Origin of the sequence: Stenotrophomonas sp. AR029, assembly GCF_047520695.2 — a bacterium.
In the GTDB taxonomy this organism is placed as follows: Bacteria; Pseudomonadota; Gammaproteobacteria; order Xanthomonadales; family Xanthomonadaceae; genus Stenotrophomonas; species Stenotrophomonas sepilia.
The window spans coordinates 121290-164063 of the sequence record NZ_JAXBQQ020000008.1 but is presented as its reverse complement, the minus strand read 5'-3'; the positions used below and the strand labels follow the sequence as shown (position 1 = coordinate 164063).

The 42774-nt window shown below is 66.5% G+C and carries 33 protein-coding genes and 1 tRNA gene (1 of these 34 cut by a window edge); 16 read left to right on the top strand and 18 right to left on the bottom strand.

Annotation, left to right across the window (positions count from 1 at the left end; genetic code table 11):
• Window positions 1–518: 518 nt before the first annotated feature.
• The 7 genes from pepQ to rph all read right to left on the bottom strand — a co-directional run bounded on the left by pepQ (window position 519) and on the right by rph (window position 7765).
• Window positions 519–1850, bottom strand: coding sequence for a Xaa-Pro dipeptidase (pepQ, locus tag ACM0PB_RS19255; RefSeq protein WP_414604922.1), 1332 nt, complete (start codon window positions 1848–1850; stop codon window positions 519–521).
• 75 nt (window positions 1851–1925) lie between these two features.
• Window positions 1926–2300 (bottom strand): PilZ domain-containing protein, encoded by a 375-nt coding sequence (locus tag ACM0PB_RS19250; RefSeq protein WP_171955734.1) that lies wholly within the window; start codon window positions 2298–2300, stop codon window positions 1926–1928.
• Entirely contained in the window at window positions 2297–4576 is a 2280-nt protein-coding gene (locus ACM0PB_RS19245) for a DUF1631 family protein (protein WP_414604921.1), read from the bottom strand. The genes ACM0PB_RS19250 and ACM0PB_RS19245 overlap by 4 nt, the downstream gene beginning before the upstream one ends.
• 201 nt (window positions 4577–4777) lie before the next feature.
• A complete protein-coding gene (gene hemW, locus ACM0PB_RS19240) occupies window positions 4778–6004 on the bottom strand; it encodes a radical SAM family heme chaperone HemW (protein ID WP_111128981.1) in 1227 nt (408 codons plus the stop codon).
• A 56-nt stretch (window positions 6005–6060) separates the two neighbouring features.
• Window positions 6061–6657: an RdgB/HAM1 family non-canonical purine NTP pyrophosphatase gene (rdgB, locus tag ACM0PB_RS19235; RefSeq protein ID WP_164230429.1), complete on the bottom strand. Its 597-nt coding sequence runs from the start codon at window positions 6655–6657 to the stop codon at window positions 6061–6063.
• Complete coding sequence (locus ACM0PB_RS19230; RefSeq protein ID WP_065185328.1) at window positions 6654–7043, bottom strand: VOC family protein; 390 nt, start codon at window positions 7041–7043, stop codon at window positions 6654–6656. Before ACM0PB_RS19230 ends, rdgB begins: the two co-directional genes overlap by 4 nt.
• Window positions 7040–7765, bottom strand: coding sequence for a ribonuclease PH (rph, locus tag ACM0PB_RS19225; protein WP_053461298.1), 726 nt, complete (start codon window positions 7763–7765; stop codon window positions 7040–7042). The genes ACM0PB_RS19230 and rph overlap by 4 nt, the downstream gene beginning before the upstream one ends.
• 124 nt (window positions 7766–7889) lie before the next feature.
• On the opposite strand from rph, the gene ACM0PB_RS19220 reads away from it, so the two are divergent.
• Window positions 7890–8750, top strand: a complete 861-nt coding sequence (locus tag ACM0PB_RS19220) for a YicC/YloC family endoribonuclease (RefSeq protein ID WP_005418965.1) — start codon at window positions 7890–7892, stop codon at window positions 8748–8750.
• 57 nt (window positions 8751–8807) lie between these two features.
• Here the strand turns inward: ACM0PB_RS19220 and selD are convergent, their stop codons facing one another.
• The 9 genes from selD to fdnG all read right to left on the bottom strand — a co-directional run bounded on the left by selD (window position 8808) and on the right by fdnG (window position 19484).
• A complete protein-coding gene (gene selD, locus ACM0PB_RS19215; protein ID WP_414604617.1) occupies window positions 8808–9887 on the bottom strand; it encodes a selenide, water dikinase SelD in 1080 nt (359 codons plus the stop codon).
• Window positions 9888–9913: 26 nt separating this feature from the next.
• Window positions 9914–10009, bottom strand: a tRNA-Sec gene (locus tag ACM0PB_RS19210).
• A gap of 24 nt (window positions 10010–10033) precedes the next feature.
• Window positions 10034–11965, bottom strand: a complete 1932-nt coding sequence (gene selB / locus ACM0PB_RS19205) for a selenocysteine-specific translation elongation factor (RefSeq protein WP_065179105.1) — start codon at window positions 11963–11965, stop codon at window positions 10034–10036.
• On the bottom strand, window positions 11962–13386 hold the full coding sequence (gene selA, locus ACM0PB_RS19200; protein ID WP_374082898.1) for an L-seryl-tRNA(Sec) selenium transferase: 1425 nt from the start codon (window positions 13384–13386) through the stop codon (window positions 11962–11964). Before selA ends, selB begins: the two co-directional genes overlap by 4 nt.
• 3 nt (window positions 13387–13389) lie before the next feature.
• A complete protein-coding gene (gene fdhE, locus ACM0PB_RS19195) occupies window positions 13390–14373 on the bottom strand; it encodes a formate dehydrogenase accessory protein FdhE (protein WP_065185325.1) in 984 nt (327 codons plus the stop codon).
• A complete protein-coding gene (locus ACM0PB_RS19190) occupies window positions 14354–14569 on the bottom strand; it encodes a hypothetical protein (protein WP_134955450.1) in 216 nt (71 codons plus the stop codon). The genes fdhE and ACM0PB_RS19190 overlap by 20 nt, the downstream gene beginning before the upstream one ends.
• Before the next feature lie 274 nt (window positions 14570–14843).
• The gene (locus tag ACM0PB_RS19185) at window positions 14844–15491 is read right to left on the bottom strand and encodes a formate dehydrogenase subunit gamma (protein WP_005418959.1); all 648 of its coding nucleotides are present in this window, start codon (window positions 15489–15491) and stop codon (window positions 14844–14846) included.
• The gene (gene fdxH, locus ACM0PB_RS19180) at window positions 15488–16405 is read right to left on the bottom strand and encodes a formate dehydrogenase subunit beta (protein WP_053500839.1); all 918 of its coding nucleotides are present in this window, start codon (window positions 16403–16405) and stop codon (window positions 15488–15490) included. The genes ACM0PB_RS19185 and fdxH overlap by 4 nt, the downstream gene beginning before the upstream one ends.
• 10 nt (window positions 16406–16415) lie before the next feature.
• Window positions 16416–19484: a formate dehydrogenase-N subunit alpha gene (gene fdnG / locus ACM0PB_RS19175; RefSeq protein WP_139727597.1), complete on the bottom strand. Its 3069-nt coding sequence runs from the start codon at window positions 19482–19484 to the stop codon at window positions 16416–16418.
• A gap of 290 nt (window positions 19485–19774) precedes the next feature.
• Between fdnG and gmk the strand changes: the two genes are divergently transcribed.
• From gmk to ACM0PB_RS19100, 15 genes are all read left to right on the top strand, one after another.
• Window positions 19775–20440, top strand: a complete 666-nt coding sequence (gmk, locus tag ACM0PB_RS19170) for a guanylate kinase (RefSeq protein ID WP_005410878.1) — start codon at window positions 19775–19777, stop codon at window positions 20438–20440.
• Between the two features lie 111 nt (window positions 20441–20551).
• Complete coding sequence (gene rpoZ, locus ACM0PB_RS19165; protein WP_005410877.1) at window positions 20552–20851, top strand: DNA-directed RNA polymerase subunit omega; 300 nt, start codon at window positions 20552–20554, stop codon at window positions 20849–20851.
• A gap of 106 nt (window positions 20852–20957) precedes the next feature.
• Window positions 20958–23120, top strand: coding sequence for a RelA/SpoT family protein (locus tag ACM0PB_RS19160; RefSeq protein ID WP_005418955.1), 2163 nt, complete (start codon window positions 20958–20960; stop codon window positions 23118–23120).
• A 180-nt stretch (window positions 23121–23300) separates the two neighbouring features.
• Window positions 23301–23687, top strand: coding sequence for a RidA family protein (locus tag ACM0PB_RS19155; RefSeq protein ID WP_005418954.1), 387 nt, complete (start codon window positions 23301–23303; stop codon window positions 23685–23687).
• A gap of 7 nt (window positions 23688–23694) precedes the next feature.
• Window positions 23695–25806 (top strand): ATP-dependent DNA helicase RecG, encoded by a 2112-nt coding sequence (recG, locus tag ACM0PB_RS19150; RefSeq protein ID WP_005418953.1) that lies wholly within the window; start codon window positions 23695–23697, stop codon window positions 25804–25806.
• Between the two features lie 331 nt (window positions 25807–26137).
• Window positions 26138–27076, top strand: a complete 939-nt coding sequence (locus tag ACM0PB_RS19145) for a nucleoside hydrolase (protein WP_065179092.1) — start codon at window positions 26138–26140, stop codon at window positions 27074–27076.
• A gap of 88 nt (window positions 27077–27164) precedes the next feature.
• Entirely contained in the window at window positions 27165–27407 is a 243-nt protein-coding gene (locus tag ACM0PB_RS19140) for a type B 50S ribosomal protein L31 (protein ID WP_005418951.1), read from the top strand.
• Window positions 27408–27703: 296 nt separating this feature from the next.
• Entirely contained in the window at window positions 27704–28981 is a 1278-nt protein-coding gene (locus ACM0PB_RS19135) for a citrate synthase (protein ID WP_414604616.1), read from the top strand.
• Between the two features lie 238 nt (window positions 28982–29219).
• Window positions 29220–29582 carry a NirD/YgiW/YdeI family stress tolerance protein gene (locus ACM0PB_RS19130; protein ID WP_005418949.1) on the top strand — a complete coding sequence of 121 codons (363 nt, stop codon included), beginning with the start codon at window positions 29220–29222 and terminating at the stop codon, window positions 29580–29582.
• A 281-nt stretch (window positions 29583–29863) separates the two neighbouring features.
• On the top strand, window positions 29864–30373 hold the full coding sequence (locus ACM0PB_RS19125) for a CS1 type fimbrial major subunit (RefSeq protein ID WP_065185323.1): 510 nt from the start codon (window positions 29864–29866) through the stop codon (window positions 30371–30373).
• Between the two features lie 51 nt (window positions 30374–30424).
• Window positions 30425–33151: a TcfC E-set like domain-containing protein gene (locus tag ACM0PB_RS19120; RefSeq protein ID WP_414604615.1), complete on the top strand. Its 2727-nt coding sequence runs from the start codon at window positions 30425–30427 to the stop codon at window positions 33149–33151.
• Complete coding sequence (locus ACM0PB_RS19115) at window positions 33148–34287, top strand: CblD like pilus biogenesis initiator family protein (protein ID WP_065185321.1); 1140 nt, start codon at window positions 33148–33150, stop codon at window positions 34285–34287. Before ACM0PB_RS19120 ends, ACM0PB_RS19115 begins: the two co-directional genes overlap by 4 nt.
• Window positions 34288–34305: 18 nt before the next feature.
• Entirely contained in the window at window positions 34306–35016 is a 711-nt protein-coding gene (locus tag ACM0PB_RS19110; protein ID WP_065185320.1) for a pilus assembly protein, read from the top strand.
• Between the two features lie 66 nt (window positions 35017–35082).
• The gene (locus tag ACM0PB_RS19105; RefSeq protein WP_414604614.1) at window positions 35083–39807 is read left to right on the top strand and encodes an ESPR-type extended signal peptide-containing protein; all 4725 of its coding nucleotides are present in this window, start codon (window positions 35083–35085) and stop codon (window positions 39805–39807) included.
• Window positions 39808–39876: 69 nt separating this feature from the next.
• Window positions 39877–40623: a hypothetical protein gene (locus ACM0PB_RS19100; RefSeq protein WP_414604613.1), complete on the top strand. Its 747-nt coding sequence runs from the start codon at window positions 39877–39879 to the stop codon at window positions 40621–40623.
• Window positions 40624–40851: 228 nt separating this feature from the next.
• On the opposite strand, the gene ACM0PB_RS19095 is transcribed toward ACM0PB_RS19100, so the two are convergent.
• Window positions 40852–41496 (bottom strand): hypothetical protein, encoded by a 645-nt coding sequence (locus ACM0PB_RS19095; protein WP_065185318.1) that lies wholly within the window; start codon window positions 41494–41496, stop codon window positions 40852–40854.
• 172 nt (window positions 41497–41668) lie between these two features.
• On the bottom strand, window positions 41669–42774 hold the end of the coding sequence (locus ACM0PB_RS19090; protein WP_065179086.1) for a penicillin-binding protein 1A. The gene runs 1318 nt beyond the window's last position; 1106 of the gene's 2424 nt are visible here — the last part of the coding sequence; the start codon falls outside the window, past its right edge — the gene reads right to left on this strand; it ends in the stop codon at window positions 41669–41671.

Here is a 42774-nt window from a genome sequence, read left to right as displayed (position 1 = left end):
GCTCCGCGGTCCGGCCCAGCCGCTGGCGGCTGGGCGTTCGGGCGCTTGCGAAGCAGTGCTTCGCAAGCAAAGCGCCCTCACCCATGGGGGCACGATGGCGCCATCCATGGCGCCAACGGTCCTGCCCACCCACACCGCCCCGCCTCTGACAGATCCCGTGCGCTGTCGGTGGGTGCCGACCGTTGGTCGGCACATCTGTCTGACATCGAATGAATCATCCACGCATGGCGTGAATCTACTGGCAATTGCGGTTGTTGGCGCGCGCGGCTGTTGGTGGGTGTCGACCTTGGTCGACACAGAGTGAGCGCAGCAAGCGACCCGCTTTTGCTTTTCTTTTTCTTTTCCGTGGTTGGACGCGCGCAGGAAACTGTCAAAGGTGGGGCGGGTAGGCCATGCAGGGGCGTTGGCGCCATGGATGGCGCCATCGAGCTTACAGGGACGTACTTGCAGCGTCCCCTGCATGGCCCACCCGCCCCACCAAGCGCGGCTTTTGCTCCAAGCGTCAAACCACGAGGGGCTCAGCCGTTCGCCGCCGCAAACGCCGGCCGCGTCAGGTTGTCCGCCTCGCCATCAGTGCACAGCACTTCGTCTTCGATGCGGATGCCGCCATACGGACGGAAGAAGTCCACGCGGTCCCAGTTGATCGCATCGCCGTGGCCGGCGTCCTTCACTTCGTTCAACAGCATGTCGATGAAGTACAGGCCCGGTTCGATGGTCACCACCATGCCCGGTTCCAGCACGCGGGTCAGGCGCAGGTACGGGTGGCCCGCCGGGCGCTCGATGCGGCCGCCCTCGTCGCTGGCCGCGAAACCGGCCACGTCGTGCACCTGCAGGCCGATCAGGTGGCCGATACCATGCGGGAAGAACGCGGCGCTGACGCCGGTCTCCAGCGCGGTCTGCGGCGAGACCTTGATCACGCCGAAGTCCTTCAGTACGCCCATCAGCGAAAGATGTGCGTCCACGTGCAGCTGCTTGTAGTCGAAGCCCGGGCGCACCGCTGCGCACATCCGCTGCTGGGCGGCGTCGACGGCGGCGATCATCGCCGCAAACTCGTCGTGGCCCTGCGCGGCGTAGGTACGGGTGATGTCGCTGGCGTAGCCGTGGGCACTGGCGCCGGCATCGATCAGGAAGCTGCGCAGCGGCTGCGGTGCCTTGCGGCCCAGCTCGGTGTAATGCAGCACAGCGGCATGTTCATTCAGCGCCACGATGTTGCCGTACGGCAGCTCATTGGCATCCTGGCCGACCGCCTGGCAGTACGCCATGTGGATGCTGAACTCGTCGGCGCCATTGCGGAATGCGGCCTCCGCAGCGCGGTGGCCGCGCACGCCCAGCACCTGGGCCTGGCGCATCAGTGCGATCTCATACGGTGTCTTGCTGCCGCGGTGCCATTCCAGGTAATTCACCACCGGCGCCGGGTTGTTCGGTACGTAGTTGCCCAGCGCGCTCTGCGGCTCGCCGAGGATCGCGCAGCGCGATGGACCGGCCGGCAGCAGCGCCAGCGCGTCTTCCGGCTTGCGGATGATGTGGATGTCGAAGTGATCCACCCACCAGCCGCTGGGGGCATCCGGCACCACGTGCCAGTAGTCGAAGGGCTGGTGGAAGATCACCGCCGGGCGCTTGCCGGGGCTGAACACGATCCAGCTGTTGGGCACGCGGGTCAGCGGCAGCCAGGCCTTGAACTGCGGATTGACCGCGTACGGGTAGTCGCGATCATCGAACACCTGGTAGTGCAGAGTGCCGCTGGGCACCACCAGGTGGTCGAAGCCGCCGCGGGCCAGCGCCTGTTCGGCACGTCGGCACAGCACGGCCAGGTGGTCGGGATACAGGGCGCCGGGGTCTTGCTGGATCATTGCGGTGGCTCGACACGGAAAACGGCCCTAGATTCTGCCGCATAGCGGGAAAAACCGCTGTGCTGGAACCGGCACTCAGGCCGTCGAAACCGGCCCCTCGTCGCTGTCTTCGCCCACCCACCGGCGCAGCAGCTGCCGATGCTCGCGCGACAGGGTGAGGAAGCGGAAGCCGGTCCAGCTCTGTCCGGGGGCGTGTGCGGGTTCGCTCCACAGCAGGTGCACGCCCACGTCGATGTCCTGGTGGCGGCCATCGCCCAGCGGCAAGGGGAAGCGCAACTGGTACAGCGCATCCTCGCGCAACGGTGCGCTGGCCAGCATCAGCATGCCGGTTTCGGAGATATTGCCGAGCCGGCCGACCACGCTTTCGCGCATCTGGTCGGTGACCGGTACCAGGTCCGAGACCTGGCGGCGCGGCGCGCGGCGGGTATCCTGCGGCGGTTGGGTGATCATGCGGAAGTCTCCTGCGTATGGCCGGCCGCCAGTGCACGCAATGCGCCAAGGCTGGCCTCCCAGGCACGGTCAACCAGCCGGGCCTTGTCCTCAGTGACCAGCTGCGCCTGGCCGGCACTGATCTGCCGGGCCAGCGTATCCAGGTCGGTATCGGCGATCTTCTGCCCGCGCGGATTGACCAGCAGGGCGTGGCCGGTCAGCAGGCTGTACCAGGACAGGCGCTGGCGGCGCAGTGTGCCATCGCCGGTATCGATGTCGAACCAGCTGCCGAAGGGCAGGGAGGACAGCTGCTGGTAAGCGGCTTCCTCGGCACTGCTGCGCGGTGTGGCCGGCGTCGTGCCGGCGGCCGTACCGGCGTGCTCGCCCAGGCGCGCGCGTGCCTTCAGGCGGGCACTGAGTTCGGTACGCGAGGTGCTCTCGTCCTCGCCGCCAGGCGTGGCCAGCCTGCGTGCGACGGCGGCGGCTTCCTCGGCGTGGTAGCCGACCTGCAGCAGGGCGGCCTCGACCTCGGCAGCAAGCGTTGCATCGGTGCCGCCGGGTGCATCAACGGGTTGCGCGGTGATGGCGGCGATGCGTTGGGTCTGCTGCAGGCGTTCCTGCCACTGCGGTGAATCGTCGCCGTGGCGCAGGCGGGTCAGGGTGAGGGCATCGGCCCAGGCCTGACGCAGCAGGGTCTGCACGAAGCGGGGCGGCTCCTGCGCGTCGCAGCACTGGTCGATCTGTGCACTGGCCTGTCGCCGCGCGAGTTCCAGCCGCTCCTTGCCGCGTGCAGCTTCCACATGGCGGCGCTCGGCCAGCTCGGCGCGATGCGCTGCGGCACGCTGATGCTGCTGCACGTCCTCGTTCGCGCTGGCGAAGGCCTCCGGCGCCCGCGCATCCTGGCCCAGCAGGCCCTGCACGCTCTGTGCCATGCGCTGCAGCAACTGCGGGTCGACATCATCGTCGGCCAGCCAGTTGGCGCCGACTTCGGCAATCTGGTTGAGCAGTTCGCGCGCGGGGTGCTCGTCGCGCACGAAGAAGCCGGGGTCGGCCATTGCCGCACGTGCCAGCGGCACCTGCAGGCGCGCCAGCAGGGCGGCCGGCACCGGGTCCGGACGCTGCTGCTGCTGCACCTGCTGCATCAGCATGCGCAGCAGGTCGAGGCTGTCGCGGTCGTGGCTGCCCAGCTGGGCCTGCGTGCCATGCTCGCTGCGCAGTTGCGCCACCACGGCCGCCTGCAGGTCGGCTACGCCGGTGGCGGCGCTGGACTGCGCCTGCAGGCGTGCGAGGACCGCATCCACGGCTGCGCTCGGCACTGCATCGCGATCCGCAGGTGCTGCGCTGGCATGGCGTGCGTGCTGCAGCAGCGCATGCAGCGCGCTGCCCGTAGAGGTGGTCAGGCCCGGCAAGGCCGCGCCGGCCGTGCTGTCATCCTGGAAAGCGTCCTGCACCAGGCTCGACCAGGAGCCGCCCGGTGCCGATCCGTTCCAGCCGGTCAGTGGCGCGGCGGCACGCTTTGCCGGCTGCGTGGCGCGACCACCGCCCACCGACTGGGTGATGATCCGCCGGGTGCTCGATGAACGCGCCAGATAGGGGGTGTAGACCAGGCCGGGCAGCACGCCATGCTGGGCCAGCAGGGCATTGGCACGGTCGAGGATGTCGCCCAGGCGTTCCAGTACCTGGCGTTCGAAGCTGCGGTACAGCGCCAGCTGAACGTCGACAGCGAGCGAATCCTGTTCGGCAATCCGGCGCAGCATGGCGCACAGTGCCTGCGGTGCCAGCGGCAGGGTGTCGGCCTCGAAGGCCGGTGCTGCCGCCAGTACGCCCAGGCGTTGGCCCAGCAGGTTCAGCGTGTTGGTCGAACGCAGCGTCTCCCGCCGCACCATCTCGGTCAGCAGCAGGTCGCGGTCCACTTCATGTTCATCGACCAGCGACAGCCCGAGCATGCCGGGCTGCGGCGGCGGCGTGGAACCGGGGCTGAAGTGGGCCGTGGGTTCGCGCAGCCGTATCAGCGCATCGGCCACGGCATCAAGCATGCGGTCAGCGAAATGACCGGAGAAGGCATGCAACTGGCCGCGCTGGGCCATCAGCTCCGCCTGCAGCTGCGGATTGCGCGCGCGATCCGCGTCGTGCAGCAGCGTCTGCTCCAACGCTTCGACGGTCAGGATCAGCGGCGCGGCCAGCGTCTGCCGGCACAGGCCGATCAATGCGCCCAGCAGCTCACGCACCCGCGGTGGCAGGTCGCTGGCGGCCAGGCGGGTTTTGTCGGCAGAGGTAATGGAAAAGACAGCTGACATCGGCGAGCGGTACCCGGATTCCCGCGGATCGATCTTGTGAATCTACCGTGTCGGCCGCAGTCGGCGCTACTTTAGGGTGAACGTGTCTCGCGTCTGCTGGGGAGGGACGACGGATGAACGGTAGTGCCGGTCGCTGGCCGGCAGCGCTGTCTCCACCGGAGTGCCGGCCAGCGGCCGGCACTACCCGCTACGGCGCAAGGTCTATTCCTCCAGGAACAGGCTCACCACATCATTGGTGAATCGGCGGCCCAGCTCGGTTGGCTGTACGTGGCCGTCCGCCACATCCAGCCAGCCGCGCTGGACGGCCTCGGCCAGCGGTGCGTCCAGCACGCTGCGTGGCAGTCCGGTACGCGACTCGAAATCGCGCAGGCCGAAACCTTCGTGCAGGCGCAGCAGGTTGAGCATGTACTCGAACGGCAGCCGCTCCGGCGCGATCACGTCGTCACCACCGAACGAGGCCGGGGTGCCCGCGCTGTCCAGGTAGGCCTGCGGGTGCTTCAGCTTCCAGCGGCGCAGCACGTGTTCTTCGGCACCCGAGCTGATCTTGCCGTGCGCGCCAGCACCGATGCCCAGGTAGTCACCGAAACGCCAGTAGTTCAGGTTGTGCGCACTCTGGCGGCCAGGGCGTGCGTAGGCGCTGACTTCGTACTGGTTGAAACCGGCCTGCGCCAGCAGCGTCTGGCAGTGCTCCTGCATGTCCCAGGCGTTGTCTTCATCGGGAATGCCCTGCGGCGGCCGCGCGAAGAACACCGTGTTCGGTTCCAGGGTCAGCTGGTAGTGCGAGATATGGGCCGGTTGCAGTGCAAATGCGCGTTCCAGATCGGCCTCGGCACCGGCCAGGGTCTGTTCCGGCAACGCGTACATCAGGTCGATGTTGAAGTTGTCGTAGCCCGCGTCCTGCGCCATCTTCACCGCGCGCTCGGCTTCGCCACTGTCGTGGATGCGGCCCAGACGCTTGAGCATGGCATCGTCGAAACTCTGGATGCCGAAACTGAGGCGATTCACCCCGGCCGCGCGGTAGCGGTCGAAGCGGCCATGTTCGGCGGTGCCCGGGTTGGTTTCCAGGGTGATTTCGGCATTGGGCGCGAAGCGCAGGCGTGCGCTGGCCTGCTGCAGGAAACGGTCGATTGCTTCCGGCGGGAACAGGCTGGGGGTGCCGCCGCCGAAGAACACGCTGTGCACCACCCGGCCCCAGACCAGCGGCAGGTCCTGGTCCAGGTCACGCAGCAGCGCGTCGATGTAGGCGTCGAACGGCAGCTCGCCCTTGGCCTGGTGCGAATTGAAATCGCAGTAGGGGCATTTGCGCACGCACCACGGCAGGTGCACGTACAGCGACAGCGGTGGTGGCACCAGTCGCGGCGGGCTGTCGTGGTCAGCGGAGCAGGCTTCGCCCGGCAGGTGGTTGCAGTGGTCGTGGTCGTGCGGCATGGGCTTGTTCGGTAGTGCCGGCCACTGGCCGGCTTCCCTGGTTCGATCGGGTGGCGTCAGTACAGCGTCGCCAGCTGCTGCTTGAGCTGGTGCAGGGCAATGGCACGGTGGCTGATGGCATTCTTCAGTGCCGGCTCCATTTCCGCGGCGGTCAGGCCGTGGGTGGTGTCCAGGAATACCGGGTTGTAGCCAAAACCATTCGTGCCACGCAGCTCGCGGATGATCTGTCCTTCCCAGCGGCCTTCGCAGATCAACGGCTGCGGGTCGGTGGCGTGGCGCAGCAGCACGATCACCGCATAGAAGCGGGCGCTGCGCTGGCCGTCGGGAATGTCGGCCATCGCGTCCAGCAGCTTGGCGTTGTTGGCCGCGGCGTTGGTCGGGTGGCCGGCATAGCGCGCGCTGTACAGGCCGGGCGCGCCGCCGAGTGCGTCGACGATCAGGCCCGAATCATCGGCCAGTGCCGGCAGGCCGGTCGCTTCGCAGGCCGCGCGTGCCTTCAGCAGCGCATTCTCGACGAAGGTCAGGCCGGTCTCTTCCACGTCGCCCAGGCCCAGTTCGGCGGCCGAGGTGATCTGCAGCGGCAGGCCGGCGAGGATCTCCTGCATCTCCACCAGCTTGCCGGCGTTGTGGCTGGCCAGTACCAGTTTCTTCATTGACGGGGCTCCAGCAGGTCCCAGGTGTTGCCATACAGATCGCGGAATACCGCGACCGTTGCATAGGGTTCTTCGCGCGGCGCTTCCAGGAACTCGACTCCCGCGGCAAGCATCGCCGCGTGGTCGCGGTGGAAGTCGTCGGTGTTGAGGAAGAAGGCGACGCGGCCACCGGTCTGGTTGCCGATGCGGCTGCGCTGCGCCTCGTCGCTGGCACGGGCCAGCAGCAGGGCGGCGGCGCTGCCGTCGGTCGGGCCGACCACCACCCAGCGCTTGTGGCCCTGGTCGATGTCCTCCAGCAGCGCGAAGCCGAGCTTGGCGGTGTACCAGGCAATGGCTTCGTCATAGTCGGCCACCACCAGGGTGGTCAGGGCAAGGCGCCGGTTCATGCCGACAGCGCCGCCTGCTGCGCGGCCAGCAGCTCGGCCACGCCCTTCTCGGCCAGGCCCAGCAGCGCGTCCAGTTCATCGCGACGGAAGGCATGGCCTTCGGCGGTGCCCTGCAGCTCGATGAAGCCGCCGCCGTCGTTCATCACCACGTTCATGTCGGTGTCGCAGTCGCTGTCTTCGGCGTAGTCCAGGTCCAGCACCGGGGTGCCGCGGTACACGCCCACCGACACCGCCGCCACTGCGCCCAGGATCGGGTTGCGCTTGATGTCGCCGCGCTTGATCAGCACGTTCACTGCATCGACCAGGGCCACGTAGGCGCCGGTGATGGCGGCGGTGCGAGTGCCACCGTCGGCCTGCAGCACGTCGCAGTCCAGGGTGATAGTGCGCTCGCCCAGCGCGTTGCGGTCCACGCACGCACGCAGGCTGCGGCCGATCAGGCGCTGGATCTCCAGCGTGCGGCCGCCCTGCTTGCCGCGGGCCGCTTCGCGATCACTGCGGGTATGGGTGGCGCGCGGTAACATGCCGTACTCGGCGGTGACCCAGCCTTCGCCCTTGCCGCGCAGGAAGCCCGGCACGCGGTTCTCGACGCTGGCGGTGCACAGCACGCGGGTTTCACCGAAGCACACCAGCACCGACCCTTCGGCGTGGCGGGTGAAGCCGCGTTGGATGACGACCGGGCGGAGCTGGTCGGGCTGGCGGCCGCTGGGGCGGGAATCGGACATGGTGCGGGTTCCGTAATGGCGAGGGAGTACGCCGCCACGCCCGCGGCCTTCACGGTGCGGGCAAGGGGGCTCTGGTGAGGGCGCTAGGGTACCATTCCCCCTTTGCACGCACCGGACACATTCCATGATTCGAAGCATGACCGCCTATGCCGGCGGCGAGCGGGTCACCCCGTGGGGCACGCTGGGCTGCGAACTGCGCTCGGTCAACCACCGCTTCCTGGAGGTCGGCACCCGCCTGCCCGAGGAACTGCGGGCGCTGGAACCGCAGCTGCGCGAGCGCATCGCCGCGCGCCTGAGCCGCGGCAAGCTGGATCTGGTGATGCGGCTGCGTGCGCCGGAAGCAGCGGCCAACCTGCAGGTGGACGAGGCCCTGCTGGGCCAGCTCGGCCGCCTGGCGCACCGGCTGACCTCCGATTTCCCCAACCTGCAGGTCAGCTTCACCGAGCTGCTGCAGCTGCCCGGCGTGACCCGTGGCGAGGCCACCGATGCCGCGGCCCTGCAGGCCGAGGCACTGGCCCTGCTGGACCAGGTGCTGGACGGCTTCGTCGAGGCGCGTGAACGCGAAGGCGGCAAGTTGTCGGCGGCCATCAGTGAGCGCGTGGACGGCATCGAACGCATCGCCACCGAAGTGCGCACCTTGATTCCGGCCATTCGCGACGGCCAGCGCGCCAAGCTGGCTGCACGCCTGGCCGACCTGCCGCACCCGGTCGACCCCGGCCGCGCCGAGCAGGAACTGGTGCTGTGGCTGCAGAAGCTGGACGTGGATGAGGAGCTGGATCGCCTCGGCAGCCACATTGTCGAGATCCGCCGCGTGCTCAGGCAGCGCGAGCCGGTCGGCCGCCGCCTGGACTTCCTGCTGCAGGAGTTCAACCGCGAAGCCAATACGCTGGGCTCGAAGTCGGTGGACAGCCGTACGTCCAATGCCGCGGTGGAGCTGAAGGTGCTGATCGACCAGATCCGCGAACAGGTGCAGAACATCGAGTGATGTTGCATCCAGCATTACAGCAGGGGCGCCTTCGGGCGCCCTTCTCATTACAGCGTCTCAGCGGACGCTGACACCCGGCAGGCCCGCGCTCAATCGCCCCACGACGGCTGCCTGGCCGAACCCTGCGTCGTGGAAGCAGGCCAGCACCGCGTCCACCGCTTCCGGGGCGCAGGACACCAGCAGCCCACCGCTGGTCTGTGGGTCGGTCAGCAGCGGCTGCCAGTGTGCCGGCAACCCATCGGCGAAACGCACCTCCGCACCATACGAGGCCCAGTTGCGGTTGGACGCGCCGGTCAAGCAGCCGCGCTGCAGCAGCTCCAGGGCCTGAGGCAGCAGCGGCACCTGTGCGCTGTCCACCTCCGCAGCGACACCACTGGCGCGACACACTTCCAGCAGGTGGCCGAGCAGGCCGAAACCGGTGACATCGGTCATCGCGTGCACACCGTCCAGCGCGGCCAGGGCCACGCCCACGGTGTTCAGGCGGGTGGTCGACGCGATCATCTGCTGGTAGCCGTCGGCGTCCAGCACTTCTTTCTTCAGCGCCGACGAATACACGCCCACGCCCAACGGCTTGCCCAGCACCAGCACATCGCCGGCGCGGGCATCGGCATTGCGCCTGAGCCGCTGCGGGTCGAGCACGCCGATCGCGGCCAGGCCATAGATGGGTTCCACCGAATCGATGCTGTGGCCTCCAGCGACCACGATGCCGGCATCGGCGCAGGCACGCTCGCCGCCCTGCAGGATGCCGCTGATGGTCTCCTGCGGCAGCGTGTTGATCGGCATGCCGACGATGGCCAGCGCGAACAATGGTCGTGCCCCCATCGCGTACAGGTCCGACAGCGCGTTGGTGGCGGCGATGCGGCCGAAGTCGAACGGGTCGTCGACAATCGGCATGAAGAAATCGGTGGTGGCGACGATTGCCTGGCGGTCATCGAGGCGGTACACCGCGGCGTCGTCGCTGGTCTCGCGGCCGACCAGCAGTTCGGCCGGTGCCGGAAGCGCTGGCACGCCACGCAGCAGTTCGGACAGCACGCCCGGCGCGATCTTGCAGCCGCAGCCGCCGCCGTGTGCCAGCGAAGTCAGTCGTTGCGGGGAATCGGCCGTTGAAGGGGCGGGGGACTGCGCGTGCGTGGCCATGCCGACATCTCCTGCGGAAACACCAATGGCGGAAGGCAGCAGGAGTCGAACCTACCAGGGAACGATCGACGCCCCCTACTGGGTTTGAAGCCCAGCCGCATGCCCGGATGCGCATGCCTTCCGAAAGTACGGCGGCACCGGTGGGCTCAGTCGCGGGCTGCGTTCCACTGCAGGTCGCCGCGCGGCCGATGCTGGTCACCGACGCGTCGAGTGTAGCCAACGCGGTTGAAGAACTCCAAGATCTGGATGCTGCGCTTGCGGCCCAGGCCGATGGCATCGCGGAAGGTGGCCGCATCCACCGTGCCGGTGGCCTGCGACAGCTGCGCGACGATCGCGGCCAGCTCGGCAATGCGGGCCGGTGCATAGAACAGGTCCGGCACTACCTGGAACAGTTCGCCACGCGCGGTAGCGCGGCGCAGGACGGCGCGGACCTCGTCTTCGGCCAGACCAACGTCGGTGGCCAGCGTGCGCACCCACGGTGGATCGAAGCGACCGGCGTGCAGCTGCGGCAGCACGCATTCGAGCAGAAGTCGTTCGCGTTCCGGTGGCGCATGGTCATGGCCGGGCAGGCGCCACCAGGCGCCCACGCGCTGCACGCTGCCGTCGTCCAGCAGGCCTTGCAGCAGGGCATTCCACAGGCTCGCTGCAAGCGCGGGCAGCGTACTGCGCTGCAGGCGCCCGCTATCAACACCGGGCTCGTCCGGACGTCGCTCGTGCCAGCTGCGCAGCGACGTGATCACCTGTTCGCGAAGCGCCTGCCAGTGCGAAGCAAGGATGACCACCGTGTCTTCGTGGGTGACGATGCGCCGCGTGCCCGCAGGAAGATCGATCCGGTCGGCCGCGCGCCGGCAGTAGCGTTGCAGGGCGGCCATGGCTATGCCGAAGGAAGCCTGCTGCAACAGCGGGCCGATTCCCGCACCTGTGGCCAGCTGCTCCAGTGCGCCCAGCCAGGCGAGCCGTGCCTGGCTGCGCCGGCGCCGCTGTGGCGGGTCCGGATCGAGCACGATGCCACCACCTAGCGTGCGGATGGCCGCTGAATCACGGGCGATGAAGCGATCACCGCACATCGCGCAGACCGGTGCATCGAACACCAGTTGCACCAACTGTCCGTCGCCGTGATCGACGTCCTCCAGCAGCACCACATGGGCCTGCCGGTGCATCGTGCCCCAGTGGATGTGCAGCGGCGCCCAGTCGCGCAACGGTGTTGCCAGTGCGGAAAGCCGCAGGCGTACGTCGACGCGACGGGTCGCCAGCAGGGCGCGCGGGTCGGCGATCCAGTCGCCACGGTGGATGTCGTCGCGGGCGATGGCAGCCAGGTTCAACGCACAGCGCTGCCCGGCCATGGCGTGTTCGCTGGCCTGGTTCTGCGCGTGGATGCTGCGTACGCGCACGTCAGTGGCGGCCGGCATCAGCTGCAGATGCTCACCCACGGCAGCGATGCCGCCGTGCACTGCGCCGGTCACCAGCGTGCCGTGGCCGGCCAGCGAGAACACGCGGTCCACCGGCATGCGGAACAGCTCGCTGCGCAGTTCGGCCTGGCGCGTGTTGGCGTTGTCCGACGCCCACGCGTGCAGCTGGGTACGCAGCGCGTTGATGCCAGAATCGTCTGGTGCGGTGCTGTTGCAGGCGAATACGGGGGAATCCTGCAGCGGCGTTCCGGCCAGCAGCGCGGCGATCTCGATCTCGACCCGGGCGATGCGCGCGGCGTCCACGCGGTCGATCTTGGTCAGAGCGACTGCACCGCGATCCACGCCCAGCAACTGCAGGATCGCCAGGTGCTCGCGAGTCTGCGGCATCACACCGTCGTCGGCGGCGATCACCAGCAGGGCGACATCGATGCCGGTGGCGCCGGCCACCATCGTATGCACGAAGCGTTCATGGCCCGGCACATCGACGAAGCCCAGCGTCGCCTCGGCACTCCCGCCGCCTGTGCTTTCCACCGGGACATAGGCATAGCCCAGCTCGATGGAGATACCGCGCGTGCGTTCTTCCTGCAGGCGATCGGTTTCGATGCCGGTCAGTGCGCGCACCAGGCTGGTCTTGCCATGGTCGATATGCCCGGCGGTGCCGACGATCATGCCTGCAGCGTGCTCCATTGCGCGAGGAAGGCGGCTTCGTCGGTGGGTTCCAGGCAGCGCAGGTCCAGCCACAGCGCGTCATCGGCAATGCGGCCAAGCACCGGCCGCGGCAACTGGCGCAAGCGCTTGGCCAAGCGATCCAGCCCGCCGCGGCGCGCGCTGGTAACGCGCAGTCCGGCGCTTGCCAGCTGCGCCTGTGGCTGCGCGCCGCTGCCGATCTGGCTGTACATCGAGGCCCGTTCAAGCGCGTAGCCGGCGGCCAGCGACGCGCGCATCGGCTGCAGCAGGCGGTGTGCCTGCTCGTCGATGTCATCCCGCAGGCGCGAAAGGCTGCGCAGGGTCGGCAGCCGCAGTGCCAGCCGTTCCGGTTCGCGGTACAGGGCCAGCACGGCTTCCAGCGCGGCCAGGCCCATCTTGTCCATGCGCAGCGCCCGCTTGAGCGGGTTGCGGTTGATCCGTGCGATCAGGTCGGTGCGGCCGGCGATGATGCCGGCCTGTGGCCCGCCCAGCAGCTTGTCGCCACTGAATGAGACCAGGTCGGCACCGGCCGCCAGTGTTTCCTGCACGGTCGGCTCGTGCGGCAGGCCGAAGGCCGCCAGATCGCACAGGCTGCCACTGCCCAGGTCCACCACCAGCGGCAGGCCGTGCTCGTGCGCGATCGCAGCCATCGCCGCAGTGTCGACCTTGGCAGTGAAGCCGGTGATCGCGTAGTTGCTGGCATGCACTTCCATCAGCAACGCGGTACGTGCGCCGATGGCATGGGCGAAGTCGGCCGGGTGGGTACGGTTGGTGGTGCCCACTTCCAGCAGTCGCGCGCCGGCGCTGCGCATCACATCGGGAATGCGGAAGGCACCGCCGATCTCCACCAGTTCGCCGCGCGACACCACCACCTCGCGGCGGTTGGCCAGGCTGTTGAGCAGCAGCAGGACCGCCGCCGCATTGTTGTTGACCACGGTGGCGGCTTCGGCGCCGGTCAGTTCGCAGACCAGCGCCTGCACCCGTGCATCGCGGTCGCCGCGGCGGCCGCGGATGATGTCGAATTCCAGATCGACCGGCGCTGTCATCGCGCGGGTGACCGCCTGCACGGCGGCATCGGGCAACAGCGCGCGGCCCAGGTTGGTGTGCAGCACGGTGCCGGTCAGGTTGAACATCGGCTGCAGCTCCAGGCGTGCGTCGGCCGCCAGTGCGGCGCCGAGCGCCGCGACCAGCGACGGGCCGTTGATGGCCTGTTCGAGGCGTTCGGCCGAGAGCTGCGCGGCGCTGATACGGTCGCGTAGTTCCTGCAGGTGCGCGCGCAGCAGTTGGGTGATGCGGCTGCGGCCGTGGCGTTCGATCATGGCCGACAACGCAGGCAGGCGCAGCAGCCGGTCCAGCGAAGGCAGGGCGGCGGCCGATGCCGGCGTGGCGTGCGTGCGTGGCATAGGTCAGTCGCCGTCGGATTGCCACAGCAGCGGGTTCTGGCTGGCGCGCGCATAGCCTTCCTCGGCCAGCAGCAGGTCCAGCGCCAGCGTGCCGAGGTCATCGGCCACCGGCTCCAGTGACGGATCTTTCTCCAAGTACAGGATCTTGCGATAGCTGTGGCAGTGGTCGCAGGTCTCGGCGCGCACCGCACTCTCGCGCACTGCCTCGCCGCTGTCACCGTCCACCTCGGCCAGGGCGCGATAGGCAATGTCCTTGCCGGCGGCGCCGCACTGGCTGCACTGCACGCGCACGTAATGCCACTGGCAGGCACACAGCGAGCACGACAGGTAGCGATAGGCGGCGTAGGGCGGGCGCGCCTGCACCACGCTGGCCACCGGCAGCGTGCCACAGAGCGGGCACAACTCTGGCGCATCGGCCAGCGGCTTCAGGTCGGTCGGATGGAAGCTGGCGGCGAGCACCGCCCAGTACACCTGCAGCGCGTTCATCACCAGCAGCGCAGCGACGGCGTCGACCGAGGGCGCGTCATCGCGTTCCAGCACCGCATGCGCCTGTGCATCCAGCCACGCATCATCAGCGGCGGCGACGCGCTGTAGTTCCTGCCGGGTTTCCACAGGCAGCCCGGTTTCGTCGGCACAGTGCCGGCACAGGGTGCGCAGCCAGTCGCGCCAGCGCCCATCCAGTTGCAGTGTGTTGGCCGGCCGCAACGGCATGCCGGCGCTAGCCGCCGCGCTCGACTGCTGCGCGCGCGCCTGTGCCTGAAGCCCCTCGCGTTGCTGCGGCGTCAACTCATCCAGCAGTGCCTGCTGCGCATCGGCCAGCGCCGCCAGCAGCTGCAGGTAGCCACCGATGGCACTGTGCGCGGCCAGGCTGCGCAGGCGTGCCGCGCGCGTAGCGAACAGTGACCCGGTATCAGGCAGGATGATGCGCGGTACATCGCGCGAGGCGAGCGTCTCGATCTCACCGGGTTCAAGGATGCGTTGCGCCATGTAGGGCCAGCCAGAAGAACCAGGCTCCATCCTCGCTGTTGTCGGCGCTGGCGTCCAGCGTGTTGCCGGCCATTTGAAAGGTTGGGGTCAGATCCGTTTTCCACAGGAAAACGGTTCTGACCCCATCGGTTGGTTGAAAGTGGATCCCGAGCGTTGGTCGGGATTCGATCAGTGCCGACCAACGGTCGGCACCCACCGACAGATCGCGGCCAACTGTCGAAGGCGGGGTGGGTCCGGTTGCGGGAGCGTGAGCCGCATGGATGCGGCGACCGAGCTTACATGGGTGAGGGCGCTTTGCTTGCGAAGCACTGCTTCGCAAGCGCCCGAACGCACAGCCGCCAGCGGCTGGGCCGGGCCCCGGAGGGGTATTTGCAGCGTCTCCCGCAACCGGATCCACCCCGCCATCCCACGGATAGCCGCTGTTGCTGTTGCCTTGGCTTGAAGCAGGTGCAGGGCCGCAGGCCCTGCAGCTACCCCTGTTCCCGCCGCCCGCGCAGGATGTCCCGGAACCACTGTCGGTGGTGCTTGTACGCCCACCCATAGGTCACCTTGCCCTGGGTCATCGCCCGCACCGACCCCTTGATCCAGATCGCCGCATAGATGTGCACCACGATCGCGCAGATCAGCACCCAGCCGAACAACGCATGGGCGAGCACCGAGAAGCGGATCACCCCGATCGGGAAAAAATGGCTGAAGTACTGCCGCCAGATCACGAAGCCGGTCAGCAGCAGTGCCGACAGGCAGCCGATGATGGCCCAGAACAGCAGCTTCTGGCCGGCATTGAAGCGACCGACCGGCGGCAGCTTTTCATCCTCGTTGCGCAGTACATCGCGCATGCCGCGCATCCACGCGCGGTCGTCGGCGGTCGGCAGATTGTCGCGCCACATGCGCAACGCCAGCAGCGCAAAGCCCACCACCATGGCCAGGCCGATGAACGGATGCAGGATGCGCGTCCACGGTCCGCCACCGAACAGCTGGGTCAGCGGGAACAGGGCAGGGTGGAACAACGCCAGCCCGGACAGCGCGGTCAGCACGAAGCAGATCGCCACGATCCAGTGGTTGATGCGGGTCGGCGCGCGGTAACGGATGATCTGCCGCGGGTGCGGGGCGTACTTCATGGCCGCTGCTCCTCTTCGATCTTCTTCGCCTCGTGCTCGGCTTGTTCTTCTTCCTCGTCATTGACCGTGTTGCGGCCGATGCCGATGTAGTGCAGGAAGCCAGCAAAGGCCGTGGCGGCGATCGCCAGCACGCCCAGTGGCTTGGCTACGCCCTTCCAGACTTCCACCATCGGGCTGATGCGCGGGTCCTTGGGCAGGTCGGCGTAGAGCTCGGGCTTGTCCACATGCTGCAGCACGTACATCACGTGGGTACCGCCGACGCCCTGCGGGTCGTACAGGCCGGCGTTTTCATAGCCGCGTGATTTCAGGTCTTCCACGCGTCCGGCGGCGTGCTCGGTCATCGCCTGTTTGCTGCCGAAGGTGATCGCCCCGGTCGGGCAGGTCTTCACACAGGCCGGTTCCTGGCCGACCGCCACCCGGTCCGAACACAGCGTGCACTTGTAGGCCTTGTGGTCCTTCTTGGAGATGCGCGGTACGTCGAACGGGCAGCCGGTCACGCAGTAGCCGCAGCCGATGCAGTTCTCTTCCTGGAAGTCGACGATGCCGTTGGCGTACTGGATGATCGCGCCGGGCGACGGGCAGGCCTTCAGGCAGCCCGGGTCGCTGCAGTGCATGCAGCCCTCCTTCCGGATCAGCCACTCCAGCTTGCCCTTCTCGTCCTCGTACTCGCGGAACTTCATCACCGTCCACGACTGTTCGCTCAGGTCGGGCGGGTTGTCATAGCTGCCAACGCAGCTGCCCACTTCGTCGCGCAGGTCGTTCCATTCCATGCAGGCGACCTGGCAGGCCTTGCAGCCGATGCACTTGCTCACATCGATCAGCTTGGCGACCTGGCCGGTGTGCGCGCCCCGCGCCTCCGGCGAGGGCGTGGTGGTGGCCGAGCGGCGGATGATGTCCAGCGATTGCAGTGGCATGGCGTGTCTCCTACACCTTCTCGACCTTGACCAGGATGCACTTCGACTCGGGCGTCTGCGAGTTGCCGTCACCGATGGCATTGGTCAGCGTATTGGCGATATATCCGGGCTTGGCCGCACCGAGGAAGCCCCAGTGGATCGGCACGCCCACCTGGTGCACGGTCTTTCCATCGATCTGCAGGGCCTTGATCCGCTTGGTCACCATCGCAACGGCTTCGATATGGCCACGCTTGGAACTCACGCGCACGCGGCTGCCGTTGGTGATGCCCAGCTCGTCGGCCAATGCCGCACCGATCTCGACGAACTGCTCGGGCTGGATGATGGCGTTGAGCTTGCCGTGCTTGGTCCAGAAGTGGAAATGCTCGGTCAGGCGGTAGGTGGTGGCCACATGCGGGAACTCGTCCGGCGAACCGATCTGTGCACGGTCGCTGGCGAACACGCGTGCCGCGGGGTTGTTCAGCGTCAGGGCCTGGCCGGGGCTGAGCGGATTGCTGCGCAGCGGGGTATCGAACGGTTCGTAGTGCTCCGGGAACGGGCCTTCGGCCATGCCGGCCTTGGCGAAGAAGCGGGCGATGCCTTCCGGGTTCATGATGAACGGGCCCATCCCGCCGGCAGGATCTTCATCGGCCTTGAAGTCCGGCACGTCCACGTTGCCCCAGTTCTTGCCGTTCCAGGCCAGCAGCGTGCGGCGTGGATCGAACGGTTGGCCAGCCACGTCGCACGAGGCGCGGTTGTACATCACGCGGCGGTTGGCCGGCCACGCCCAGGCCCAGCCCAGCGTGTTGCCGATGCCTGTCGGGTCACTGTTGTCACGCCGCGCCATCATGTTGCCGGTCGGGCCCCAGGCGCCGATGTAGATCCAGCAGCCGGAGGACGTGCTGCCATCGTCGCGCAGCTCGCCGAACGCGGCCAGTTGCTCGCCGGCCTTGCGCACCAGCTTGGTCGGGTCCTTCGGATCGAACACGTCGGCCAGCGCCTTGCCGTTGTATTCCATCGCCAGTTCTTCCGGCGTCGGCAGCTCCGGGTTGGAATACTTCCAGGCCAGGTCGCGTACCGGCTCCCACCACGCACCGCCATCCTTCTCGTACATCGCTTTGATGCGATGGAACAGCTCGGACATGATCTCGATGTCGCTGCGCGCTTCGCCCGGCGGGTTGGCCCCCTTCCAGTGCCACTGCAGCCAGCGCGAGGAATTCACCACCGCGCCGTTCTCCTCGGCGAAGGAAGTGGTGGGCAGGCGGAACACTTCGGTCTGGATCGTGCTCGGGTCGACGTCGTTCAGTGCGCCGTGGTTCTGCCAGAAGGCGATGGTCTCGGTTTCCAGCGGATCCATGCTGACCATGAACTTCAGCTTGGAGAACGCACTGATCAGCTTGCCCTTGTTCGGCGCCGAGGCCAGAGGATTGAAGCCCTGGCAGATGTAGCCGTGGATCTTGCCCTCGTTCATCAGCTCGTACGCCTGCAGCATGTCGTACGGCTTGTCGAGCTTGGGCAGGTAATCGAAGCACCAGTTGTTGTCGGCGGTGGCGGCATCGCCCCACCACGATTTCATCAGGCTGACGTGGAACTTCGGGTAGTTCTGCCAGAACGACATCTGGTTGGCGCGCAGGGGCTTCTGCGTGCGCTTGGCGATGTAGGCGTTGTAGTCCTGCTCATCCTGTTTCGGCAGCGTCAGGTAGCCGGGCAGCAGGTCGGACATCAGGCCGATGTCGGTCAGGCCCTGGATGTTGGAGTGCCCGCGCAGCGCGTTCATGCCGCCACCGGCCACGCCGATGTTGCCCAGCAGCAGCTGCACCATGGTGCCGGCACGCACGTTCTGTGCGCCGATCGAGTGCTGCGTCCAGCCCAGCGCGTACAGGATGGTCATCGCCTTGTCCTTGCCGGCGGTGGACGCGATCATGTCCCACACCTGGCGGATGCTGTCGGCCGGCGTGCCGCAGATGCGCTCGACCATCTCCACGGTGTAACGCGCGTAGTGTTGTTTCAGCAGGTTGTAGACGCAGCGCGGATCCTTCAGCGTCGGGTCGCTGCGCACGAATCCATCGTCACCGTAGGCATAGTCCCAGCTGGAACGGTCGTAGCTGCGCTTTTCTTCGTTGTAGCCCGAATACAGGCCGTCCTTGAAGGCGAACTCGTCCTTCACCAGGAACGACATGTCGGTGTAGTTCAGCACGTACTCGTGCTGGATGCGGTCCTCGGTCAGCAGGTAGTTGATCAGGCCGCCCAGGAACACGATGTCGGTACCGGTGCGGATCGGCGCGTACACATCGGCAACCGCGGCCGAGCGGTTGAAGCGCGGATCGACCACGATCAGCCGGGCCTTGTTGTGGGCCTTGGCCTCGGTCACCCATTTGAACCCGCACGGATGCGCCTCGGCGGCGTTGCCACCCATGATCAGGATCAGGTCGGCATTCTTGATGTCGACCCAGTGATTCGTCATCGCACCACGGCCTAGCGTCGGGGCAAGACCTGCCACCGTCGGGCCGTGTCAGACACGTGCCTGGTTGTCGAATGCCAGCATGCCGAGGGAGCGGACGACCTTGTGGGTCAGCACCGCGGTCTCATTGCTGGTGGCCGAGGCCGCCAGCATGCCAGTGGTCAGCCAGCGGTTGACCGTCTGCCCTGCTTCGTTCTTCTGCACGAAGTTGGCATCGCGGTCTTCCTTCATCAGCCGCGCGATGCGGTCCAGCGCATCGTCCCAGCTCAGCCGCTTCCACTCGTTCGAGCCCGGCGCGCGGTACTCGGGGTAGAGCAGGCGCGACTTGCTGTGGATGATGTCGGCCAGGCCGGCACCCTTCGGGCACAGCGTGCCGCGGTTGACCGGATGGTCCGGGTCGCCCTCGATGTGGAAAATGCTCGGCTCGGCGTTCTTGGCGCCATCGCCGAGGCTGTACATCAGGATGCCGCAGGCCACCGAACAGTAGGTACAGGTGTTGCGGGTCTCGGTCGCGCGGGTCAGCTTGTATTGCCTGACCTCCGCGAGCGCGATGCCGGGCGCGAAGCCCATCAGTGCCAGGCTGGAGCCGACCAGGGTTGTCCCGGTCACTTTCAGGAACTGGCGGCGGCTCATCGATGGCATGCCGTTCTCCTGGGATGGCGGGGAGGCGCAGGCCTCCGGGCTGTCGTTGGGTACGGGCCGGTTATAGCACAGGCCCCCGGATGCCCATGTGGCACAAGGCGCGGCGCCTGCCGGACGGGCCCGGAAAGGGCCTGCTCTGGTAAAGTTGCGTGCCCGCCCCCTGGGGAAGCGTCTGCCGGGCCTGGTTCCAGGATGTTCCGCGCAGCCCCCGCCGTCCTGGCGCGATCCTCCGCGCCGGATCTGGAACACCGAGGAAAAATTTTGCGAAATCAACCAATTGGGTTCCGCGCATGAGCGCCCCGTCGAAGCCGTCGGACGCCGTTGCGCGCGGCACGCTGTACATCGTGGCCGCCCCGTCCGGCGCCGGCAAGAGCAGCATCGTCAATGCCACCCTGGCCCGTGACCCGCAGATCGCCCTGTCGATCTCCTTCACCTCGCGCGCGATGCGCCCCGGTGAGGTGAACGGCCAGCATTACCACTTCGTCAGTGCCGAGAAGTTCGAGCAGATGATCGCCGCCGGCGACTTCTTCGAGCACGCCTGGGTGCACGGCGACTGGAAGGGCACGGCCCGGCAGTCGGTGGAGCCGCAGCTGGCCGCCGGCCAGGATGTGCTGCTGGAGATCGACTGGCAGGGCGCGCAGCAGGTGCGCCAGCTGGTGCCGGGCACGGTCACCGTGTTCATCCTGCCGCCGTCCAAGCAGGCCTTGCAGGACCGCATGCGCAAGCGCGGCCAGGACAGCGAGGCGGTCATCGCCCAGCGCCTGGGCGCGGCCCGCGATGAAATGCTGCACTTCAACGAGTTCGACTACGTCATCGTCAACGAGGTGTTCGACACTGCCGTGGACGAGCTGTGCGCCATCTTCACTGCCAGCCGCCTGCGCCGGGAGGCCCAGAAGGTCCGCCACGCCGGCCTGATCCAGGCGCTGCTGACCCCCGATCCGGGTGCAACTGACTGATTCCAAAAGAATCGGGTAGGGGTTGGCTTGATTTTGTCCAGCCCCTGCCAGTACACTCCGTCCCCCTTTCCCTCATTCGACTGAGCGGCCGACCGGTCGCCGGGAGCCCGTATGGCCCGCATCACCGTAGAAGATTGCCTGGAAGTCGTTAACAACCGTTTCGAACTGGTCATGATGGCTTCCAAGCGTGCCCGTCAGCTCGCCAACGGCGTGCAGGCCACGCTGGACAACAGCGAGACCGAGGACAAGCCGACCGTGCTGGCGCTGCGCGAAATCGCCGCCCGCAAGATCGACAACGCCCTGATCGACGAAGTCGAGAAGGCCGAGCGTGAGCGCGCCGAGCGCGAAGCGCTGGAGTGGGCTGCCGCCGAAGTGGTGGCCGACGAAGACATGTCCAAGAACGACGATTGATCGCATCGATCAACGTAATCGTTGGATACACCGAACAGCCCGCCCCGTGCGGGCTGTTTCGCATTCAGGATTTGCCGTAAACGTCGCGCTGGAATAGGCTTCGGGCATGAACCCAGGCCCCACTGCCAAGGTCGCCGCAGCCCCCACTGCCGCCGTACCCGACTACGTCCTCCAGCTCGAACGCGCCGCCCATTACCTGCCGCCGGAACAGCTGCCGCTGTTGCGCCGTGCCTGGGAAGTCGGGGCCTCCGCGCACGCTGGGCAGACGCGCAAGTCGGGCGAGCCCTATATCACCCATCCGGTGGCCGTGGCCCAGGTGCTGGCCGAACTCGGCCTGGACGTGGAAGCGCTGATCGCCGCGATCCTGCACGACACCATCGAAGACACCCCGCTGACCCGCGAGGCGCTGGCCGCCGAGTTCGGCGAAGCCGTGGCCGAACTGGTCGACGGTGTCACCAAGCTGGACAAGCTGAAGTTCCGTGACCGCCAGGAGGCGGCCGCCGAGAGCTTCCGCAAGATGCTGCTGGCGATGTCGCGCGACCTGCGCGTGATCATGATCAAGCTGGCCGACCGCCTGCACAACATGCGCACGCTGGGCGCGCAGAGCCGCGAAGCGCGTGGCCGCATCGCCCGCGAGACGCTGGAGATCTACGCGCCCATCGCCCAGCGCCTGGGCATGAGCCTGGTCAAGAGCGAGCTGCAGAACCTCGGGTTCAAGGCGCTCTACCCATGGCGCCACGCCATCATCGAAAAACACATCCGCAGCCAGCCGGTGGTGCGCCGCGAAGCGATGGCGCAGGTGGAAGTGCAGCTGTCGCAGCGCCTGGCCAAGGAGGGGATCGAGCATCGGCTGATCAGCCGCATCAAGACCCCGTGGAGCATCTACAACAAGATGCGCGACGAGAACAAATCCTTCGACCAGGTGATGGATGTGTTCGGCTTCCGCCTGGTCGTGCGCAGCGTGCCCAGCTGCTATCACGCGCTGGGCTCGGTGCACGCCACCTTCAAGCCGCTGGATGGGCGCTTCCGCGATTTCATCGCCATTCCCAAGGCCAACGGTTACCAGTCGCTCCACACCGTGCTGTTCGGGCCGTATGGCTCGCCGATCGAAGTGCAGATCCGTACCGAGGAAATGGACCTGATCGCCGAACGCGGCGTGGCCGCGCACTGGACCTACAAGTTCGGCGGCGATTCGCCCAACAGCGCACAGAGCCGTGCCCACGCGTGGATCGTCGAGCTGATCGACTCGCAGCGCGCCGCCGGTTCCTCGCTGGAATTCCTCGACAACGTCAAGGTCGACCTGTTCCCTGACGAGGTCTACCTGTTCACCCCGAAGGGCAAGATCCTGGCCCTGCCGCGCAACTCCACCGCGCTCGATTTCGCCTACGCCGTGCATACCGACGTGGGCAACATGGCGGTGGCTTCGCGCGTGGACAAGAAACTGGTGCCGCTGCGCACCAAGCTGGTGTCGGGCCAGTCGGTGGAGATCATCACCGCGCGCTCGGCCACGCCGAAACCGCAGTGGCTGGAATTCGTGGTGACCAGCAAGGCACGCACCGCCATCCGCCACCAGCTCAAGCAGCTGGAGCACGAAGATGCCGTGCAGCTGGGCCACCGCATGCTCGACCGCGCGCTGGAAGCGATGGATTCGTCGCTGGAGCGCCTGCCGAAAGGCCGCTTGGATGCGTTCCTGGCCGAACACCGCTTCCCGCGCCTGGAAGCGCTGCTGGCCGAGGTCGCACTGGGCAACTGGATGCCGACCCAGGCCGCGCAGGCGCTGATGGCCTACGCCGAACTGCGTGGCGGCCCGCATTCGCGCCACCACTCGCAGGAGAAGATCCTGATCAACGGCAGCGAGCGCGGCGTGGTCACCTTCGCCGGCTGCTGCCAGCCGATTCCCGGCGACGAGATCATGGGCTACCACACCGCCGGCAAGGGCATCGTGGTGCACCGCATGGACTGCCCGAACCTGGCCGAGCTGCGCAAGTCGCCCGAGCGCTGGGTGCCGATTGGCTGGGACACCACCGTCTCCGGCGACTACGACACCTCGCTGGTGGTGGAAGTGGAGAACGGCACCGGCGTGCTGGCGCAGCTGGCCGCCGCCATCGCACAGAGCCATTCCAACATCGAACGCGTGGACTACCTGGACCGCGACTTCAACGCCGCCGTGCTGGCGTTCAACATCCAGGTGCGCGACCGCAACCACCTGGCCGAAGTGATGCGCCGCCTGCGCCGCCTGTCGGTCGTGCAATCGGTACGCCGCCAGTAGGTCCTGCGCGTACCGGTAGTGCCGGCCGCTGGCCGGCAACCCATGGATCCGCGACGGCATCGCGATTGCCGGCCAACGGCCGGCACTACCGAGGCGGCGCGGTAGATCCACGCCATGCGTGGATGCACCCCCAGCCGGTACAATCACCGCTCTGTTTTCCCCCAAGCACCGGAGCGACCCATGTCCCGCCAGATCATCAACACCGAAAAGGCCCCCGCCGCCATCGGCCCGTACTCGCAGGCCGTGCGCGCCGGCAACACCGTGTACTTCTCCGGCCAGATCCCGCTTGACCCGGCCACCGGCGACATCGTCGGCGCCGGTGACGTCGAAGCGCAGGCCCGCCGCGCCTTCGACAACCTCAAGGCCGTGGCCGAAGCCGCGGGTGGCTCGCTGGACAAGGTCGTGCGCCTGGGCCTGTACCTGACCGACCTGGGCGAGTTCGCCAAGGTCAACGCGGTCATGCAGGACTACTTCCAGGCCCCGTACCCGGCCCGTTCCACCATCGAAGTCTCCGGCCTGCCGAAGGGCGCCAGCTTCGAGGTCGACGCGGTGATGGTCATCGACTGACCGCCACGTGGCACGCAAGGCGGCGGTCACCCCGGTCCTGTCACCGTCCGGCGAAGCATCCCTGGCGATGCTTGCCGGCGTCGGTCCGGCCGTGGCCGCCAAACTGCAGGCACGTGGCCTGGCCACCCTGCAGGATCTCTGGCTTCACCTGCCGCTGCGCTATGAAGACCGGACCCGGCTGACCCGCATCGAAGACCTGCGCAACGGCGTGCCGGCGCAGGTGGAAGGGCGGGTGGTCGCAGTCGAGCGTGGCATGCGCTACCGGCCGATGCTGAAAGTGGCGGTGGAAGACGAAGGGCAGGGCACCCTGGTGCTGCGCTTTTTCCACTTCCGCCAGCAGCAGGTCGGGCAGTTCGCGGTTGGCACCCGGCTGCGCTGCTTCGGCACGCCCAAGCCCGGCCACCTCGGCCTGGAAATCGTCCATCCCAGCTACCAGGTGCTGGGCCGCAACGACGATCCCGAACTCGGCGACCGCCTCGATCCGGTGTATCCCACCGTCGAAGGGGTCGGCCCGATGACCATGCGCAAATTGATCGGCCAGGCGCTGGACCGCCTGCCCGAGGAAAGCACGCTGGAACTGCTGCCCAACGGTTGGCTCGATGGCCTGGGCCTGCCGCCGCTGCGCAGCGCGCTGCTGACCGTGCACCGGCCACCGCCGGATGCCGATCTGGCCGCGTTGGCGGCTGGTACCCACCCGGCGCAGCGTCGCCTGGCGATGGAAGAACTGCTGGCCCATCACCTCAGCCTGCGTCGCCAGCGTATTGCATTGCAGGCGCACCATGCGCCGCCGCTGGCCGGCCCCGGAAAACTGGCCAAGGCGCTGCTGAAGCAGTTGCCGTTCGCGCTGACCGGCGCGCAGGCACGCGTGTTCAAGCAGATCCGTGAGGACCTTGCGCGGCCCAGCCCGATGCTGCGGCTGGTGCAGGGCGACGTCGGCTCCGGCAAGACGGTGGTGGCCGCGCTGGCCGCCATGCTGGCGGTGGAGCAGGGCAAGCAGGTCGCATTGGCCGCCCCCACCGAGTTGCTGGCCGAGCAGCACCTCAACAATCTGCGTGGCTGGCTGGAACCGCTCGGCGTGCGCATCGCCTGGCTGGCCGGCAAGGTCACCGGCAAGGCGCGCGCCAAAGTGATGGAGCAGGTCGCCAACGGCGAAGCGCAGGTGGTGGTCGGAACCCACGCGCTGATGCAGGAGGCGGTGGTGTTCCAGGACCTGGCGCTGGCCATCGTCGACGAGCAGCACCGCTTCGGCGTGCACCAGCGCTTGGCGCTGCGCGACAAGGGCGCGGGCGGCAACAGCGTGCCGCACCAGCTGGTGATGACCGCCACGCCGATTCCGCGCACGCTGGCGATGTCCGAATACGCAGACCTGGATGTATCGGCCATCGACGAACTGCCACCGGGCCGCACCCCTGTGCAGACCGTGGCCTTGAACAATGACCGTCGCCCGGAACTGATCGAGCGCATTGCGCTGGCCTGCCAGGAAGGGCGGCAGGTGTACTGGGTGTGCACGCTCATCGAGGAAAGCGAAGAACTGGATGCCACCCCGGCGCAGGCCACCTATGAATCACTGCAAGCGCTGCTGCCGGGCGTTCGCGTGGGGCTGGTGCATGGCCGCCTGAAGGCTGCTGAAAAGCTGGCGACGATGGTGGCGTTCAAGGCCGGCGAGATCGACCTGCTGGTGGCGACCACGGTCATCGAAGTCGGTGTGGACGTGCCGAATGCTTCGTTGATGGTGATCGAGAACGCCGAGCGCCTCGGCCTGGCCCAGCTGCACCAGCTGCGTGGCCGCGTGGGCCGCGGTTCGGCGGTGTCGCGCTGCGTGCTGCTGTACCAGGCACCACTCTCGCAGATGGCGCGTGAGCGCCTGCAGACCATGCGCGAAACCAACGATGGTTTCGTCATCGCCGAGAAGGACCTGGAACTGCGCGGCCCCGGCGAACTGCTCGGGACGCGCCAGACTGGCCTGGCCGGTTTCCGCATTGCCGACCTGGCCCGCGACGCTGGCCTGCTGCCCGGCGTGCATGAATTGGCCGAGCGCCTGCTGGCCCAGCAGCCCGCGTTGGCCGATCGCGTGGTGCAGCGCTGGATCGGCACCGCTGTGCGCTACGCCTCGGCGTAGGCACCCCGGGGTCGGAGCCCTTTGCGCAGCAATGGCCTCTGACCCCATTTCCGGGACGCTCATCCACGCACGGCGTGGATCCACTGTAGAGCCGAGCCCACGCTCGGCTGCTGTGCGCGCTGCGCGCGGGAGTCGAGCATGGCTCGACTCTACAGAGAGCTCTTCCCCGCCAGCCGCGGGAAACCCGTTTTTGACGTTGCTGTCGAAGTTGCCGGCCAGCGGCCGGCACAACCGCGGGTGCAGGGCGCAGCCCTGCCAGAACCCCAACCCCCGTACTTGCAACGGTCATCATCCCGGTCCACACTTCGTTGCCGATCTGAAGACGGCAACGATGACCCACAAGATCCCCCTGTTGATCGACACCGATCCCGGTGTGGACGACGCCCTGGCCCTGCTGATGGCCTTTGCCGATGAACGGCACGACGTGGTCGCCCTGACCATCGCCGCCGGCAATGTCGGCCTCGAATACACCGTCCGCAACGCCCTCAAGCTCTGTGACATCGTCGGCCGCCCCGACGTACCGGTGTTTGCCGGCAGCCCGGATCCGCTGCTGCATCCCTCCGTTGACGCTGCCCACGTGCATGGCCGTGATGGCTACGGCGACGTGGACCTGCCGCCGCCGAGCCGCCAGGCCGAGGCCGAGCACGCTGCCCTGGCCATCCTGCGCCTGTCGCACGAACACGCCGGCGAACTGATGCTGGTGATGTTGGGCCCGCTGACCAATCTGGCGCTGGCACTGAAGCTGGACCCGACCCTGCCCCAGCGCATCAAGCGCATCGTGGTGATGGGTGGCGCGGTTACCTGCCACGGCAACATCACCCCGGCAGCCGAATTCAACATCGCCTTCGATCCTGAAGCCGCGCACGTGGTGTTCACCTCGTTCAAGCACCTGCTGGTGTCGGACTGGGAGGCGACCGTTGCCCACGGCCTGCCGCTGGAGGGCGCCGAGAAATGGCTGCAGGCCGATTCCGACCGCGCCCGCTTCTACGAACTGATCTCGCGCAAGACCCGCGCGCTGTCGGAAGATGCCAAGGGCGGCCGCTGGTATACGGCCGATGCGGTGGCCATGGCGTGGGCGCTGAATCCAGAAGGGCAGCTGCAGGTCGAGTCACGGCCGCTGAACGTGGAACTGAATGGCACGTTCAGCCGAGGCGCCACCATCGTCGACTGGAACCGCCAGACCGGCCAGCCGGACAACTGCGATCTGCTGATGGCCTACGACCAGCAGCGTTTCGAGGCCCTGGTGCGCCAGGCCCTGGGCGCGGACTGACCTCGATTGACCGCCACCGGTTGCCCCGAGCGGCAACCGGTGCTTATAATGCCGCTCTTGACCACCAGCCCATTTACGGTGTGAGCCCATGAAGGCCGATATCCATCCGAACTACCGCGACGTCGTCTTCCATGACGTCACCTCCGATTTCAAGTTCCTGACCCGCTCGACCATGGGCACGAAGGAAACCATCCAGTGGGAAGACGGCAACGAATACCCGCTGGTCAAGGTTGAAATTTCCTCTGCTTCGCACCCGTTCTACACGGGCAAGCACAAGGTCATCGACACCTCGGGCCGTATCGACAAGTTCCAGAAGCGCTACGCGCGCTGATCTGTCGATCCAGCTTCGAACCGACGGCCGCGCTCTGCGCGGCCGTTTGTTTTTCCCCAACGCCAACCCAACGGGCGTTTGGATGGACGGAACACTGCGTTCGTGTGACAACGCTTTTGCCGATCCGGGCCGCTCAACGGCCGGTGTCTGGCCACCTGTCGTATACGACTTCCGTCTAGCACCCGACAAATGCTGCTGTGCGATAATGACATGATCCCCGGCACAGGCCGAGGACGTCATTCACGTGCCTGACCAATGCGCTTGGGCAGGCGCCTTCCCATGAAGGAGCGCACACAGTGTCCGATCTTGATCAGGTCACGCTCAACGCCGGCGATAAGTCCGTCGTTCTGCCCGTCATCAAACCCACCCTTGGCAACGACTGCGTCGACATCGCGAAGCTGACCAAGGAAACGGGTTTCTTCACCTACGATTCCGGCTTCACCGCGACGGCCAGCTGCAAGTCCGCCATCACCTACATCGACGGCGACAAGGGCGTGCTGCTGTACCGCGGCTACCCGATCGAACAGCTGTCGGAAAAGTCGAGCTACGTCGAAGTGGCCTACCTGCTGATCAACGGCGAGCGCCCGAGCGCCGAGCAGCTGAAGGCCTTCACCGATGAGCTGACCGCCGAAGCCAACGTCGATGAGTCGATCAACACCCTGATCGGCAGCTTCGCCAAGGATGCCCACCCGATGGCGATCCTGGCGGCCGCGATCGCGCAGCTGTCGGCCATCTACCACGACTCGCTGGACCTGTCCGACGCCGAGCAGCGCCGCAAGGCCGCCGTGCGCCTGATCGCGAAGGTGCCGACCCTGTCGGCGCTGATCTACCGCCACGGCAAGGGCCTGCCGGCCAACAAGCCGGACACCTCGCTGGACTACGTCAGCCGCTTCCTGAAGCAGACCTTCGAGTCCGCTGACGGCCAGTACGACCTGAACCCGGACGTGGTGAAGGCGCTGGACCTGCTGTTCATCCTGCACGCCGACCACGAGCAGAACGCCTCGACCTCGACCGTGCGCCTGGTCGGTTCGACCGGCGCCAACCCGTACGCGTCGGTCGCTGCGGGCGTCACCGCGCTGTGGGGTCCGGCCCACGGCGGTGCCAACGAAGCCGTGCTGAAGATGCTCGAAGAGATCGGCAGCGCCGACAACGTCGAGTCCGCCGTGGTCAAGGCCAAGGACAAGACCTCCGGCTTCCGCCTGATGGGCTTCGGCCACCGCGTCTACAAGAACTTCGACCCGCGCGCCAAGGTCATCGGCGAGATGACCAGCAAGGTGCTCAAGCAGCTGGGCGTGCAGGATCCGCTGCTGGACGTGGCCGTGAAGCTGGAACAGGCTGCGCTGCAGGACGAGTACTTCGTCGCCCGCAAGCTGTACCCGAACGTCGATTTCTACAGCGGCATCATCTACAAGGCACTGCGGATCCCGACCGAAATGTTCACCGTCATGTTCGCCCTGGGCCGTACTTCCGGCTGGGTGTCGCATTGGCTGGAACAGCAGGTCGATCCGGAAATGAAGATCGGCCGTCCGCGCCAGGTCTACACCGGCAGCGACGTGCGCGACTACCAGGGCTGATCGCCCGCAGCAGATTCTGCTGAGAACGCCCCGCATCTGCGGGGCGTTTTTTTTGTGCCCTGATCGGCTTCGGCGGATGGCGACCGCGGAACGTTGGTCCGCACGATAAGAGCCCGCTTCCGGATCTGAACGCGTTCTGACAATGAATGTCGCATTCACATCTTTTCGGATCTATTGCATGGGTATCACGTCGAAGGCGATAGAACCTGTGCGTACTGATCCCTGTATGGAGAACGCCATGAACCGACTGATCGCCATCGCTTTCATCGCCACGCCGCTGGCCCTGCTGAGCCCGCAGGCCTTCGCGCAGTACACCGGGCCGGGGGCAGGGGCCGCTGCCAGCACCGTCGCTGACGCACGTGCGCAGCGCGATGATCATCCGGTGGTGCTGCGTGGCACCCTCACCGCCAAGATCGGTGACGAGCGCTACCAGTTCCGTGATGCCAGCGGCCAGATCGAGGTCGAGATCGATGACGAAGACCTGCCGCCGCAGGCCATCGGTGCCGATACCGTGGTCGAGCTGCGTGGCAAGGTCGACACGCATCGCTTCAAGCCCACCGACATCGATGTCGATCACGTCACCGTCGTGCCTGCAGGTTGAAGCCAACGGTAGCCGAGCGTGGGCTCGGCTCTACAAATTCAATGCAATGAGGTTTGTTGCATTGAACCGATGAGGGAAATTGCATAACCCTCGAACATTGAGCGAATTCAAGAATTCTCCTTAACACTCAGTGTTTTAGGAATGCTTGAATGGCCTGCATGGCAATGGATTTCTAACATTCTCTCCGTCGCCCGCACCCATCCCCGCGGGCGATGCTCCCCTCCCTTTTCTCCTTGGGGAGGGGAGCTTTCATATTCCCCCTTTGTCCGAGAGAGACAACCATGCACGCCATCATCAAGAAGACCGCGCTCGCGGCAGCGCTGGCCACCGCTTCGCTGTCCGCGCACGCGCTGGAAACCAAGATCTCCGTCTATGCCGACGTCGACCCGACCCTGGCACTGCTGCGTGATGACGGCACCCCGTTGCCGGACCTGGTCACGCTGACCCACGATCCGCTGCGCGGCCTGATTCCGGACACGCAGCGCGTGCGCATTCACTCCAATGATGACACCGCGGATATCGAGGCACGCATCGACGGTGCGTTTGCCCTCGCAAATGAAACCGGCACCGTCACCGTGCCGATGACCATCAGCCTCAACAATCGCGCACTGGGTGCCGCCGCCATCGAATACAAGGCAGTCGACCTGTTCACCGGCGCCGGCTCGACCCCGGGCGCCTCGATCTCGATGCCGTTGACCATTGCCCAGGCCACCCCGGCCCCGATCACCACCAAGGGTCGCTACAGCGGCATCGTCAACGTCGTGCTGAACCAGAAGGCGACCTCGCCGTAATCCCCGCGCCGGCCCGGTTCCCGGGCCGGCCGCTTCTCCAGCGGTACCCCCATGACCTCACACGCCCCCGCCGTCACCCGGCTGGCGGTCGCGCTCGCCCTGGCGTTGTCCACTCCGCTGGCGGCCGCGCGCGGCGTCCCGCCCGGTTTCGAAGATCTGGTCGAAGGACAGACCGAACAACTCGACATCCAGCTGTTCGGCCGCTCGGCCGGGCTGTCGCCGGTGCGCGTCACCCTGGAGCATGTGCAGCTGGAAGATCCCGCGCGCGTGCTGCAGGCACTGGACCTGTCCGCCGAGGCGCAGGCCGCGCTGCTGCCGGCACTGTCGCAGCCGCTGCCACGCAACAGCCACCTGGCCTGCCGCTTCGGTGGCGCCGAGGCCGGTTGCGGCTATCTGGATCCCCCGCAAGACCCTGCGGCCGCGCGCGCGCTGTATGACGAAGGCGAGGGCGCCGTGCGCCTGTTCGTGGCGCGCAAGTGGATCGGTGGCGAGCCCGCCGCGGAACGCTTCCACGCGCTCAGCAGCAATGCCGAGAACGCTTTCCTGCACCAGCAGGTACTCAACCTTACCGGTGGGCGCGACTACCAGTCGTTCAGTGCGCGCGGCACCGGCGTTCTGGGCCTGTTCCAGCGGGGCCATATGTCCGCCGACTGGTACTTCACCCAGCAGCGCTACCGCAGCAGCGGTGGCGATGCGCATTTCGAATTCGACAACGTCTATTACCGCCATGACCTGGGCCAGCAGTACTACCTGCAGGCCGGGCGCATGGACCGCCGCAACCTGTCCAGTCCACAGGGCGGCACCTTCGGTTTCAGCATGCTGCCGCTGGACCGCTTCGACGGTGCCCGCGTGGGCACCACCCAGGCTTACGTGGACAGCGATGCTGCCGTGCAGGCCTCGCCATTGACGGTCCTGCTCGCCCGCGATGCGCGCGTGGACGTGTTCGACGGCGAGCGCCTGCTGCAGACCTACTACCTGCAGGCCGGCATCAACCAGATCGATACCCGCAACTTCCCGTTCGGCAGCTACCTGGTGCGCATGCGCATCTACGAGGATGGCGTGCTGGTGCGTACCGAAGAAGCCCCCTTCGACAAGGGCGGTGACTGGACCGACAGCCAATGGCAGTGGTTCGTGCAGAGTGGCCGCCGCAACGAGCGCCGCAGTGACCGCTTCGATGGTGAGCAGGTAACGGTGGCCGGCATGCGCGTGCCATTGGCTCGCGACCTGGCGGCTACTGCGGGCGTCGCCCACCTGGGCGGGCACAGCTATGGCGAACTGCGCGTCGACCTGCGCCGCGTGCTGGCCACGCAGGAGATGCGCGCAACGTTCAGCGGCATGCGCGGCAGCGATGGCAGCCACGGCCAGCAGCATCAGCTGTCATACCGGCGCAAGGCGTCCTGGAACATCTACCAGCAGCGCATGCGTGGCAAGGCCTGCCAGTTCGAGGCCGATGCACGGGACCGCCTGGGCTGCACCAACTCGCTCAGCGGATCGGTCTCGCTGCCGATCGCCGGTGGTACGGCGTACCTGGGGTACACCCGGCGCCAGACCTGGCGCACCGGTTGGAGCCGTCCTGGTGACGATAATCCGTCGGCGCCACTGGATCCGTTCCTGCCGCCGCAACCGCTGCAACCGCACCGTGAGCCGCAGCTCAGCCGCACCTGGCAGGCCAGCTTCAGCCGCAGCCATCGTTGGCAGGATTTCAGCGTCTCCACGCGGCTGGGCCTGTGGCAGCAGCTCAGCCACGACAGTGCCCGCGACACCCGCACGCGCGACCGTGGCATCTACCTCAACGTAAGCTTCACCCGCCTGCAGCGCAGCCATGTTGGCAGCGGCCAGCGCCGCTATGCGGTGGACATGCGCCAGCCGCAGCACCAGCGGCCGGAGATCAACTACAGCGTCGGCCAGAGCTATCGCCAGGAGGTGGACGCGCAGTTGCGTGAGCTGACCTCCGAGCTGCGCGCCAACAACAACGACCGCTACAGCGCATCGCTGGGCGGGCAGCTGCAGAACCGCTACGGACAGACCGGCGCCACCGTGGCGTACTACCAGCAGCATGGCCGCAGCGAGACCGCTTACAGCGGCACGCACAGCTCCGCCTTCGCGCTGGGCCGGCGGGGGGCCTACTGGGGCGCAGGCACCGGCGCCGATGCCGGGCTGGCGGTACAGGTAGCCGCCACCGATGACCTGGACCTTCAGGGCGTGGCGGCCGAACTGCAGGTGAGTGGCGCGGGCCGGCAACGGCTGCAGATCGGCGAGCGCCGGCTGCTGCCGTTGACCGCCTACCAGTCGCACCGTGCCGAACTGCAGGACGCCAGCAACGACACCAGCATGGCCGCCATCCGCGTGAGCGGCGTGGGCGGTGCACGCCCGATGTTCCTGGCCCCGGGGCGGCTGATGCGCATGCCGGTGCCGATCGAAGTGACCTATACCTTCATCGGCACCGCCCGCACGCTTGCCGGCGCGCCGCTGGGCGGCGCCCGCATCCTCAACGCGCCGGTGCCCGGCACCAGCGCCAATGGCGGCTTCGTCGCCGACTTCCCGCGTCGCGAGACAACGCTCTACCTGCTGCAGGACGACCGCCTGCTGCACTGCCCGCTGCAGGTGCGCGAGCGCCGCCAGGTGGTGCTGCTGGTCGGTGCCGTGCGATGCGAACCGCTGGCCGTGGCCCAGCTGCCGGCGGAGATCCGCCAGCAGGCCCGCGTCACCCGGCTGCTGCAGGAACGCGCGCTGATTGCCGCCACGCCCCAGACCGCTGCTGCAGGAGGAACGCCATGAGCCGGCGTTGGATGTTCGTGTTGATGCTGGTGTGTGCGCTGGTGCTGGTGATGCCGCGGGCGTGGGCGCAGTGGCCGCCGGAGACACATCCCACCGATCAGAGCCGGGACATCGTGATGTCGTGGGACCGCTCGGCCGTGCCCGGCGACGTGGAGCTGTGGGCGCCGAGGACGGTGCTGGGGTTCAGTCATGACGTGGCGATGAAGTATGGGCAGATCCATGTTGTGTGTGGGTCAGCGTTGAACTCGACATTTGGAAGGTGTTCGACGGAAGGATCTTTGACTCAGGTTCCAGGCGTTACCGAGATCGACCTGCAGTTCGTCGAGGAGCGGACAGGGTTACGCGCGGAAATACGCGTGCTTGGCTATCTGCAAAGGGCGATGTCGGGACGTGCCTGTGGACTGGACTTCTGGGAGGACATCGATACGCGTCGGATGCTGCACGCCGCATCTTGGTTTGTTTGTACAGTCGATCAACCTCTTGGGACGGGCGCAAAACTGGACTTGCCCGCATCCGAGCTCGCAAGGCTAGTCGCAGGCCACTGGAAGGCCACGATGCGCCTGTACATCAAGGCCGATCCCGCCGCAGCTCCTGTCGCCACCGCCACTTTCAACTTCGATTTCACCGTCACCGACTACGACGCGATCTCGATCTACTTCCCGGCCTTCGACACCATTGCGCCGCTGGTCAACATGGACCTGCGCTACGACCCCATCAAGCAGATGGTGGGCGGCCGCAAGCAGCTGGAGATGTGCCTCTACGACGGCCTCGGCTCGCAGAGCGAGTTCCTCGGCGTCACCGTGCGTGACAGCGGGCCGCGCCCGCCACCCGGCAGCGACTTCGCGGTCTGGCATCGCGATGGTGGCAGCGACGACCGCCAGCGCCTGGACTACCACGTCAGCCTGAACTACGGCGGGCGCGATATCCGCATGCGGCATGGCGTGGAAGAACTGCTGCATGGCATCGACAGCGCCGAACTGCGCCTGGTCATGCTGCCCGGCATCAGCCAGCCGGTCTATTGCGTGCCCACGCCGCTGACATTGCTGACACCTCCCACCCCCGTCGCCAGCAAGCGCCCCGGTCTCTACGAGGGCGAGCTGACGGTGGAACTGCGCGTCCCCACCGCCAAACCCTGATCCCACACGGAGCCTGCCATGAACAAACTGATCGTCTGGATGCTGCCGTTGAGTGCGCTGCTTGCGCCAGCAGCACACGCCAACCTGTCCATCCATCCCATGCGAACCGCGATGGATGCCAAGCGCGGTGCGCAGATCCGCGTCTACTCGCAGTCCACTCGACCACAGTATGTACAGGCCAGCCTGCGACGCATCGACAACCCGGCAACGCCCCGCGAACAGGAGCAGGATATCGAGGTCGCCGATTCGGCCATTGCCATCACCCCCGGCAAGTTCGCGCTGTCAGGCGGTGGCAATCGCCTGATCCGGCTGATCCCCCTGCAGCCGGTACAGAAGGAAACCGCATACCGGGTGTACTTCGAAGGTGTTCGCGGCCCGGAAGGCACTGAACTGGAAAGCAGCGACGACGCTGCGCACGCCGACGTCGGCGTCAGCCTGGTGTGGGGCGCGCTGGTGAACGTGGTGCCCGCCGATGGCGTGGTCGACCTGCAGGTGCGCGGCAACACGCTGCACAACAGCGGCACCCTGCGCGTGGGCATCGTCCATGCGGCCGAATGTACGGCCGCCGGCGTCTGCACGCCACACGACCTCTCGCACAGCCTGTACCCGGATGCCGATTTCACCCTGCCGTTCCAGCCACAGCCGGGCAATTTGCTGCGCCTGCGCTACCGGCTTTCCCAGGACGGCTATCGCGAGCATGTCCAGGACGTGGCCATCCAGTCCAGTTGACCCCCCTCCCTGCGTCCCGCGCATGGCGCGGGATGCCTTTTCCGAAAACTGTTAAGGAGAAAGACCATGAATCGAATCTATCGGCGTATCTGGAACCGGGCCAAGGGGTGCTGGGAGGTAGCCAGCGAGCTGATCAACCGCAACCAAGGCGGCGGGCGTGTGGCGAAAGCGTGCACGGCTACAGCGCTAGTCGCGCTTATGCAGATCGGGCCGGGCCTGAGTGGAGCAGAAGCAGCGGCCTTCTACATGGGGGGATGCAGTTACACCGACTCTGGAAACGTCAACTGTGTCCCGATCATTGGTAGAACGTCGGGAGTCTCCTACGCAGATGCTGTTCTGGGTAGTAAGGACTATCTCGCCATGGGAGGCGGGGCGGTAGCAGATGGCGACTGGATCACCATCTTTGGTCACCAAAGCTATGTGAAGGGGAACTTCAGTTCTGCATTCGGCGCCAAGGCAAATGCAAACGGCGTGGACAGCGTTGCTGTTGGCTACAATGCCAGCGCCAATGGCGGTCACAGCACAGTTGTGGGCACGAACGCCTACGGCAAGGGAATCGGCTCCACCGCATTCGGAAACAGCGCTGCTGCAACGCGTCAGAACGCGCTTGCGGTCGGCAGTGGCTCGTTGTCACAGGGCGAGAATGCGGTCGCAATGGGCGCAAACGCATTCGCCAATGGCGTTGATGGCGTAGCCCTGGGCAGCAAAGCCTCGGTCGATACCGGCGGCGGCACGTCCGGCATCGCCATAGGTGCTGCTGCGAAGGCCGGGACGCCGGGTTACACCGGTGCAATCGCCATAGGCGGTGGCGCCGAGGCGCGCATTGATGGCGTAGCCCTGGGCTACGGCGCGTCGACCACCGCGCAAGGAGCAGTTGCGCTGGGTGTGCGTTCTTCCGCAACCGAAAAGAACACTGTTTCCGTGGGCAGTTCCACGCTGCGACGGCGGATTGTGAACGTGGAAGACGGCCGCATCACGGCGTCAAGCTCAGATGCCGTTACCGGCAAGCAACTGCATGCGATGAACGAGCGGGTCGATGGCTTGATCAAGCAGGATTCCGCGAGTGGCATAGTGCGTATTGCCAACAGCAATACCGGCACGGAAGTCAGCATGCGCAATGCAGTGTTGGCGACGCGAAAAGTGAGTGGCGTTTCTGATGGAACGTTGACGACAAGCAGTACGGATGCCGTGAATGGAAGGCAGCTCAACGCCACGAACTCCAGGCTGGGGACAGTGGAATCGGCAGTGGGAACTGTAAAGGGAGACCTTGCCGACGTCCGTACGCTTGCGCAGTCCGCCACCAACCGCATCGATGCCACTACACTGGCACTGGGCAAGGGCGCGGTCGCAGAATCGGGGAGCTACGGCATCAGCACCGCCATCGGCAACAATGCCAAGGCCTACAACGGTCGCAGTGTCGCACTCGGATTCGACGCGCTGGCCGGCGTCGATGCAGAGGGCAACAAGGTGAACAACCAGAATGCCGGCGTGTCCATCGGTGCAAGTACGCGCAGCGCAAACGGCGCGGTCGCGACCGGCTTCCGGGCCATTGCCAGCGGCAACTTCTCCATTGCCGTAGGCGGTGACGCCAATGCGGCCGCCGAGCATGCCACTGCAATGGGGTACCTGAGCAAAGCGACGGCAAAGCAGTCCACTGCGCTGGGGCGTGGCAGCGAGGCCACCGCGCAGTTCGCCACCGCGTTGGGCAATCTTGCGGTATCGGCCAACACCAGCGCCGTTGCACTGGGTGACCGGGCCAACGCCCGCCATGACAATGCGGTGGCACTGGGTGCTGGCGCCGTCACAGCGTCGGTCAACTCCGTATCGGTGGGCAGTGCCACTCTCAAGCGCAAGATCCAGTACATTGCCGATGGCGCGGTCAGCAATGGCAGTACCGATGCCATCACCGGCAATCAGCTGTTCGCGACCAACCAGGCCGTGTCCACTGCGCAGAGCACGGCTACAAGCGCGCAGACGGCGGCCAATGCCGCAAAAGCCGATGCTGCCAAGGCACTGACCGAGACGACCGCGCTCGCCGGCCTGGTCTCTCAGACCGCCGTCAGCGGCAGTGTCCGCCTGGGTGAGAAGAACAGCGGCACCGTACTGGACGTGCGCAACAGCGCCGACGCCAGCCGTAAGGTTACCGGTGTGGCGGATGGCACGGTAAGCGCCAGCAGCAATGAAGCGGTCAACGGCAAGCAGCTCAATGCCACCAATGTGCAGGTGGCTGACGTGGAGAAAGCGGCTACGGCGGCGCAGGCGGATGCAACGGTTGCGAAGGCGGACGCTGCCAAGGCGTTAGTCAGCACCGCCGCGCTTGAAGGACTGGTCAGTCAGGCTGCCGCCAACGGCAATGTCCGCTTGGGTGAGAGGAATAGTGGAACGTTGTTGGATGTGCGTAACAACAGAAATGAGAACAGAAGAATCAGCGGAGTCTCAGATGGAACACTGAGTTCAGACAGTAGTGATGGCGTTTCGGGGCGCCAGCTATTCGCAACAAACATGCGGCTGACGGAAGTGGAGAACGTAGGCAAATATGTAAGCGTCGGAGTGGATGGATTCAGTAGGGACGCTGTGGCCGGGCAGGCTGGTGTCGCTATCGGGGATTCTGCAAAGGCTAGTGCTGAGGGCGGAACCGCGGTTGGCGCGTTCTCTACTTCTCTTGGACGGAACGGGGTGGCAATTGGCCGTGCATCCCTTGTCGCGGAGCTTGCCGCCAATGGATTCGCGTTGGGAGCGGGGTCGAGCGTACATGCAAGCAATGGCGTTGCAGTCGGCTCTGGTGCAAAGGTTGCTGCGACGGCTGTTGACTCTCTCGCGCTTGGCGCAGGTTCCGAAGCTACCGAGGCGGGGACCGTGTCCTTTGGTGCGTCCGGTATGGGCCGCCGACTTGTGAATGTCTCCCGCGGCACGGCGGATCACAATGCTGTCAACATCTCACAGCTTAAAGATGCCCTTGCTACGCTCGGCGGCGGGGCTGGAACAGATATCAATGGCAACATCATTGCACCGACCTACTCGGTGCAGGGCGGTACGCAGAGCACCGTTGAAGACGCGTTGATGGCGCTCGATGGCGCTGTCATCACCGCAGGCCGCCGTGCGGACAAGGTGGAAGGCCAACTCAACTCGATCTTCCAGGATTCGCCCTCGGCCCGTGGCGATGGCATGAGCCAGATCGTGCTGAGTGGCGCGAACGGCATGGTGTTGACCAATCTGGCTGACGGTCGGGTGGCGCTTGGAAGCCGTGATGCCGTAACGGGCAATCAGCTGTACGCCGCAGAGCAGAAGATTTCGCAGAATCGAAATGATCTGGAGGCGATGCGCAAGGAGCGGGAGATGGGCGAGCAGGCCATGCGTGGATTGGATACGAGCGGCCCGATCGATTTTGGCGGTGCGCGTTTGACTGGCGTGGCCGATGGCACGCTCTCCGTGGATAGTCGAGAAGTAGTTACTGGGCGCCAGTTGTTCAGTGTTAGCGATCGGGTATCGCAGATTGAGAACCATAGGCGATTCTTTAAGGTTAATGTCGATGAGCTGAGTCAGGATGCGGTGGCAGGATTCTTGGGAGTAGCAATCGGCGACTCCGCACGTACACAGCGCGAGGGTGGGACCGCCGTTGGGGCCTTTTCTTCTGCATTGGCATTCAATTCTGTTGCCTTGGGGCGGGGAGCGTTCGTTGAGGAGCACGCAGACGGCGGATTTGCTGTAGGAGTTGGATCGAGGGTCGGTGCGCAAGGTGGCATTGCAATTGGTGCCAGTAGTAAGGTTGGTTTCAATGCTCTGGGTTCCGTGTCTATAGGGAATGGGTCTGAGGCGACGGAAGCGGGCATCGTGTCGTTCGGGAATGCGCTTAGCAAACGCCGCCTCGTAAACATCGCCAACGGCACGGCCAACCACAATGCCGCGACCGTCGGCCAGCTGCGCGGGGCGCTTTCCTCGCTCGGCGGTGAAGTCGATGCCAACGGCAACATCGTCGGCCCCAGCTTCACCGTGCAGGGCCAGTCCCAGTCCACCCTCAATGGTGCGCTGGAGGCGCTCGACGGAGCAGTCATCAGCACCACCTCGCGCGTGAACCAGGTCGAGTCCCAGCTGCGCAGCGTGTTCCAGGACACCCCCTCGGTCCGCGCCGACGGTCTCAACCAGCTCACCCTGGCCGGAACCCACGGCATGGTCATCTCCAACGTGGCCAATGGCCTGGTCGCCGCCGGCAGCCGCGATGCGGTCAATGGTGGCCAGCTGCATTCGATGCAGCAGCAGCTCAACGGCCGTATCGATGGCCTGGAAGAGCGCATCGATGCGCCGCAGCCGCGGGCAATGGCCGTCGCTTCGGCGCCGGAGCCGGAAGCACCGGTGCCGCAGGCCGAAGGCGGCCAGCAGGTGGCGTTGGTCGGCGAGGGTGAGAAGCCCGCGCCGCAGCCGAAGTCGAAGCAGGACGACACGCCCAAGCCGCAGGTCGATACCGCTGAATTGGAGAAGATGCTGGCCCGCGCCAACGAGTACACCGATGGCGCGATCAGCAATTTCGAACGTCGCCTGGACAAGATGGACAAGCGTTTCAACCGCATGGCGGCGATGAGCAGCGCACAGACCGCGATGGCGATGAACACTGCGGGCCTGGCCACCTACAACCGCCTCGGTGCGGGCGTGGGCTACAGCGAGGGTGAGTCGGCGATGGCCGTGGGCTACCAGCGCGTGCTCAACGAGAAGGGATCGGCCACCTTCAGCCTCAATGGTGCGTTCACCAACAGCGGTGAGCGCAGCATGGGCGTCGGCGTGGGCATCGGCTGGTAAGCCATGGAGCCCCGGCGTGACGCGCGTAATCCGCCCCGCCGCGCCGGGGCCCTTGCCGAGGAAATGGCAATGTATCGATGGGTAAGCCGGTTCATCAGCTACCGCACGTTCTACCTTTGGCGGGCGCGGTATTACTACTACACCCGCAATCTGGACCGCTGGCTGCTGTTCGCCCTGCTGTGCGTGGCGGGCATGGGCTTGGCGGCCTGGTACACCTGGCGGGTATCGAGCGTGCCGCCGCCGCGCGTGCATCCGGAGGCCGCCGCGCTGCGCGTGGAGAACATCACCCAGGAGGCGATCCATCGCATCGTGCTGGTGCGGCATGGCGGCCCAACCCCGGGCGAGCCGTTCGCCACGCCGGAGGATGTCCGCGACGGCACGCTGCGCACACTGCGGGTGCGGCAGCTGCTGGACAGTGCGGTGGTGTGGCAGCTGAAGGCTCACATGCTGGCCGACATCGCGACGTACATCGATGCCACGGGAAGCTGCTTCCCTTTCCCGTGCTGGCAGGTGAGCCATCGGCTGGAACTCATGCGTGCGGCGGAGGCGGAGAACGCGGCCATCAACCGGGCGCTGGAGCCGGTACTGGAGATCCCGCTGGACAGGATGCCCAACCTCAACGGCGGTGAGCGCGCGCGGATACAGACGGCGTGGTCCGATCCGTTCGGCGATGTCTACAACCAGACCTGGTTGTTGGGCGATCTGCAGAACATGCACGCGCGGATGATGATGGCGTACCCGCAGCGGGCGGGAGCCCCCTGGCTGATGCGCCTGCTTGGCGATGAGACGGAGGAGCAGCACCATGATGTCTGGTAGGGCAACGCACCTCCTGTAGAGCCGAGCCATGCTCGGCTGCTCTTCGGTCAGCTATCCGGATGCCTGATGCATCGTGCGGACCAACGGTCCGCACCCACCAGAAGAGGGAAGCAGGCAACGCACCTCCTGTAGAGCCGAGCCATGCTCGGCTGCTCTTCGGTCAGGTGTCCGGATGCCTGATGCACCGTGCGGACCAACGGTCCGCACCCACCAGAACCCGCGCAGCTGTCACCCGCCGATATACGCGGTGATCTCGGCCTCGGCCAGCACCTGCCGCAACTGCGCGACAGACGCGCGCCGCATCGGCTTCTCATCGACCGGCGACAACGGTGCCTGACGCAGGGCATCGTACGGCAGCACGGCCAGGTCGAAGGTCAGCTCCTCGGCACTGAACACCCACACCGGCACATCCAGGCTGCGCTCGCGGTCCATGCGCAGCCGGCGCGTCCGCGACTCGGCGGGAATGCCGTGCTCGTCCAGGAAGCGATGCACGGCTTCCGGGTCGTCGCTGTGCAGGTGAAGCTGCACCGGGCTGTTGGCATCGGCGGTGCCTTCCAGTACCGGGCCGGCCAGCCGTGGGGCGAAGCCGTGCAGGAACTCCAGCGCGCGCATCGCAGCCTCGCGGCGGCGCTGCAGTTCGTTGCCGTGCTGGGGCCCGGCGAACAGCCGCTGGTACTCGCGCAGGGCGTCTTCGATCTCGGTGTTGCGGGGCAGGGAGGCATCGTCGTGGATGCCAAGCCGGCTGGCAGCCTTCAACTTGGCCTGGTGGTAGTCGCGGATGCCGCCTTCGGCCATCAGGCGGGCGGCTTCGTGGGCGAGGCGGTGACGCCGCTCGCGGGTCTGGCTGGCAGCATGCTGACGGGCGCGATGCATGCGATGACTCCTGTTGCGACCTGGCTACAGACTAGCGCACGGATGTGACATCCGCGTAGGTATTTCACGGAGGGGAGCAAGCGGGTGCCGTTGATCCTGTAGAGCCGAGCCCATGCTCGGCTCTACAGTCGCATCGGTGCCAACCCACGGTTGGCACCCACTGCACCCTTCCTCAGAAGATATCGAACGCGGCGGCGTCGGCCTGCGGCGTATTGAGGTTCAGGTCGTAGTCGGTCAGGCGATCCATGTCTTCCACCTTCACCCACTCGGTCGCGCCGTTGAGCGTGGCCTGGACCATGCCGCTGGGCGGCTCGTTCTGCGCGATCGGGGTGTCCTTCAGCGCGGTGCGCATGTAGTCGATCCAGATCGGCAGCGCCGCCTTGCCGCCGTACTCGCGGTAACCCAGCGAGCGGAAGTCGTCGCGGCCCACCCACACGGTGGTCACGTACGGGCCGCCGAAGCCGGAGAACCAGGCGTCACGATGGTCGTTGGTGGAGCCGGTCTTGCCGCCCACGTCCTCGCGGCCGAGCACCTTGGCCTGCACACCGGTACCGCGCTGGACCACGTCGCGCATCATCGACACCAGCTGGTAGGCGGTGCGGGCGTCGATCGCGCGCGGAGCGGTGCGGGCATCCGGGTTGGCCGGAGCGGCGGCAGTTTCGGTCTTGGCTTCGGCCTTGGCCGCAGCGGCCGGGTCCACCTTCGGGGCCGGGGCGCCGAAGTTGAAGCCATCCACCACCTGGTTGACCGGCTGATCGCTGCTGCCGGCGCAGTCGCGGCAGGCCAGCGCCGGGTTTTCCTTGAACACCAGGTTGCCGTCGCGGTCATTGACCTGGTCGATCAACCAGGTATCCACGCGCGAGCCGCCATTGGCGAACACCGCGTAGCCACGCGCCACCGACAGCGGGGTCAGCGATGCAGTGCCCAGCGACATCGACAGGTTCGGCGGCAGCTCCGATTCGGCAAAGCCAAACTCGCTGATGTACTTGCGCGCGTAGTCCACGCCCATGCCATCAAGCAGGCGTACCGAGACCAGGTTGCGCGACTGCACCAGCGCTTCACGCAGGCGCATCGGGCCGCGGAAGCCGCCGCCGTCGTTCTGCGGGGCCCAGGTCTTGCCGCGGCGATCGCGGAACACGACCGGGGCGTCGAGCACGATCGAGGCTGGGTTGTAGCCCTTGTCGAAAGCGGCCGCGTAGACGAACGGCTTGAAGCTCGAACCCGGCTGGCGGCGGGCCTGGGTGGCGCGGTTGAACTTGTTGCCGGAGAAGCTGAAGC

Excerpts from the sequence above, each read along its gene's own strand:
- selB (WP_065179105.1), bottom strand. The coding sequence starts at position 11,965 with ATGATCGTCGGCACCGCCGGGCATATCGACCATGGCAAGACCAGCCTG.
- fdxH (WP_053500839.1), bottom strand. The coding sequence starts at position 16,405 with ATGCCACTGCAATCGCTGGACATCATCCGCCGCTCGGCCACCACCACG.
- ACM0PB_RS19120 (WP_414604615.1), top strand. The coding sequence starts at position 30,425 with ATGACCTCACACGCCCCCGCCGTCACCCGGCTGGCGGTCGCGCTCGCC.
- ACM0PB_RS19145 (WP_065179092.1), top strand. The coding sequence starts at position 26,138 with ATGACCCACAAGATCCCCCTGTTGATCGACACCGATCCCGGTGTGGAC.
- ACM0PB_RS19110 (WP_065185320.1), top strand. The coding sequence starts at position 34,306 with ATGAACAAACTGATCGTCTGGATGCTGCCGTTGAGTGCGCTGCTTGCG.
- selD (WP_414604617.1), bottom strand. The coding sequence starts at position 9,887 with ATGGCCACGCACGCGCAGTCCCCCGCCCCTTCAACGGCCGATTCCCCG.
- ACM0PB_RS19155 (WP_005418954.1), top strand. The coding sequence starts at position 23,301 with ATGTCCCGCCAGATCATCAACACCGAAAAGGCCCCCGCCGCCATCGGC.
- rdgB (WP_164230429.1), bottom strand. The coding sequence starts at position 6,657 with ATGAAGAAACTGGTACTGGCCAGCCACAACGCCGGCAAGCTGGTGGAG.
- ACM0PB_RS19245 (WP_414604921.1), bottom strand. The coding sequence starts at position 4,576 with ATGTCAGCTGTCTTTTCCATTACCTCTGCCGACAAAACCCGCCTGGCC.
- ACM0PB_RS19125 (WP_065185323.1), top strand. The coding sequence starts at position 29,864 with ATGCACGCCATCATCAAGAAGACCGCGCTCGCGGCAGCGCTGGCCACC.
- ACM0PB_RS19130 (WP_005418949.1), top strand. The coding sequence starts at position 29,220 with ATGAACCGACTGATCGCCATCGCTTTCATCGCCACGCCGCTGGCCCTG.
- gmk (WP_005410878.1), top strand. The coding sequence starts at position 19,775 with ATGAGCGCCCCGTCGAAGCCGTCGGACGCCGTTGCGCGCGGCACGCTG.
- ACM0PB_RS19250 (WP_171955734.1), bottom strand. The coding sequence starts at position 2,300 with ATGATCACCCAACCGCCGCAGGATACCCGCCGCGCGCCGCGCCGCCAG.
- fdhE (WP_065185325.1), bottom strand. The coding sequence starts at position 14,373 with ATGGCGCAACGCATCCTTGAACCCGGTGAGATCGAGACGCTCGCCTCG.
- hemW (WP_111128981.1), bottom strand. The coding sequence starts at position 6,004 with ATGCCGCACGACCACGACCACTGCAACCACCTGCCGGGCGAAGCCTGC.
- ACM0PB_RS19105 (WP_414604614.1), top strand. The coding sequence starts at position 35,083 with ATGAATCGAATCTATCGGCGTATCTGGAACCGGGCCAAGGGGTGCTGG.
- pepQ (WP_414604922.1), bottom strand. The coding sequence starts at position 1,850 with ATGATCCAGCAAGACCCCGGCGCCCTGTATCCCGACCACCTGGCCGTG.
- ACM0PB_RS19185 (WP_005418959.1), bottom strand. The coding sequence starts at position 15,491 with ATGAAGTACGCCCCGCACCCGCGGCAGATCATCCGTTACCGCGCGCCG.
- rph (WP_053461298.1), bottom strand. The coding sequence starts at position 7,765 with ATGTCCGATTCCCGCCCCAGCGGCCGCCAGCCCGACCAGCTCCGCCCG.
- ACM0PB_RS19115 (WP_065185321.1), top strand. The coding sequence starts at position 33,148 with ATGAGCCGGCGTTGGATGTTCGTGTTGATGCTGGTGTGTGCGCTGGTG.
- ACM0PB_RS19140 (WP_005418951.1), top strand. The coding sequence starts at position 27,165 with ATGAAGGCCGATATCCATCCGAACTACCGCGACGTCGTCTTCCATGAC.
- ACM0PB_RS19230 (WP_065185328.1), bottom strand. The coding sequence starts at position 7,043 with ATGAACCGGCGCCTTGCCCTGACCACCCTGGTGGTGGCCGACTATGAC.
- ACM0PB_RS19100 (WP_414604613.1), top strand. The coding sequence starts at position 39,877 with ATGTATCGATGGGTAAGCCGGTTCATCAGCTACCGCACGTTCTACCTT.
- ACM0PB_RS19160 (WP_005418955.1), top strand. The coding sequence starts at position 20,958 with ATGAACCCAGGCCCCACTGCCAAGGTCGCCGCAGCCCCCACTGCCGCC.
- ACM0PB_RS19095 (WP_065185318.1), bottom strand. The coding sequence starts at position 41,496 with ATGCATCGCGCCCGTCAGCATGCTGCCAGCCAGACCCGCGAGCGGCGT.
- selA (WP_374082898.1), bottom strand. The coding sequence starts at position 13,386 with ATGCCACGCACGCACGCCACGCCGGCATCGGCCGCCGCCCTGCCTTCG.
- ACM0PB_RS19220 (WP_005418965.1), top strand. The coding sequence starts at position 7,890 with ATGATTCGAAGCATGACCGCCTATGCCGGCGGCGAGCGGGTCACCCCG.
- rpoZ (WP_005410877.1), top strand. The coding sequence starts at position 20,552 with ATGGCCCGCATCACCGTAGAAGATTGCCTGGAAGTCGTTAACAACCGT.